The organism is Acinetobacter sp. ANC 4169 (assembly GCF_002135355.1).
GTDB lineage: Bacteria > Pseudomonadota > Gammaproteobacteria > Pseudomonadales > Moraxellaceae > Acinetobacter.
Window position 1 is genome coordinate 57,672 of sequence record NZ_NEGE01000014.1, and the last position, 57,671, is coordinate 115,342.

The following is a 57,671-nucleotide window of genomic DNA, read 5'->3' on the forward strand; positions in this document are numbered from 1 at the left end:
TAAACACAGTGGAATTCAATTAAACTATTATGCGTTAAGAAAGGATGAAAGTATTGCCTAATCGGCAAATATTTTTTATATGCGCGAGCTACAAAGGGAGAACCTATACAATGGGTTATAAGAAGATCGTTGTTCCTGTAGATGGTAGTAAAATTACCGTAAATGCAGATTTGTCACTCAATGTTCCAAACAATCCTATTATTCCTTTTATTGAAGGCGATGGTATTGGGGTGGATATTACCCCAGCAATGAAAGCAGTTGTTGATGCTGCGGTTCAAAAAGCTTACGGTGGCAAACGTTCGATCGAGTGGATGGAAGTATATTGCGGCGAAAAAGCAGATAAAATCTACGGCACTTATATGCCGGAAGAAACTTTTGAAGCACTTCGTGAGTTCGTTGTCTCTATTAAAGGTCCATTAACTACTCCCGTTGGCGGTGGTATCCGTTCTCTCAATGTAGCATTGCGTCAAGAATTGGATCTTTACGTATGTGTACGTCCAGTGCGCTGGTTTGAAGGTGTGCCTTCTCCAGTTCAACACCCAGAATTGACTGACATGACAATCTTCCGTGAAAACTCTGAAGATATCTATGCGGGTATTGAATGGAAAGCAGATTCACCCGAAGCTAAAAAAATTATCAAATTCCTGAAAGAAGAAATGGGTGTAACCAAAATCCGTTTTGAAGATAACTGTGGGATCGGTATTAAACCGGTGTCTAAAGAAGGTACGCAACGTCTGGTTCGTAAAGCGATTCAATTCGCGATCGACAATGACAAGCCAAGTGTGACTTTGGTTCACAAAGGCAACATCATGAAATATACCGAAGGTGCCTTCAAAGAATGGGGTTATGAAATCGCGCTTGAGCGTTTTGGTGGTGAACTTCTGGACGGTGGTCCATGGGTTAAAATCAAAAATCCTAAAAATGGTAAAGACATCATTATTAAAGATGTGATTGCTGATGCGTTCTTGCAACAAATCCTGATGCGTCCTGCTGATTATTCAGTTATCGCGACGCTGAACTTGAATGGCGACTATATTTCTGACGCGCTTGCAGCCGAAGTGGGTGGTATTGGTATTGCACCGGGTGCCAACATTGGCGGTGCAATCCAGATGTATGAAGCGACTCATGGGACTGCGCCTAAATATGCGGGTCAAGACAAAGTAAACCCGGGATCAATCATCCTGTCTGCGGAAATGATGCTTCGTGACATGGGCTGGGCTGAAGCTGCTGACTTGATCATTAAAGGTATTTCTGGTGCAATTTCTGCCAAAACAGTGACTTATGATTTTGAGCGCTTAATGCCTGACGCGACTTTGTTACGTTGTTCGGAATTTGGTCAAGCGGTCATTAACAACATGGAATAAGTCATATGACTTAAGAATGTGTTAGAAAAAAACCTGCGTATGTCGCGGGTTTTTTTATGCTTACAGAAAACTTATTTCATTAACCAAGAGTGAAACCCTATGATGAAATCTGAAAAATAGGATGAATATTTAAACTTTATGCTCCCGCATCGAAACATGGTTGGCAAGATAGTCTGCATAAGCCTGATCGCAACCTTTGTGCTGCTTTCCGGCTGTCAGCCGCCAGCATCCGGTGATGCAGCGGGCATGCGTTATCCCATTTTATATATGCAATTACAAAAAACGGACTTGCCTACACAGCTGCCAATTCCAGTGGAAAATATTAAACCCCGACAAATACAAGACACCTGGGGAGCCGCGCGTAGCGAAGGACGTAAGCATGAAGGTCTTGATATTTTTGCCAAACGGGGAACAGCGGTACAAAGCACCACTCAAGGCATTGTTTTGCAGGTAGGTACGAATCATTTGGGCGGAAAAGTGGTCTGGATTATGGGACCGGACTTAAGCCGGCATTATTATGCTCATTTAGAGGATTATGCAGGCCAGATCCAGGCAGGCGATTGGGTGGAAGCTGGCGAAGTCATCGGTTATGTAGGCAATAGCGGCAATGCCAAAAACACCCTGCCACATTTGCATTATGGAATCTATATGCAGGGACAAGGTGCTATCAATCCTTATCCGTATTTAGTGCCATCTTCCTGAATAAAAAATGGTTATGTTTGCTTACTGATCTTGAATTTAGCAGAACGTGTGTGCCAGGCCAGTTGCAAGGTTCCCAAAAATAGAACTACTGCAGCCAAGACAAACTGTTGATGATAAGTCACACCGAAATGTTGCAAGGTACTAAAACTTAATCCACCGATCAGCTGCACAGAGGCAAAACTGAGTGTAGCAATGCTCCAGAGCTTTTTATACGCTAGCCCATACAGTTGCAGGATGGTATAAGAAGTTAGAAAGACCACAGCCGGATTCAGCATTCCGGTAAAAAAGGAAGAGGCAAATGTCAGGACTGGGCTGGCATTTAAAGTCGCGATGAAAATGGCCAGGATATAGAGACTATAAAGAATTTTCAGGGCGGTAAAATTGCCAAATTTTCTTGCCAGCGAGTAAGCTGCAAAAGCGCCTAAAGCACTGCCTAAGCCATAAAGAATCCAGTTAAAGTTAATCCAGAATAGATTCAGCTCCATTTCATGACTGAGATAATCAATCCAGAACAATGAATGGGGAATATAGGCAAATGCACTGCAAGCATACACAATCAGCAAGCTATAAAAGAGCGTATTCAGTGGGGTCTTAGATTGAGTCTGAACTGTTTGTACAGACAGATGATACTTAAATTGTTGCAGTAAAAGACTTAAGCCAACACAGATCATCAGCGCGAAGCCACATAAAATAAGCCAGGCTGTTTGTATCGAAATCTGATCCAGATAAGGCAAGAAAAGTGTTGCCAATAAAACCCCAAGACCAATCCCGCTAAAGCCAATAAAATTGATTTTAAAACGGTCCTGAATCTCACAGCACTGTGCCACTACACTCGGGGATAGAATCATCAACAAGCCGCCGCTGATTCCTGAAATCACACGCCACACGATATACCAGGCCTGCGGAAAATCTGCGAAAGCACAGCACATTAAACTGAACATTCCTGCAATTGCGGCAATCTGAATGTATAGGGTCATGCTTTTGTTTTGAGGCAATCGCATGGCTGCGAAAGCACCCATTAAATAGCCCAATAAATTGGCACTGCCTAAAAGACTGGCAAAACCCACTGACCAGCCGAAAGCTTCACGTGTGCCGGGTAACAGCGCGGTATAAGAGAAGCGCAAAATACCAATCCCTAAGCACATGCTTAAACATAGAAAAATACTGAGCTTGATATTGTTTGAGGACATCCATGTACTCGCAGCTATTTCGTGTTAATTCATCACAATAAATAACATGAGTATCGAACTATGAATAGGATCAAAACGAATCAACACTATAAAAACATGGTTACACGCGTTATTAAGTAATATTTAAGACTACTTTTATAGCATTGTGTGACATATAACCCTTTATTTTGAAAATTGAATTTTTTCAATAAAGGCATACAATGCCGCTACTTTATTGTACTTGTTGGAATTATGAATTTTTCATATCGCGCTGATATTGATGGCTTAAGGGCTATCGCCGTTTTATTGGTGATTTTTAACCATATCGGATGGTCTTTCTTTTCTGGAGGATATATTGGTGTTGATGTCTTTTTCGTGATTTCAGGTTATTTAATTACCATCATTTTAACGCACGAGATTCAATCCAAACGATTTTCTATCGCACGATTTTACAAGAAGCGTGTAGTACGTTTAGCACCTGCTTATTTTACCGTACTCAGCGTTGTAAGCATCATTGCCTGGCAGGTCATGCTGCCTGGGGATCTGACCCAATATTTTGATAGTGTCATGTATGCCACCTTGCTGATGGCAAATATCTATATGCGCAATGAAGTGGGAGATTACTTTAGCCAGACTGCCGAAGGGATTCCTTTATTGCATTTATGGTCGCTTGGGGTGGAAGAGCAGTTCTATATTTTCTGGCCCTTGTTGTTATTGCTGTTTGTGAGAAAGACGCCCCGTAAATATATGTGGGCGATCATCACGACATTCATCCTAACCTTATTGCTTTATGCCCAGCACAAATTAACCCAAAATGCAGAGAAGGCGTACTACAGTATGCCAGTTCGTGCCTTCGAGTTGCTTATTGGTGCATTGATTGGCTTTCTGCCACAGCTCAAACTGCCAAAAAAAATACTGCAAAGTCTGGTTTGGCTAGCTTTAATCGCATTGTTTACGGCAGCTGTGTATTTTAACAAACAGACGCCATTCCCTGGAGCAATGGCCCTCATTCCGTGTCTGGCGACAGCATTGATCATTTATCTAGGCCAATGTTCACCCTCAAGTAATGTATTACTCAGCAATCGTTTCAGTACCTGGATTGGAAGAATTTCTTATCCTTTATACTTATGGCACTGGCCAATAATCGTGTTGTTCGGCATCTATATGCAGCCATTAAACGCAGAAAATCAGGTGGTGATTGTCCTATTGTCCATCCTGTTGGCATTTTTAACTTATCAGCTTATTGAAAAACCAAGCAAACGTTTTGTCATGGCAGCGAATTACAAAGTGATTATCATCGGTTTTCTGCTGCCAGCCCTGAGTTTTATTACCATTGCCAAGGCCGTCAATATGAATCAGGGATTTCCAGACAGGTTTCCGCAGTCTATTTATATCAAGCAACAGGCACTCAATTCATTTGCGCATATCATTCGAAATAAATGTATGGATATTGAGGATCCGGAAGCTTTACCAAACCAGGATGAATGTGTATTGGGCAAAGCCAAAGCCAACATAGATTTTCTATTGCTCGGTGATTCTCATGCCAATGCTTATACCGCTATGCTGGATGTATGGGCTAAAGATGCCAATTTGCGCGGCTATGATGTCACTCAAAGTTCAACCTTCTATCTACCCGGGGTACAGCGTCTGGATGCCAATTTCAACGCTTGGGAAGAGCTGAGCGAGTTTAAATTAAGAAATGATGCCATTACCGCACATCTTGCAAAAACACATTATCCAACCATTATTTTAGCGGGTTCATATGTGCCGTATTTTGGTCATGAAGTGAAACTTGAAGATGGTATTCATCATTCAAATGAGGAGATATTCAAAGCTGGTTTTATGAAGGCTTTGAAAATTGCTTATCAGTCCAGTGATCAAGTCATTTTGCTGAATGATGTACCTCGCTTAGATCAAAACGGGGTGCCTGCCGATTGTAATTTGCGCAATGAAATTCTAAATACCCATGCCCAATGTACTGTGTCTAGAAAAAATTATGAGGCACAGCTGATGAAATTTAATCGAATTGTTGCCGAAGCGAAACTGAAATACCCCAACTTGAAAATCATTGACCCAACCAAGGCGATCTGTAATCAGCAGGCGTGTAAAATTATGATCAATAATGTGCCTTTATATCGAAATAAAGACACCAACCATATTAATAATCAGGGCTCGCGGCAATTGGGCATTGCATATTTAAAACAGTTTGGTAATCCGCTGAAAGATTAAAAAAAAGCCATAAAAAAACCGCGTTTTATAACGCGGTTTTTTATATTTCAGAAATTAGGAAATTAGCGCATTTTGGAAAGGAAACGACCTAAGCGGCCAATCGCTTCACGAAGTTCATTTTCGGCAGGCAAGAACACCACACGGAAATGATCTGGAGTTGGCCAGTTGAAACCAGTACCTTGTACCAGTAACACTTTTTCTGCACGCAAGAAGTCGAGCATAAATTTCTCATCATCTTGAATTGGATAAATTTCCGGATCAAGACGCGGGAAGCAATACATGGCACCTTCAGGTTTTACGCAACTTACCCCAGGAATTTCATTTAACATTTCCCAAGCAATATTACGTTGTTCATATAAGCGACCACCCGGACGAATCAGGTCATTGATGGACTGATAACCGCCTAGAGCCGTTTGAATGGCATATTGCGCCTGATGGTTGGCACATAAACGCATAGATGCCAACATGTCTAAGCCTTCAATGTAGTCCATGGCACGTGATTTATCACCGGTAATCGCCATCCAGCCTGAACGGTAACCTGCAATACGGTAGGCTTTAGACAAACCATTGAATGAAATACACAACTGGTCACCGGCAAGTGCAGCAACGGATACGTGTTCAATGCCATCGTACACAATTTTGTCGTAAATTTCGTCAGCAAATAAGATCAGGTCATATTTCTTTGCTAAAGCAACAATTTGCTCAAGCACATGACGTGGATATACTGCACCGGTCGGGTTATTGGGATTGATAATCACAATACCGCGGGTATTTGGCGTGATTTTGCTTTCCATATCGGCAATGTCTGGATACCAGAAGTTTTCTTCATCACATTTATAGTGAATCGCAGTACCGCCAGACAGGTTTACGGCAGCTGTCCATAATGGATAGTCAGGCATTGGAACCAGCATTTCATCGCCATCATCCAGCAAGCCTTGCATTGCCATCACGATCAGTTCAGATACCCCGTTCCCCACATACACATCGTTGACATGCATGTTCAGAATGCCTTTTTGCTGGTAATACTGGCAAATGGCTTTACGCGCAGGGAAAATCCCTTTTGAGTCGGTATAACCCACAGCATTAGGCAGGTTTAAAGCAACATCATTAATAATTTCTTGCGGCGCTTCAAAACCAAATGGGGCGGGGTTACCGATATTCAGTTTAATAATTTTGTGCCCGGCTTCTTCCATCTCATTGGCCGCTCGTAACACAGGTCCGCGAATGTCGTAGCATACATGCTCGAGCTTAGACGATTTTTTAATTTCGCGAGGGGTTTGGATAGTGTTCGGCATTTTGATGTTCTCGGAAAGAGTGGAGGTCACTTTTGCATAACGATATAAATAACTTTTAAATGTCTCAGTTGTGACTAGATCGAGATTATGTTCATCTCTTAGTAGGGCAACAATTTTTTCATGCGTAAATCCTAGCTGTTGATACTGTTTAATCACAGGTAGTAGATTTTTAAAAATTACGCTCTTTTTTTGCGACATTTTTTAATCCTGAGCAAGAATGGTACTAAGCCTACCACTAAATTTGCTCACAAAAAAGCATTTAATAAATAAAATGCTTACTTTGTTTTTTATTTTTGCTTACTTTTTGCTTTTTTAGGTATTATATGTCTTTTGTAAAATGTTAAATAAAGACTAGAATTTTTAAAATGAATCACGTAAATATAGGATTATCCTATTTTAAATAGCAAGATAGAAAGGTGCGTAATCATGGGAAAACTCAATAAAACAGAAAGAGAATGGCAAAGAGAGTTATCACCTGAAGAGTTCCGTATTACACGTCAAAAGGGGACGGAGCCAGCATTTACCGGTAAGTACTGGAATACTAAGCAAACAGGAACCTATCTTTGCCGTTGTTGTGGCGAAGAGTTATTTTCTTCCGAAACCAAATATGACAGCGGCAGTGGCTGGCCAAGTTTTTATCGTCCTGTAAATAGCTCGGCTGTTGAAGAGCATCAGGATTCGACGCATGGTATGGTCAGAACGGAAATTGTTTGCCATCATTGTGGCGCGCATTTAGGCCATGTTTTTGAAGATGGCCCACAACCTACAGGATTACGCTATTGCGTTAATTCAGCTTCTTTAGAATTAAAAACACAAGAAAAAAATGATGAGGAAACATATCCATGACCAACATTTATCAGTTTGAGGCTGAATTGTTAGATGGAAAAAATAAATCATTGGCCGATTATGAGGGCAAAGTTTTATTGATCGTAAATACTGCAAGTAAATGCGGTTTTACTCCCCAGTTCGCAGGTCTTGAAAAGTTGTATGAAAAATACAAAGATCAGGGATTAGAAGTTTTGGGTTTTCCTTGTAATCAGTTTGGTGGGCAAGATCCGGGTTCCAACGAACAGATTGGTGCATTCTGTCAAAAAAATTATGGCGTGAATTTCCCGATGTTTGCCAAAGTGGATGTCAAAGGACCTGAGGCGCACATCATTTTTCGCTATTTAACTAATAATAGTAAAGGGGTATTGGGTAATGGCATTAAATGGAATTTCACTAAATTTTTAATTAATAAAAAAGGTCAAGTGATTAACCGCTATGCGCCAACAACTAAACCAGAAGACCTGGAAGCTGATATTGAAGCGGCTTTAGCTCAGTAATTTTTATAATAAAAGCATACATAGGGCGATTCATGGATCGCCCTTCGTCATTTATATGCTGGGAAATTTATTTAACTTGCTCAACTGAAGTGAAATAGGCCAGGTTGTTTAATTCATAGAATACAATTAAATAATCCACTGTAAAAACAGTGGATTATTTTTGATTTGATTGCTATTTCAAAGCTTAAAGAATGGCTTTAAGACGCTGAATCGCTTGTTCACATTGCGCGATATCGGCAACCAATGCCATACGGACATGATTTTCACCCGGATTGCCTTGTTCAGTATCACGAGACAGATAACGGCCCGGCAGAACTTTAATATGGGCTTTTTCCATCAGCATTTTGGCAAAGGCTTCATCATTGTCCACTTTTAGCCAGTAATAGAAACCTGCATCCGGTTTTTTCAGTGGCAATAACTGACCCAGCTCATTCTGGAATAATTCAAATTTGGCACGGTACAGCTTACGGTTTTCTTCCACATGCGCTTCATCATCCCAAGCGGCAATAGAGGCCAGTTGATGCTGAACCGGCATGGCAGCACCATGATAGGTACGATATTGCAAATAAGGTTTCAGCAAGGCTGCATCACCCGCGACAAAACCTGAACGCATGCCCGGCAAGTTTGAACGTTTCGACAGTGAGTGGAACACCACACAGTTTTTGTAATCATCACGGCCAATTTCAGCACAAACTTCAAGTAAGCCCACTGGTGCTTGATCAAACCAGAGTTCTGAATAGCACTCATCTGAAGCAATCACAAAATTATATTGATCTGAAAGTGCAATCAGTTTTTTAAATTGCTCTTTTGACAATACGGCACCGGTAGGATTGCCCGGGGTGCAGACAAACAATAATGCGGTTTTTTCCCACACTTCTGCAGGAACCGCATCAAAATCACCGAGGTAATTGTTTTCTTCAGTGCAGTTAATGAAGTACGGTTTGGCACCTGCAAGCAAGGTTGCTCCTTCATAAATTTGATAGAAGGGATTCGGCATCACCACATAAGGCGCATCTTCGCGGTTGACTAAAGCCTGAACAAAAGAAAAAATCGCTTCACGTGTTCCCGATACAGGCAGAACATGGTTTTCAGCGCTAATGCTGTTGAGCTTGAAGCGACGGGTTAACCAGTTGGTAATGCTTTGACGTAGTTCAGGTAAGCCTTTGCTGTTCGGGTAAGTCGATAAATGCTTGAAGTTGTCAATAATGGCCTGTTTCACAAACTCGGGTGCAGGATGCTTTGGCTCACCAATCGATAATGGAATGAGTGGTAAATCTGCAGGTTGAATACCCTGAAAAAGTTTATTTAACTTTTCAAAAGGATAAGGATGCAATAATGACAAACTTGAGTTCATGAAATCGGTACCGCGTAAATTTAAGTTAATGTTGGCCAGAGACAAGATTTGAGGCTTCATCCAGTGCTAACTTCAATTGAGCAGCAAAAGTTTTAGCTTCTGAATCGGACATTGGGATGCCATCTTTTTTAGTGACAAAGAAAATATCTTCTGCCCGCTCACCCAAGGTCGCAATTTTAGCAGAATGGATATCTAAACCTTGCATCATAAATAAACCACCTACTTTGGCAAGTAAACCCGGATGGTCGAGCGTTGAAATTTCAACCATGTTTTGTTGAAGTGCAGCATTCAGGGTGATATCCACGGTATTTTCAATATCAAAATGGCGTAATTGGCGTGGAATACGACGTTGCATCAGACCAGGATATTTGTCCGATTGGCTTAAAGCTTTAACCAGAGCCTCAATCACGGTTTCTTCACGTTCCGGGTCGGTGAGCAAGGTGCCAAAACGGTCAAGCACCACATAGGTATCCAGACTAAAGGCGGTTGATGCAGTAATAATCCGTGCATCTTGCACATCCAGATTCATCCGGTCAAAAATCGCCACGGTAGTGGCAAATAAATTAGGCTGATCTTGCGTGTAAATAAAGATCTGTACCGCATCTTGTGCTGACTGACGATGGGCACGCATCAATACCAGAGGTTCCGGATTATTGCCATGTTGCAAAATGGCACGGGTATGCCAGGCAATCTCATCGGCTGATTCTTTAATGAAGTATTCATCACCCAGCTCTTGCCAGACTTTTTCGACATCCGCTAAAGAGAAGTCATTGACCAACAATTCACTGGCAGCGAATTTGGTGTCTTCAATCAGCATCTGGTAATCCACCGGATGACCCAGACCGGTACGTATGACATCACGCGCATGGGTATATAACTGACGCATCAAGGATGCGCGCCAGGTATTCCATAGTTTTGGATTGGTCGCGTTAATATCGGCAACGGTAAGCACATACAGATAATCCAAATGCTCCATATCACCCAACTTTTGTGCAAAATCTTGTACCACATCCGGATCGGAAATATCTTTTTTCTGTGCCGTCATCGACATCAGCAAGTGATTTTGAATCAGCCATGCCACCAGATTACATTCACGTTCGGTAAAGCCATGGGTACGACAGAATGCAATTGCATCTTCTGCACCCAGTTCACTATGGTCACCACCACGACCTTTGGCAATATCATGGAATAATGCAGCCAAATAAACTATGTCGCGACGGCGAAGACGCTGGAACACCGAACTGACCACAGGGAAGTCTTTGGCAAACTCGGGTTCTTTAAAACGGTTTAAATTACGCAATAACAATAAGGTATGTGCATCTACCGTATAAATATGGAACAGGTCATACTGCATCAGTCCCAAAATTTGACCGAATGCCGGAATATAATTGCCCAATACGCCATAACGTTTCATTGCAACCAAGGTGTCATACAGGCGATGCGGTGAACGCATGATGGCCATAAATAGGGCTTGGTGTTCAGGATTATTGCGGTAGTTCTGGTCAATACGTTTTGCTGCAAGAGTCAAAAGGCGTAAGGTACGAGCGCGGATGCCTTCAATTTCAGGACGGTTGGCCAATAAATAGAAAATTTCCAGAATGGCACTTGGGCGTTCCGAGAAAATTTTATGGTGCTGAACTGCAAGTTTGCCATCAACCAGTTTGAAGTTTTCATTAATTTCTTCAATTTTGCGTTCGTAATTGGGCAAACGCGGGGTAATGACAGACTCGTTAAAATAAGCCAGCAACATTTCATTTAAGGTGGATACTTGTTGCGCGCTACGATAGTAACGCTTCATGAACTGTTCGATCGGATAATTCGGTGATTTATTTTCTTCACGTGTATAACCAAATAGGGCAGCGATATCACGTTGATAATCGAACAATAAACGGTTTTCATCACGTTTGGTCAAACGGTGTAAATGGTGGCGAATTTCCCATAGAAAACTTTCAGCCTCTTCTAATACACCCAGTTCGAAATCTGAAATAAAGCCTAAATGCACCAGGTCATAAATACGGTTGACCCTGAAATGCCGTTTGGCAATCCAGCCAATCTGGTTGATGTCACGCAGACCGCCCGGTGCGTTTTTAATATCCGGTTCCAGATTGCTTTCGGTATTGTTGTGCTGAGCATAGCGTTTTGCCTGCTCATCCATTTTGGCATCAAAAAAGGTTTTATCGGTCCAGGTCTGGGAAACAATACGGCGTGGCCATTTGGCCAAATTCGGGTTGCCCGTAATCAAACGCGACTCAATCAGCGCGGTCGCAACGGTTAAATCATTGGTGGCCTGTTCAACACATTCGGAAATGGTACGTACGCTAATGCCGGGTTTGAAATTACCGACATCCCAAAGCGAGGAGATAAAAGTGGAAATCAGTTTTTCCTGATCGGCAGTAATTTCATCTTCCGATAAAATCATGATATCCACATCGGAATACGGCAGCATCTCCCGACGTCCATAACCACCCACAGCAAACAAACCCAGATCGGTCTGATCAAGTTCGGCATGTTTCCAGAGAAATTTTAATGCCTCATCAATCAGGTTGGAACGGGCTAAAATGATTTCCCGGATCGACTGCCCATTTTCAAAACCTTCCTGTAGCTGATTTTCAACATCGGCACGCCATTGGTTAATCGCCTGTATGTCATGGTTACTTTTAACGTAATTCAGCAGTGGAGAAGTATTGATCATGAACAGTATTCCGTTAATAAGGTAGCAAGTTTAGTTTTGTTGAACACTGACTTGAGATGCAGTCTCTAGTGCAAGTTCCCGCGCCTGAGCTGTGGTTTCAGCACGTGCAGTTGCAACCCCCATGCGACGACGTTTAAAACCTTCAGGTTTACCAAAAAGGCGTAAATCAGTGTTCGGATTTGCTAAAGCAAGATTTAAGCCAGAAAAAGATAAATTTGTATCATCAACACCGGCATAAATGACCGCACTTGCCGCAACACTATGACGTGAAGTATTCACTGGCAGACCTAAAATGGCACGCGCATGCAATTCAAATTCACTTTGGAATTGTGAGGCCAGTGTGACCAGTCCTGTGTCATGCGGACGTGGAGATACTTCACTAAACCATACTTGATCTGCTTTGACAAACAGTTCCACACCGAAAATACCGCATCCGCCCAAAGCCGTTGTTACTTTATGGGCAATGCGTTTAGCTTCTTCTAAAGCCGCCGGAGTCATGGCTTGCGGTTGCCAGCTTTCTACATAATCGCCAGAGTCTTGACGATGTCCGATTGCGTCGCAGTACTGGGTTTCAATTTCACCTGTTTCGGCATTTTTGGCACGAACGGTGAGTAAAGTAATTTCAAAGTCGAAATCAATTTGCGATTCAACAATGACTTTACCCTGATTAACTCGGCCACCGGTTTGCGCATATTCCCAGGCAGCATCGACTTCATCGAAGTTCTTAACACGGGATTGTCCCTTACCGGAAGAAGACATCACCGGTTTAACAAAGTTTGGATAACCGATGTCATCACAGGCAGCACGGAAAGATTCTAGCGAGTCGGCAAAGCGGTAGGCAGAAGTCGGTAAGCCCAGTTCTTCAGCCGCCAGACGGCGAATGCCTTCACGGTTCATGGTGAGATTGACTGCTTTGGCAGAAGGAATCACGGTGGCAATATTTTGTTGTTCGATATCGACTAAAACCTGAGTCGCAATGGCTTCAATTTCAGGAACAATCAGATGGGGTTTAATTTTTTCAATCAGATGTTTGAGTTCTTCGGCATCTGCCATGTTTAAAGTATAAGAATAATGGGCCACTTGCATGGCAGGGGCATGATCGTAACGATCCGCAGCATGAACTTCTACACCGAGGCGTTGTAAAGAAATGACCACTTCTTTACCTAATTCTCCTGAACCTAATAATAAAACTTTAAACGCAGAAGGCTGAAGTGGAGTACCAATGGTCACGCTCATGTAAATCATCCATGCTTGATTTTATGGACTTTTAGCATAGCAGAACTGGTTTAAGAGTTAAGGTTTCGTTCACATAAATTAATGATATTGTCCAACAATTTTATTTATAAAGTGATTTTTAGTTTTTAATTTTAATCCCCTCTAAATTTCCCCCTTTAAAAAGGGGAGATTTTTAAAACACTTAGAAGGAAACAGGTAGATAGGTATAAATCAGTCCATAGGCCAGCGCAGCGGTTAAAGTCGCCGGGACAATTTTCTTAAACTTAAAATACAGACCTGCCAGGGTGAGAAAACCAACCAGCATGGCAAAACTTTTATTCGGACTTTCCATCAGTGGCGGCAGGGTGGCCACCACCAGCATGGAACTGATCGCAGCAATACCAATACTGCCTAAAGCAATCTTGATCCAGACAGCCCCGCGTTTTTGTGAATTCTTCCGGCTTTTTTGAATGAGATAAAATGGTCCAAAACGCGAGGCAAAATTGGCAATCCCGACAATGATCCCGACCAGAATAATTTCAAGATTCATGCGCTTCTCCAAATTCATCATCGTATTGTTTTAAAATATAGTGTTTAAATAAGCCTGCCAGAATACCGGAGAAAATCCCGATAAAAATGGCCGCAGACAAATTAATGAAATAGCAGGCAATCGCTGATACCACTAAACATACCGTAACAATAAAGCTATGCTTTTTCTCAAAGGCAGCAAGCAGGAAACTCAGGAATAACGCGGGCAACAAGAAATCCAGTGCGGCCTGTAAAAATTGAGGTAAGTCACTGACCTGATCGGCAAATAAGCCCCCTAAAAACGAACCCAAGGCCCAGGACATCCAGCTAAACAGGCTTAAGCCCAGCATCCAGGATTCTGACCATTCCTGACGGCGTTGCGAAAGTTTAATCATCCCCGAAGCAAAAACTTCATCGGTCAAGCCCCAGGCCCAGACAGCAGTTTTCTTTAAATTCAGTTTATCCTGGATCAGATTTTGTAAAGCTGGCCCGTAAAGCACGTGCCGAATATCTAAAGCAATCACGGTGAGGGCGGTCATCCAGATGGATGTGCCACTGCCCAGTAAAGCCACCACTAAAAACTGACTGGCGCCGGCATACATGGAACAGGATAAAAACAGCGCTTCCCAAGAGCTAAAGCCAAATTGGCTGGCCGAAACACCGAAAGCAAATGAAACAGGAAGATATGTAAAAATAATGGCTTGACTGTCTTTAGCACCTTGCCAAAAGCCAGCAGCTTGAACTGGAGGAATTTTGTGCTCAGACACGACACACCTTTGCGGGAGAGTTGAACAACGGGTCAAATGATGATTGAGTATTGTACTCGAATTCACTAGCATAGTGCCGAATTGTTTATCTGGGTGAGCCTGATATGTTGATGTTGAAGACACGTGGAATGCTGATTGTTTCTTTATTATGCAGTAGTGTTTTGCTGCAGGCTTGTGGAAATGATGGCAATAAAACTGAAAAAGCTGAAATTAAACCCGCACCTAAACTGACCAATGATGCAACCACTTATGCCAATGAAGCGTGGAAATTCATTAATCGGGTAGATGGTCTGGTATATAAGAAACAACTGGACGTGATTGATGAACAAGTCCGTAAGCCTGCACGCAAGCTGAGTACAGATTGGCGCATTAATGTCAAAATGACGGATTCCGTAACAGAAGGGAAATATGCATTATGTCGTAAGGCATTGACCAGTCTGGAAATTTGGGCACGTGAAACCCTGGATCAATCCAGTTCAGTGGCCCAGAAACAGGCAGATTATGAACGCGATAAACAGCAATGTAAAAGTGCTATTGATCAACCCCAGCTGGGTAATACTGATCCGAAAAAGATTGGTGCATAAAAACAATAGTGATGAATCTAAACGAGGCAAAGGCCTCGTTTTTTTATCATTGAAATGTATGAATACTTATGTTTACTTATAGTTTTCAAGGATGAATAAGAGAATAAAACGATAATATGATAAATATATAAAATTATCGCTAAATGATAATTTGTGTATAATAATAACGATATAATCCATAGTTATTTTGATAAAAATCTAAATAATTTCTACTTAGTTGCTAATTAGGAGTAAAAAAGATGTTTAATAAAGTGTTTTTTTCAATAAGTCTAGCTGTTGCAATTTGCACTTTTAGTCAGGTGGCGACTGCATCAGCACAAGTACAGGCTGTTCAATCTTCTTCAGAGAGCGAACATGAAGTTGCAGCATGCACCAATGGTTTTGATGATGTGAATGTGTGCCAGTTACTTTCATAAGATCTTATCTGTTAAACCTGCGAATGATCAGACAAGTCACTTCACTTGTTCTGGTTGGCCGTCAATATTTAAAGCTTTATCCATTCGTACTTCATCTGTAGATCAGCCTGTATTTCTTCCTTCAAAACTCTGGAAAAGCATGAGCAATGCGATGCAGTTCCGCCAAGTTTAAAATTTCAATTTTTTTAAAAGATAGACGCAAAATATTTTGCTGTTCTAAAGCTTGCAGTTCCTGATTGATGGTTTGTCTGGAACAGGTCAGCATTTGCGCCAGTTGTTCTTGCGATAAATGAATGACATTTTTTTCAATGCTTAAATGATTGCCATATCCATTTAAAATAAACAGCAAGCGTTGTGCCAAACGCTGGCTTATGTTTTGGGTTTGGATTGAAATGAGTTCTAAAAAAGCAAAGCGTAGTTTTTGACTGGTAAGTTGCGCAATGTGATACCAAAACACCGGATGTTGTTGCAGCAGCAATTGTAGCGCGGTACTCGGTATATGCAGGATCAGGCTTTTTTGCGTGGCAATGGCATCATGAGAACGGGGCTTGGCATCGACCAGTGAAATTTCACCAAACCACATAATCGGTTCAACAATCGCAGCAACTGCGGCTTTGCCATGAATATCAATATAGCCTAAGCGAACTGCACCTTCTAGAACGGCATAGATGCCATTAAATACATCCCCCGAATGAAAGATGGTTTGTTCCTTGTCGAAATGCAGCTGCACAGCACTGTTCACAATAAAGTCCTTAAACAGTACAGGCAATTGGGTAAACCAGACATTGTGTTCTAAATGATCGATATAAATGGACTCGAGCACGTTAATTCCTTTTTTTATTTCAGTTGTCGGCTAACTGACAACTTGTCCCTGGGTTTTTTTATATAGTAGAACAATAAGTGGAGCAAGGAAGAATAACATGACCAAATTAGAACAGCTGTTAAGCCAGTATGCAGCTTATCACCTCGATCAAAAGAATATTTTTACTCATTTTATTGGGATTCCGTTGATTGTTTTTTCCATTATTTGCCTGACTGCACGGGCAGGTATACCGCTTGCAGGCTTTGAATTGACCCTTGCCTTATTATTAATGATTGCAAGTTGCATCTATTATTTCAGTCTGGACCGCATTTTCGGGATTGTCATGCTGGTCATATTTGCGTTTATTTATCCAGTGGCCTACCAGATTGCGCAAATGCAGATGGCGAGCTGGTTCAGCTTGAGTATCGGCATTTTCGTGGTGGGCTGGCTGTTTCAATTTGTTGGTCACTACTATGAAAAGAAAAAGCCGGCATTTTTAGATGACGTGATTGGTCTGGCAATAGGGCCTTTATTTGTTTTGGCAGAGTTCGTATTCTTGCTGGGATTTCGAAAGGATTTACAGCAAAGAATGTTGGTTGAGGCACGTAAACAACGTACTGCAATGGATGCCAAGACCGTCGATATCACTTAATTCAAAAAGATCTAATTTAAAAAACTTCAGTATAAAAAAGCCGGTTTGTTGAACCGGCTTTTTTAACAATTATGGCTTTGCTTTGTTCATCTCGGTATTGGCTTTGTGCATATCCATTTTTGCTTTGTGCATTTCAGTGTTGGCTTTATGCATATCTTTTTCTGCCGGTTTGATCATATTGCTATGTTCTTTTGCGGCATGGGCTTTGCTTTTTTCATGCTGCGTAGCAGCATGTTTTTTGGCTTCTTTTGTAGTAACACATGTGCCGCCCTTATGATTTGGACCCGTACCACCCGTCATGGTCATGCCTTTAGGGCACGCAAATGCCGTGGCACTAAGCATTGTGAAGATCGCTGCTGTAAAAATTGTGCTGAGTTTTTTCATTGCTATTATTCTTTGAAAACAGGCATCAGTGCCTGTATATAAATTAGGCAAATTTTATTCGCGATTAAGTTGTAACATCGTTGTTGAACAGCAAGATTTCAGGGTGAAATTGTCGGCATATTTTTAGTTTTAAGCGAAAATTAAGCTGATGCTGTATCAAATTAAATCAGCATAAAATAATGAATGGTTGTTATATAAAATAGCCTAAGCTATTGGGGATTAAACCCAATCATATTGAAAACTGCATTTAATGCAAAATTATAAGGTATCTAGTGGACTCTCAAATTGAGTCAATCGCATTGGGAAAGTTCGCGCGGGAATCACTTCTGCTTATAAACAATTTTTCCGATGATTGCTGCACTTTAAACCTAGCGATATTTGTGTGACGAAAGGGAATACGCTTGATTATCCTAATTAAAGCTGCATGTTATAGGTACTAAAATTTACCTTAAATCCATTTTGAACACGCTTAAAAAATAAAAAAGCCAGCATAGAGCTGGCTTTTTAAGCTGTTTTGAAATGTCAGAATGGCTTAAACGTTAAAACGGAAGTGCAGAACGTCACCGTCCTGAACCACGTAAGTTTTACCTTCCAGACGCCATTTACCAGCTTCTTTGGCACCGGCTTCACCGTTGTATTGAACGAAGTCATCATAGGCAATACATTCAGCACGGATAAAGCCTTTTTCAAAGTCCGTGTGAATCACACCAGCTGCTTGTGGTGCGGTTGCACCTACTTTCACAGTCCAGGCACGCACTTCCTGTACACCTGCGGTGAAGTAAGTTTGTAAGCCAAGCAGGCTATAACCGGCACGGATTACAATATTCAGACCCGGTTCTTCCATACCCATGGCTTCAAGGAATTCAGCACGGTCTTCATCTTCAAGTAATGAAATTTCAGCTTCAATCTGGTTGCAAAGCGGAACCACAATCGCATTTTCTTCGGCAGCCAATTTTTTAACAGCTTCTAGATGCGGGTTGTTTTCAAAACCGTCTTCAGCCACGTTGGCAATGTACATGGTTGGTTTTAAAGTCATTAAACCAAAACCACGTACCAGTTTACGTTCATCATCATCAAGATCGGCTGCACGTGCAGGTTTACCTTCATCGAGTAAAGGTAAAATTTTGTCTAAAACAGCTTTAGTGGCAACGGCTTCTTTGTCGCCACCTTTAGCTGATTTTGCTAAACGTGTTACTGCTTTGGTTACAGTTTCCAGGTCAGCAAGGGCAAGTTCGGTATTGATGGTTGCAATATCATCCAACGGGTCGATTTTACCATTCACGTGAATAACATTTTCATCTTCAAAACAACGCACCACGTGTGCAATGGCATCGGTTTCACGGATATTGGCAAGGAACTGGTTACCCAAGCCTTCACCTTTAGAGGCACCAGCCACAAGACCGGCAATATCAACGAATTCCATAGTCGTTGGAATGACACGTTGAGGGCCAACAATAGCAGTCAATTTATCTAAACGTGGATCGGGTACAGGAACGATACCGGTGTTTGGTTCGATGGTACAGAAGGGAAAGTTTTCTGCAGCAATGGCAGCTTTAGTCAATGCATTGAAAAGTGTAGATTTACCAACGTTCGGCAAGCCGACAATACCGCAATTAAAACCCATGAAATAACTCACAACGTGTTATATAAAAATTGCCGATGATTTTACATGAAAGCCATGACAAAGTCAGGTCATGGCTAGACGGTTTGTTGAAAACTCCTAAAATCGGGCAGCTTAAATTTTACGTTTATCCAACTGGCTGGAAAGGGTATCGCCTGCTGCCTGAACCAGCATCACTAGAATCACCAGCACCACAATCACGGCGAGCATGATTTGCATATCAAAGCGCTGATATCCATAACGGTAGGCGATATCTCCCAAACCGCCAGCACCAATGGCACCGGCAATGGCGGATGAGTTGATCATGGTGACTAAGGTTACAGTAAAACCTGCCACTATTCCCGGTAGTGCTTCAGGTAACAGCACATGCCAGATAATCTGTTTACGGTTACAGCCAATGGCTTGAGCTGCTTCAATCAGCCCTTGATCCACTTCACGTAAACTGACTTCGGCAATACGGGCAAAGAAAGGTGTTGCCGCCAAGGTTAAAGGTACCACTGCTGCCCATACGCCGTAACTGGTGCCAACAATCCAGCGGGTGAGTGGAATGAGCGCGACCATTAAAATCAAAAAAGGAACCGAACGGGTAATATTGACGATCCAGCCCAAGCCTTGATTGATGCTTTTGGATGGATAAATGCCGTGTTCGGAAGTACTGACTAAAATCACAGCGATAGGCAAGCCAATGATAAAGGCAACAATGGCGGACACACCGACCATCAGCAAAGTATCAATTGTTCCGGTCAGTAATAAATCAATGAGCTGGTCGTGCATAGCCTATGACCTCAATCTGTGCAATGTGTTGTTTTAATTTTTGCTGAAGTAGCCCGCTATCAATATTCAGATCAGGCACGGCGACAATGAAACTACCGACCAGATGCTTCTGGATGCTGTCGATGTGGCTCTGATACAAATGAACTGGCGTATCAAACTGCTCAAAAATAAATTTCAGATCAGGCGAATGTTGAACATCGGAGGCATAGCGCAGTTTTAAGATGCTATGCGAACTTTCAGAAATCACATTCGGGCTGATGGCAAAAGGCAATTCCAGTTGTTCCAGATTCAGCAATTCCTGGGTAATCTGCTGTTGTGGATTGGAAAAGACCGACCAGACTTCGCCAGATTCGACAATTTCACCGTGTTCAATCACCACCACCTGATCGCAGATTTCGCGAATCACCTGCATTTCATGCGTGATCAGCACAATAGTAATACCCAGTTTCTGATTGATCTCTTTCAGTAAAGACAGCACAACCGAGGTACTTTCCGGGTCTAAGGCCGAGGTGGCTTCATCACAGAGTAATATTTCCGGATGATGTACCAAAGCACGGGCAATGCCGACACGTTGTTTCTGGCCGCCCGACAGTTGCGAAGGGTAATGGTTTGCTTTATTACTCAATCCAACCAGTTGCAAGACTTCATTGACCCGCGCTTCAATCTCATGTTTTGGATAGTTGGCCACTTTCAGTGGTAAGGCAACATTTTCCCACACGGTCTTGGCAGACATTAAATTAAAATGCTGAAAGATCATGCCAATACGCTGTCTGAGCTGGATCAGTTCCGCATGTTTCAGTTCTGCCAGATCTTGCTGGTGAATGTGGATATGACCCTCACTGATCTGTTCCAGACCATTTAAGGTGCGTATCAGTGAAGATTTTCCGGCACCACTTTTACCGATAATGCCAAAAACCTTACCTTCAGGAATGTCCAGATTAATGTCTTTTAAGGCATGAACCGAGTTGCCCTGAACATCGTAATGTTTGTTCAGATTGCGGATTTTGATGTGGGGGACAGAGAAGTCCACCTGTGAACCAAAACTCACCATGAGTGTTCTCCTTATTTCCAGCCGGGGAACCAGAGTTTGGCACCGAAATCTGCATCCAAAGCCTGTTTTACCTTCGGTGAGTTCTGGTAGATGTCGACAAATTTCTTCAGTTTGTCATTCTGGTCTTGATAGTCCTCACGTACGGCAAACAAAATGGCATAACGGTTGTCTGTATTAGAGTCAAATAACAAAGCTTGTTCAGGATCAGCTGTTTTTGCCAGACGCAGGTAGTGCGGATAGCCAAAAGCCAGATCTACATCGTCAATGGCACGTGCAGTTTGTGGACCTTCGACTTCAACAAACTGTAATTTTTTAGGATTACTTGCAATGTCTTTCAGGCTAGATAAATAGTTTTCAGGATCTTTCAGGGTGATCAGTTTTGCCTGTTGCAATAACAGTAGGGCACGGCCTTGGTTTACAGGATCGTTAGGCACCACAACTTTAGCGCCGTCTTTTAGCTCATCCAGGCTGTTAATTTTCTTGGAATATAGACCAACGTGAGTGGCTGCACCTTTAGCGAATGCCTTGATTTTAAAGTCAGTTTCTTTTTTTGCATTGTCCAGGAAGGGTTGATGCTGGAAGAAATTGGCATCAATATCACCGTGATTCAGTGTGATATTCGGTGTATTCCAGTCGGAAAATTCCACCAGTTTCACGTTCAGACCTTGCTGATTTGCCTCTTCCGCTGCGACCTGTAAAGGCTTGGCAAAGGATGGACTAATGCCAATCACCAGTTCATCTGAACCGGATTTCTTTTGTTGATTCCAGACCACCAGTCCGATAACCACTACCGCAATAATCACCCCAATAATGGTGAATTTAGTTTTAGCGCTTTGTGCCATGATGCACCTCAAAATTTATGCTGATTGTTTTTGCTTTAAGTTGGAATTCGAAGTTGAGGCGGAGCTTTGACATCGAAATTGTTGAACAGGATGAGCGCTAGATAAGCGATCGCCTTGCTGGAACAGCTTGTGTCTAAAACTGCCTTGTTCATATGCAGTTTTATAGCGTCCGCGCTGCTGTAATTCGGGAATCACCAGACGGATAAAATCCTGATGCGATTCTGGAGCAACAGTACGGGTTAGGTTGAAGCCATCAATCCCGGTTTCATCAATGAGTTGAATCAGTTTTTCAGCCACGGTTGCACCACTACCGACAATCAGGGGATAACGTCCGCCCAGCACATGCTGGGCTTTTAAGTCATTTTTAGTGATTTTCTGTTCTTTAAACTTATTGTTGACCGAAGCAATGCTGTTGGTCTTCTGGTAAGGAATCGCTTCGTCATCTGCAAATTTAGACAGATCAATCCCGACTGAACTTGAAAAATGTGCCAAACATGCTTCAGGACTGGCATAAGCAATATATTCATCCAGTTTTTGCCGAGCCAATTCATCGCTTTCAGCCGTCACCACGGTAATGCCAACAAAAATTTTAATCGCTTCAGGATCACGCCCTTGTTCGGTGGCTTGCTTCCGAATTTGATCAACCTGTTTTTTGATTTTCTCGGGTTGATCACCACCAATAAACATGCCTTCTGCGTGTTGCGTTGCAAAAGCTAAACCACGAGGTGAGGCACCGGCCTGGAATAATACTGGGGTACGTTGAATGGAAGGTGAAATCTGAAATACACCCTGACTTTGGTAAAACTGACCTTGATGCTGTATCGGATGCACTTTAGCGGGATCGGTAAAAATACGATTCAGCTTGTCTTTTAAAACCGCATTATCTTCCCAGGAGCCTTCCCAAAATTTATAGCAGAGCTGTAAAAATTCTTCGGCTTGTTCATAACGCAGGTCATGATCTTTCAAGCCTTTTTCACCAATCAGGCGTTGGGCGCTGTCCAGATAACCGGTGACAATATTCCAGCCAATCCGGCCTTGGGTCAGATGATCCAGACTGGCAAAGCGGCGGGCAAATTGATACGGTGATTCATAGCTTAGATTCACCGTAATCCCAAAGCCTAAATTTTGTGTGACCGCAGCCATGGCGGAAACCAGAGTGCTTGGGTCATGACTGGGTAACTGAATCGACTCTTTTAAAGTCAGGTCAATATTGTTTTGATAAACATCATAAACCCCGGTGATGTCGGCAATGAACAGACCATCAAACAGGCCCTGTTCCAGCGTTTGAGCCAGATCAGTCCAGTAGCTCAGTTCATTAAAACGGTGCGACTGATCACGCGGATGGGTCCACAAACCATGATTGATATGACCGACACAGTTCATGTCAAAAGCATTCAACAAGATTTTTTTTGCCGAAGCAGGTAATGGATTTGTCATTACAATGTCCCCCGGCGTGGTGGCAATACCCCATTTAAAATATGGTTGGCAATGAAATAATATTTCCAGCGCGACGCATCATGCAGTGTGTGTACGCGTGCATTGCGCCAGAAGCGATCTAGGCCGTCTTCACGTTGGCTACCACGGCTGCCTGCCAGTTCAATCAGTGTTGAAGATGCCTTTAATGCTGTTTCGCTACTATGTGCCCGAACCTTGGCCACATCTAAAGAAGCTTTCGCGACATTTTCTGCTGTAGGTGCAGGTCTGGCGGCATCAATAGAACGCGCTGCCTGTTTTAGTAATATTTCTGAGGCGCGAACATCTGTCACAATTCGGCCCAGTTCAAATAGGGTAAGCGGATCATCAGTTGCTTTGTCTACGCCTGAATCAATCCATGGTCGTGCTTGACGCACGCGGTTCAAGGTTTCTTCAAATGCCGCACGGGCAATCCCGGTTTCAATAGAGGCATGCATCAACTGGGCAAAAGGTCCCGAGATGGTGGGCTGAGAATAAGCAGTATCAAATCGAACCACATCTTCCTCTAATACCTGCACATTATTAAATTTCACCGTGCCACTGCCTGTGGTGCGTTGGCCAAAACCGCTCCAGTCATCAATCAAAGTTAGACCTTCGCTATCACGCGGCACAAAAGCCAGGAATTGCTGATCCTGTTCATCGACCACCAGCGTTGGAATTCGATGGGCAAATAAACTGCCAGTGCAATAGAACTTTTCGCCGTTAATTACATAGCCTTCAGCATTTTTTCGGATAGCTGTTTGGCGTTGTGCGGCAGTTTTGGTTTTGAATTCTGCCAAGGCATTGCCAAAACGGGCACCTTTTAACACTTCGGCATAGAGTTTCTGTTTTTGCTGTTCCGTACCGTTATTACGCAGGATTTCCAGTCCATAAAAATGGTTTTGTGGAATTTGACCAATTGAACCATCTACACCACTCATCAGGGCAATCACTTGAGCTACGGTATAACTGGATACCTCTGCACCACCATACTGTTTGGGTACGGTAATGGCCCAGAGTCCGGACTGGCTATAAGCTTCAATTTCTTCAAACGGAAGGATACGCTCGGCATCGCGCTGAATGGCTCCAGCATTGAATTGTTCAGCTAAATTACGTGCAATTTCTAGCGCTTCTGCATCGGACTGAATAATGTGTGCATGTGCCAGCTGTTCGGAATTAAATGAAATAATATTTTGATATGAAGTCATGAGCTGTATCCTTAAATCCAGGCGTGGCGGGCAGGGAGTTTATGATTCAGGTAATAATCCCCAAGCGCATGCAATTTCCAGCGCACTGGATCATGCAGGGTATGTACCCGGGCATTGCGCCAGTGCTGATCCAGGTTGTGCTGACTCAGACTTGAACGGCTACCGCCGAGTTCCAGTAATTTTTCTGAGATATGCAGCGCTGCATCATTGGCATAGACTTTTGCTTCAGCAACTAAAATAGAGGCTTTTGCAGCCTGCTCATCTGTCACCGATTCCAGTTGATCAAGCTTATCCAAATATTCAGCTGCTTCATCAAGTAATAAAATGGCTGCGTCTAAAAGAACAGAAGATTTCCCCACTTCCTGTAAGGTGTAATGTTCAAAACTGGCTTTTTCGACTTGTGCATCGACAATCGGACGGGCTTTATGTATAGCGCTTACGGTATCGGCAAAGGCAGCTTCGGCAATGCCGACATCAATGGCAACCTGTAATAATTGTGAATAAGCACCGCGATAATTGGGCTGACTGGAAAGCAGGCGTTCATCAAAAATCAGCAGGGGATCAACTTCAACGTGTTGAAGTCTGACTGTGCCACTAGATGTGGTGCGTTGACCGAAACCATCCCAGTTATCAACCACTTCAACACCGGCAGCCTCACGATTCACAATGGTTAAAACCACATGGCCTTCAGGATGAATGGCTTTAATCGCCAGCCAGTGCGCAAAGCTGCTACCAGTAGAATAGAATTTTTCACCATCGACAAAATATCGTCCATTTTCAAAGCTTAAAGTCGTTGCCAATGTTTTAGTATCTTTGGTATTGCGCTCCGGACCACCGTTGGCCAGACGTTTGCCTTGTAAAATTTCACGATAAATAAACTGTTTCTGCTGCTCTGTCCCCATAATCTGGATCATATTCAACAGCGCAATTTGATTCTGTGGAATTTGCCCTACACTGGAATCTGCTTTGTTGATGATGCGAAATACATGCGCAAGGGTTTTATTGGAAACAAATGCACCACCGTATTGTTGAGGAATACGAAGACCGCCTAGGCCTTTCTGGCTGAACAGATCAATTTCAGCAAAAGGCAGCAAGCGCTGTTGATCACGTTGATTACGACCTTCGAGTGCAAAATCAGCCACATGATAAGCGGCATGAATCGCATCGAGATCGTTTTCAATCACATGAACATTTTCAGAAATTAAACGAGACATAATGACACCTTAAATCGATGTCAAAAAGCTACAAGGAATTGGCTGTGGAACTAAGCAATTGCTTTTGCAAAGCTTAGAAGAAATGTTATTTAGGATAAAAAGTGCTACATTTTGATTGAATTTGAATAAGTTAAATGTTTAAAAATAAAAAAAATATTGTTTTTGATGGAATTTTTACCAGTGAGAAAAAGCGCGGGTTATCTGCTTTAAAGATAACAAAGACAAAAAAACATATAAAAATTTAGCAAAGGGGATTCGATATTTAGCCATTTATTTTGAATAAAAAGTACATTGTAATTCCAAGGCAGGGTGACTAAAGTATCGGACTGAATTAGGTGGTTTTGACTTGGCAGAACTAAAAAAATAAACGCGGAGTTTTTATGCGAATTTTATACCAGTTTCCCTTATCTCATTTTTGTGAAAAGGCGCGCTGGTTGCTCGATTATAAAGAATTGGATTATGTTGCCCATAATCTCATCCCAGGTGTGCATCGTGCATTTGCCCAATTAAAAACCGGACAAAACCGTTTACCTATATTACGTGATCAAGAATACTGGATTGCGGATTCGACTGAAATTGCCTTATATCTGGATGAAGTATATCCGGAACATTCTTTATTGCGTGCCGATCCGCACCAACGTCAACTGGCTTTGGAAATCAATGGTCTTGCCACCGAACTGGGCAGACATGTACGCCGTTGGGGACTTGCCCATACCTTGTCAGAAAGTGAAGAGTCGTTAGACATTTTAATTGGTGAAAAGGGTTATTTGCGTCAGTTTGAAAAATATTCCAAACCGATTATCAGAGCCTTGCTTTCTAAAGGTTACCAGCTGAATGCAGACAAGGTGGCTGAATCCAAACAGCAAATGGATAATATCATCCAAAATTTAAATGAAAGATTGATTGAAAATCATGGGCGTTATTTTGTCGGTGAACGTCTAGGTCTGGCTGATATTGCGGTATGTTCCATGCTGGCACCGATTCTTGAAATTCCGGGTACCCCTTGGGAAAAGGAGCATGGGGAAACGCTGTCTGATAAATTTAAACAGTATAAAGAGCATTTAACGGCATTACCGTTAGGGCAATATGTACTGCGCATATATCACACTGAACGCAATGCACGGGTGGACTGGCGTGGTGTTTAAACGTTATTCATAAAAATACGCGCCTTATAGCGCGTATTTTTTTCACTTAATAACTTCTTAAAGAATCACTTAACCAAATACAATCGGGTGATCAAGCTCTAAACTTGGTGTTGATGTCGGCAGAGATGTTGCATCGTAACTTGGTAGTGTACTGTTACCCGGAATTTGTTGAGTTGAGTCTGTAATACCCGGAGCAATATTGCCTAAATCAATATTACCTAAACTACTATTGCCCTGTAATAAATCAGCAAGGTTGGCTAAGGTAGTTGGGGTATCGCCAACGAGTTGTCCAAGACCATCTTGTACGGTATCCAGATGAAAGTCACCACCCAGTAGGTCACTTAAATCAGGAAGGTTGGCATTGGCAAATAATCCATCTAATTCGCCATTACTATCAATCAGTGCAAGCACAGGTTTCAGGGCTTCAATGACATTATTTAGGCTAGCTGAAATATTGCCTAGGTCAGGATCATTGATGGTATCGATAATGACTTTCACCGCATTAAGGACATCATAAACCGCATCAACAGTTTCTGCTTGACTTGCATCAATTGCGCCACTAGTCGCTAATAATTTCAGTAAAGGATTAATACCTTGAATGACGCCTGAAATAGTTTCAGGAATATTGCCTTGATTCGCTTCGGTGAGGGTTGCCACTAAGGTCGCCACACTACCGACAACAGCAGGTAAAGCTTGTGACAATTGCGCCATATCTACAGATGAACCCTCTGGAGTAATTGATGCCAATAGCGGCATTAAATTTTCTGTAAGGTCATGTGCAATATCGCCAATCACAATATTTCCATTGCCAGCAATCAGTTTGCCGATCAGATCTGCAATTTCGCCAACATCGATGTTGCTCGAACCACCGATTAAGCTACCCACCAGTTGTGTGATTTTCGCGATATCAATATCGCCATTACCACCGATCAGGCTACCGACCAGACTCGCAATCGCGCCAACGTCGATGTTGCTCGAACCGCCGATTAAGCCACCCACCAGTTGAGCGATTTTGGCGATATCAATATCGCCATTGCCACCGATCAGGCTACCGACCAGACTCGCAATCGCGCCAACGTCGATGTTGCTCGAACCACCGATTAAACCACCCACCAGTTGTACGATTTTGGCGATGTCGATATTGCCGCTATTGCCACCGATCAGGCTACCGACCAGACTCGCAATCGCGCCAACGTCGATGTTGCTTGAACCACCGATTAAACCACCCACCAGTTGAGCGATTTTGGCGATATCAATATCGCCATTGCCACCGATCAGGCTACCGACCAGACCCGCAATCGCACCAATGTCGATATTGCTCGAACCACCGATTAAACCACCTACCAGTTGAGCGATTTTAGCGATGTCGATATTGCCGCTATTGCCACCGATCAAGTTACCGACCAGACCCGCAATCGCACCAATGTCGATCTTGCTCGAACCACCGATTAAACCACCTACCAGTTGAGCAATTTTAGCGATGTCGATATTGCTGCTATTGCCACCTATCAAGCCGCCTACCAGTTGAGAAATAGCTTTAATATCAAGATTGCTATTATTACTGCCCAATAGGCCACTCAATAAATTGGTAATTTGAGGAATATTTAAACTCCCACCATTCGATTGAGTCAAACTGCTGATCAGGCTTTGAATATTTAAACTTGAGGCATTTGAACCAGAAAACTGACTTAACACAGTGTTGAGGTTTGTTGTGCTCAGCTTACTTCCAGAGAGGAGGTTATTTAATAATGAGCTAACTGAAGGTTGAGTGCTAGATCCCGTCAGATTAGTAATAATATTGGTGAGGCTGCCTGATGTACTTCCACCGAATAAACCACTTAATAGGCTTTTGGTTTGAGTTTCGACGGTTAAGACAGGACTCACTTTGGTTTTTATTAAGCTTAAAATTGTAGAAGCCATGACCATTCCTTGTGTAATATATTGTTTCTTTTAAAGTGCGCTATTCTTATTTTGGTAGAGCGCCTCTCTTTTAAACTATTTCTATACATATGTAAAAGATGAGCGGTCATCGTATGCTGGATACTCGAGCGGATTAACCTTTTCTTAAAGGACGTCTTAAATTTAAATGATTTAAAAATAAAGATTTAATAAAAATTACCATTGGTCATTTTTTATACTTAAATGACGAGTGGTAATCTAAGCATCAATCAAATTTTCTTTATGAATTGACTAGGCTTTTGGAAAATATTTTCAGGATATTAAAATTTTGTGAAAAATAAATAATTATTGTATAACAGAGATAGCGTAATATTTTGCACATCTATTGATTATTGAAAAGAGTATAAAATGGAGCTCGACCGTTTTGACAAACAGATTCTTGAAATATTGAGTCATGAAGATGTGAACTTAAATGAACTGTCTGAGCGCATTAATCTTTCGGTCAGTTCTGTGCATCGACGTATTAAGCATTTGATTGAAGCAAATATCATGACGCATTTAAAGCGTGATATTAACTATGCCAAGTTGGGTTTTAGTTTGCATGTGTTATTGCAGGTTTCTTTAAATAAGCATGATACCGATACTTTTGCTAAATTTTTAGAAGAATTAGAAAGTATTCCAGAAGTGATTAATGCTTTTTTGGTGACCGGACAATCCGCTGACTTTATTGTCGAAGTGGTGGCTAAAGATATGGAAAATTATAGTGAAATTCTGTTGAAGCGGATTGGTAAAATTGAACATGTGGTGGCATTGCATTCTAGTTTTGTGATTAAGGAATATAAGGTGTTGAACTGTAGTGGCTTACTCAATCGGGTCTGAGAGTAAATTTGATGTTTAAAAAGGCACTACCATGTGCCCAAATCATTTACATTTGTTTAGTCAGTCTGTTGTTATGGCTACTGATTGATATGCTTAACATGAAAATGCATGGGTATTGGGGTGGTCGAACAGTCGATATATTGCTGTGGATTGCTCAATATTTAACTTTTCTTTATATTCTAAAAGATCGTTTTAAGAATAAATCTGTATTGAAAGCATGGTATTTAAGAATTTTTATTTCATTTCTAATGCTGATTAGTTTTACGATTTTACTGATTCCCATTTTATTTAGTTTTCATATCTGGATGGGTGGGCCATTATAAAAAACGCACCATCAGGTGCGTTTTTTAAATTCAGTCAGTATTAGCCTTCAAGCTGTTCTAATACTTCGTCTGAGAATTCAACGTTGGTGTAAACGTTTTGAACATCATCAAGATCTTCAAGCATATCAATCATTTTCATGATTTTTTTCGCTTGGTCGATATCTGTGATTTCAGCTTTAGTAGAAGGGCTCATGACCACTTCAGCATTGTCAGATTTTAAACCTGCTGCAGCTAAAGCATCTTGTACTTCACCGAACGCTTCAGGAGTAGTAATGACCAGAATTTCATCTTCATTTACTTCGATGTCTTCAGCACCAGCTTCTAATGCGACATCCATGATTTGATCTTCTAAAGAAACATCTTCAAAAGTAATCTCACCACGTTTAGTAAACAAGAATGCAACCGAACCGTTAGTACCCAAGTTACCATCAGTTTTAGAGAAGCAGTGACGTACATCAGGAACAGTACGGTTTAAGTTATCAGTCATTGTTTCAACAATAACGGCAACACCACCAACACCATAACCTTCGTAAGTGACTTCTTTTAAGTCGTCGTTGTCTTCACCACCCGCACCACGCTGAATAGCACGGTTGATCACGTCACGTGTCATGTTTACAGAGAGTGCCTTTTCAACTACAGCACGTAAACGTGGGTTGCTTGCTGCATCACCACCGCCAAGTTTTGCAGCAGTGGTTAACTCACGAATGTATTTGGTAAAAACTTTACCACGGCTAGCATCTTGTTTTGCTTTACGATGCTTGATATTGGCCCACTTGGAATGACCCGCCATGCGAACTATGCTCCTTGTAGATTGGCTTTATGCCTAATCGAATGTGTTAAATTCTACCATAAGCCCTTTTTTCTTAGAAAGGGCTAGCTTTTGAGTTTTTAAACAAATGCTACTTAGTTTTTGGTTTCAGGAATATTTTTAGCTTCGGGAATAATAATATCCAAGCCTACTTTTTCTTTGTAAAGCTGTTTTAACAAAGCCAGGTCATGATTAATTTCGGTAGGATAAATTTTTCCTAAAATTCCGCCTTGTTTGGTCTGTGAATTGGCATACATTAAAACAATAGGTACATTTGCAGCTTTAGCAATATGCCAAAAACCAGTACGAATCGGTCTTCTTGTTTCACCTGTTTTTGCCCGGGTGGCTTCAGGTGCAATCACCAGATTGAATTTTTCATTTTGTTGAAAATGTTCAACCATCAATGACACGATATCTTTATTGGATTTACGATCGACCGCAATCCCACCAATGGCTTCTAATAAAGGTTTCATCGGGCCTTTAAATAATTCTTTTTTAATCAGGGTATGAATTTTCATATCATAAATCTGGAATAGCGCTAGGGAAAGCACGGCATCCATCATGGAAGTATGTTCAAAACCAACAATGACCTGCTTATTTTCGAGTACATCGGGTTCAACGTGATAATTCCATCCTGCAAGTTTAAATGCAGATTCACCAATAAATTTTTTTAACATGGATATGAGGGATATTTGGTAATACGAAAGTGGGCTAATTTCTGCCTGTTCGTATTTATAGTCAAGTGCTGATGAGTTAAAAATAATCAAATAAATACACTTTACATAGCTTTTAAAAATACAGCCATTAATTGTTTTATATATAAAACAGTACTAATAAAGACTTAAAAGATATTATGAGATATAAATTAAGACTGAATAGTGACTATCCAGATTAAAAAATACCTATTAGACTTTTGTCGAAGATAAAAGTTTTTAAACATATGACCCGACCGGGCAACTGTTTAATGAGGATTGAAAAGAATGATGTATGTTTCGACTTTTCTATTAGCGTTTTGTTTGTTCATGCTCGTGGTTGTGTGGTCTTTAATCGAAATTCGCATTGAAGAGCATAAAGAACGCAGTCTTGAGTCTTGATCACCAGACAAAGCTTAAAAAATTCGACTATTTTAATTTTTTAAATCGTTATTTAAAATTTATATAAAAATTGAAGTAATAGTTTTTAAGTATAATTTATTCATCTTTTTTTCATGATTTTCATTTCAAAAATGTGATGATAGGAATGACTTGATTTAGTTTGGATATTTTTAAAACTAAATACTCAATTACAATCTGTTAAAAGGTGATTGTTTAAAGCAACCCAATCATTATTCTATTTTCTTCATTAATAACGTCTCTTAAAAATTGTGAGTTGTACTCAATTTATTAGCGGGAAATATTGGTATAGCATCCTCATATAAAAGTTTCTAACGTTTGTCATAGATACACATGCTCAGTAAATTTGTAGATCGTTTAGGGTAGGGTGGGACTAAGTTCTATAAAAAAATAATAACCTTTTAAAATGTGCTAAATAATTGTTGTGTTACTGTGCAAGTGAAAGCAAAAATGCTTGTTTTTTGAAAAAATCTTCGTTAGTATTGCCTCGCTTGAACTTGTTGATATATAACAAATTCAGCTTATAAGGGCCTATAGCTCAGTTGGTTAGAGCAGCGGACTCATAATCCGTTGGTCGACAGTTCAAGTCTGTCTGGGCCCACCATATAAAACAACCCCTTACGTGTATTAATCGTAAGGGGTTTTTTAATTAAAACAAAAAAGGTAGCAAATAGGTAGCAATATGAATGATCCATTTGGACTTAGATTGTCGAATGAAATTAACTTAGGTATTCAGAAACGATTGGAAAGTGAAAAACAACAAATTAATGAATCAGTTCTTTATTTAGATTTAAATTCGACTAAATCAAAAGTACCTATATATACGGTTTTACAAATTGTACTAAAAAAAATTGAAGGAGAGTCGAGTAAAGTAGATCAACTTTCTGAAGCTCAGATTGTGCAATATTATCGATCTATTTTGTTAACCCTTAAAAGTGCAATGAAGTCATCTGAGAAAATTATTATTATTGAAACAGAAAAGCTTTCTTATCCTATTACAGAAGATTTCTTAGATATTCTTATAAAAGAAGGTCTTCCGGAAGGAAATGAGTTAGGGCTATGGCGGCGGTTTTCTAAAAAATATGAGGACTTTGTTATTCCCATAACAAAAATTAAAAAATTTCTTTTAAGAATTAATCGTTATCAAAATATTCAACCACAAAAAAGTTCGACCTCTACACAAGCGCGTCAGGAATTTCTAATTAAAATTTATAAAAATTTAAGTAAAGAAGATCAGGCTTTTTTAGATGATAAACCACAAGGTAAGCACGGAATAAAAGATAAAGTTCGTAAAAGTATTTCGGATGAAGAATTTACTCTTCACTTTGCAGACATTGACCATAATTTTGATAATTCATGGAAAGCTGTAAGAAAAATATTGAAAAAAGAAAATTAATTTAAAGCAAAAGGATAATTATCTTTTATTTTTATTATTTTTTAAATAAAGTTAAATAAATCACTGATAATAAATAATATTATAAATATTTTTATTCTTATATTTATCTTTTTACTTATCTTAATTTTTCATCAAAACTATTTATAACTTCTTTACGTTGTTGGTAAATTTTTATGAATAGTAATGATTTGAATATTGATCAGATTAATGATTTAGCATTGCTCACAACTAATCAAACAGCCCAGATTTTCGAGTTACAGCCTCAAACATTACGTAAGTGGGCAATGGATGGTAGCGGGCCAATTCAGCCCATCAAAATTGGTAATCGTTTAAGGTGGAAATTAAAAGATATAAAAAAACTCTGTAACGCTGAGGGAGATGAATAATGAAAGATATCTCACCTCTAATAGTACCGCCTCTAGTGCCAAATCTAGTAGTACCACCTCTAGTACCACCTAAATGTGATCTAACATCATTTCATTTTCTTGCAATTGAAGTAAATAATTTCTTATCAAGTCTTGAATGGATTTCATTTAATTATGTCGAAAAAGTTGCATTCTTTAATTTATTGCTCAAAAGTTGGCATCAAATTCCTTGTTCTAGTCTTCCTAATGATGATGTGCTTCTAAAACATTTTTCAGGTGTAGGACAAAAATGGGGAAAAATAAAAGAGAACGTTCTTTCTGGATGGGTGTTAGCTTCAGATGGGCGATATTATCACCCATATGTTGCAAAAAGAGCTTTGGAAGCATGGTTAATAAAATTAAATGCTTCGTTAGATGCAAATAAAGGTAATGAAAAACGTTGGAATGTATCAATCGATAGTTCTGAGTTATTAGCTGATTTAGAAGAAGCATTGCAATGTTTAAAAATATTAAATCCAACATCTAAAACCTTAGAAAGTCATGTTTTAAAAGCAATAGTTCGCGCTAATAAACATATAGATAATTATGTAAATTTATCGAGGGGCGATCCCAATATAAATAAACATAATCAAACTAAAAAAATATTAAATAAAAAAGAAGACATCAATGCTTCGTGGGAACGTAATGATCTGACTTCTCAAATTTTAGAAAGCAAAAGAAAGAATTAGGAAGATGAATATGCCAAATAAATTTGATTACTGCGATAAGCATGAGTGCAATAAAGAATTAGTTTTTGAATGCAGATGGGTATGTAACAAATGTATATCAGAAAGCTTGAAAAATGGAAGCAATCAATATAAGGAAGATTTACGAAAGAAATTTCTAAGTATGAAAATTAAAAATGCTCAAATACCTCCAGATTTGAAAAATAAGGATTTAAATAATTTTATTATTAATGATGAAGAGGATGAAAAAATAGTTGATCTTGCAAAACGATATATGGAGCAAATATTAGAAAAGAAAACTCATTCAAATCTTATGATTACTGGGCCAACTGGAGTTGGAAAGTCACATATAGCTGTGGGTATTTTAAAGTATTGCTATGAACTAAATTATTTTAGGAATTCTGTTTGTTACTCAACTTCATTTGGATTGGCAAGTAAAGTTATTGCTACTTGGAAAAATCCTGATTTGAATGAAGAAGATGTTCTTAAGGAATATTCGGAAATTGATCTTTTAGTTATTGATGATCTAGGTTATGACGACATGGGTAAAAAAGCTGAAATCATCAATAAGATTATTTACCGTAGGCATGAAAATCAAAAAAGTACAATTATCACTTCTAACCTAAAATCCAATCAGGTGCTTGCATATATGGATAACCGAACTTGTTCACGATTTTTGTCATGTCTATATTCTGACATAAAAATTGATACTGAAGATTTTCGTTTGAAACGAATATAAATTTTGCAAATTTAGAATAGATATTAAGTTTGCAAAATCAATGAGTAAGTTGCCCATTTGTTCTTATTCCACTGGGACACTTTAATAATTCACCCGAAAAATTAAAGTGTCACTTAACCTGGACAAGATTATCAAGATGGCCAATTATCTTTTTCGTTTTTTCCATTGATTCATTTATAGATTGTATGCATGTGCTTGATGGATCATCTGATCTAATAAACCTTTTATCACAATCTTATCCTTCAAAATGATTTAACCAAAAGTTTAATTTATGACTAAAAAAGCAGATTCAAATCAGATAAGTAATAGACGTTATGATGCTAAGTTATGGGCGGAAATTCGCAGGTTTTATGAATCAGCAACCCATCCTAACTATGAAAAAATAAAAAGTATGATGTGTGCTGAATTTAATCTTGATACTTTTCCATCACAACGCACTGTAGAGCGCCATGCTGCAAAAGAAAGATGGATTAGGTATGAAGATGAAATTATCAATAAAGTCGCTCCTAATAAGTACAGTGATGAATTTTGGCTTTGTGTTAGAAGCGTTCATGAATCTAATCCTAAAACCACCTATAAGCGCCTAAAAGAATTAGTCCAAAATGAACTCAAGTGCAATAACTTTCCCTCGCAACAGGCTATAGCGAATAAGGCTAAACATGAGGGATGGGAAAGGTCAGACTCTTTATTAAAAAAAAGTGACGCTACCTTAAAAAAATTGATCCGCAGCGTCAAAAAAATAGAATCAAAAAATATTTTAAAGGAGGATTTAAATAATAAAGAAAATTTTGAAAATCAAAATCTTGGACATAGTGATACAGTTGTTGACGTAGATGATTTTGACTTCATTAAAGAAATCGTAGAATGCGAAAAAGTTAATATCAAAAATCTATTCACAAATGCACAAGTACGACTTAAAAGTCAGGCTGAAGTGATTGTAAAATCACGAAAAAGAATGGCATTAAATAACGATTTTGGAGATCTTTTATACGATAAGCTGGTAATGATTTCTACCTTGCTTATGTCGGATAAGGTCAGGTGTACTTTTACCAAACCAATGATGAAGCAACTCAAAGACCAATTGAATACTTTGTGCCAAATTTTAGAAGTCTATAACAATTTTTCTTTCAATAGGCGTGAGAGTATTAAGTTTGAATTGTCCTTGTACGGTACACAGTTAGAAGACCTTAAAGACATGAATGATACGAAGCGTGGGAAGGATCTAAATAATAATAAAGCCTATGAAGAACAGAAGTTGCATTTAGAAGCTGAGAAGGAACAGATAGCAGCACGTAGACGTTATATTGATTCAGGTGGACTAGAAGAAGAGGTAAATACTGAAATGGAACGGCGTATGAAAGAAGTGGAATCAGATGAGCATGATGCAGACTAGTAGGTGGAATAGCTAAATATGGAAATTCTTTACTTTTGCGAATGAGTTTTTATCTGTAGCTTAAAAGTTTTTTTATTGATGGGTAGTTATTTCAAATAATACCAACGCCCATCAATTTTCGTTTCATGATCTATTTTTACTTCAATTTTTTTGCTAAAAAGCATGTTTTCCTCATCACGTTCATAGTGAGCAAAATGGGCTCCTTGTATCGCATCACAATGAAAACAGCCGTTAGATAAATATGCTTCTCCACGTGTTTTACTAAGCCGTTTAATAACAAAGCCATACTGATATTGTTGTAATAGTTCAGGGTGGTTAATCAATTCGCTATGTGGTTGAGAGAGCTGTTCAATACTTAACCTTTCTATTTTTGTCAGTTTCTCTTCATGATGAATAAAATAATTAATGTCCATAATGAGGTTGGTGGGTCGTTTGCATTTCCAGCATTCAACGGTATTCATGGCTAATTGCATAAATCTGATTGAATTAGGTTTTAGAGAATATTGCACGGCACCCTTCATTAGAGATTCAAAGAACTGAATGAACTCTATTTCAACCAAATTATATGAATCACGACCTTCAAATGCTCCACTTGCAGTCAGTTGATAAGTTTCTTTATTCAGCCAAATCGAAAAAACAGGAAGTTCATAACTCTGGTAGTCTAAGACATCCCATTTGTTTTTCTGGGTCGTTCGCATAAACCAAACTGCTCGAATTCCTGAAGCAATATATTTTTCCTGACGGCGCTTTGTCTCCTCAATGCTTTGAGCAGACCACTGAATTTCTATGGCTATTTTGGCTTTATTTTTCTCAGCATAAATATCAGCGATCCAGATTTCACCATTTGGCGTTTGCCCACGATATTCAGGAATTACAGTCCAGCCATTTTCGTGAAGATATTTTAAGATGAGATATTTACATAATTGATGTTCGCGACTTTCACCCGAGCTAAAATCACAACTACTGGAGGGATGATGCGCAAAAAATTGTGTTCCCAGTTTATTTTTCTTAGGAATCGCGGGTGTCTGGCAACATGGCATAAACATGCTGAGGTTTTTATATTTATCTTTCAGTCTCATCCATTGCTCATCATTCAGCGTGAAACTGTAGATTTCTTTATTTTCAATAATACTGAGAAAGCCCATTGTTATACTAAATAATCATCTTTTGCCCCATTTTAATGCTAGTAAAATCCTTTGTAAATCAGGCACAATGAAACTATAAATTTCAAGTTTTTATAGCCTGAGCGCTAGCGGTATTTTTTAATGACAAATAATAATTTTTCACAAGTAGCAGCTTTTATCTGGTCGGTTGCCGATCTCCTGCGTGGTGACTTCAAACAATCGCAATATGGTCGTGTGATTTTACCGTTTACGCTGTTGCGCCGTTTAGAGTGTGTACTTGAAGCCAGTAAGGCAGATGTATTGGCAGCCAATGAAAAAGTGAAACTCATGCCACTGCCAGAAGAAGCCAAAGAAAAAATGCTGCTGAAGGCAACCAATGGCCTGTCATTTTTTAATACCTCCGAGCTGGATTTAGGCAGCCTAGGTCAAAAAGATATTCGTTCAAACCTCAATACTTATATTCAAAACTTCTCCAAAGATGCACGTGAAATCTTTGAACACTTCAAGTTCGATGAATTTATTGGTCTCCTGGATGATGCCAACTTGCTTTACAAAGTCGTTCAATATTTTTCAGACCCTAAAATTGATCTCAGCCCAAAAAATATATCTAACCATGAAATGGGCTTAGTGTTTGAAGAGCTGATCCGCCGTTTTGCCGAAGGTTCAAATGAAACTGCAGGGGAACACTTTACCCCACGTGACATCGTTCGTTTAACCACAGGTCTGGTATTCAGTAAGGATGATGATGTGCTGAGTGGTGACGGTATTATTCGGACCATTTACGATCCTACGGCGGGTACGGGTGGATTTTTATCCTCAGGTTCAGAATATGTGTATGAGCATAATCCTGATGCGGTGATGCGCGTTTTTGGTCAGGAGTTAAACCCAGAGTCTTATGCGATCTGTAAAGCAGACATGCTGATTAAAGGTCAGGACGTGCGTAATATCAAATTGGGTAATACGCTATCCAATGACCAGTTGGCCTATGAGAAGTTTGACTACATGCTATCGAATCCGCCATTTGGGGTGGACTGGAAAAAGATCGAATCAGATATTAAAGACGAGCATGAGCAAAAAGGCTTTGAAGGGCGTTTTGGTGCAGGCTTGCCACGTGTATCGGATGGTTCTTTGCTGTTCCTGATGCATCTGATCAGCAAGATGCGCAATAAAGACGACAGCACGGCGCAAGGCAGTCGTATTGGTATTATCTTGAATGGTTCACCATTGTTTACAGGCAGTGCGGGCAGTGGTGAAAGTGAAATCCGCCGTTATATTTTAGAAGCAGATTTGTTGGAAGTGATTATCGCGCTACCCACCGATATGTTCTATAACACCGGTATTGCGACTTATGTTTGGGTACTCAGCAATAAAAAAGAGACTCAACGTAAGGGCAAAGTACAGCTGATTGATGGTAGTAACCTGTACAGCAAAATGCGTAAGTCGCTTGGCTCTAAACGTAATGAAATGAGCGAAGATGATATCGCGATGATTACCCGCAGTTATGGTGACTTTGAAGTGACAGATGCGCGTGAACTGGATAAACCCGCAGAGGTTAAATCTAATCGTGGTCGTCAATCGGCTAATCCTAAAAATGAAGCTGCTAAAACCTTTTCTAGCAAAATCTTTAACAGTTACGAGTTTGGCTACCGCCGTGTGACTATTGAACGTCCTTTACGTTTATCGGCTCAGGTGAGTGATGACGCCGTCGCATCGTTACGTTTTGCGCCGAAGCCATTTAATGCCGTGATGCAAAAGGTCTATGCGCAATACGTTACGAACTGGACAGAAGACAGCTATGGTCAGCTTGATGAGTTTGACGTGGAAATCCGTGCGCTGATTAAAGCTGAATTTAGCGAGCTGAAAGAAAAAGATATCAAAACTGTGCTTGAGCCAAAACTGTGGTTAGAACAGCGTAACTTATTAAACAAAGCGAAATGTTTACAAGCCAAGATTGGTACGGCGCAATGTGATGACTTTAATGCCTTTGATGATGTACTCAAGCAAGCCTTAAAAGATGCCAATGTGAAGCTTGAAACCAAAGAGAAGAAGCAATTTATTGATGCCATTACTTGGAAGAATGCCGATGCTGAGCCTGTCATCAATAAAGTGGTGAAAGGTTCTGAAAATCCGCTTTATGGTCAGTTTAGTTATAAAGGCAAAGTGGTTGAGTTTGTGCAGGATGGGGATTTGCGTGATGCGGAGAACATTGCGCTTGACCCAAGCCAAAGCACGATAGATTTAATCGAGTCTTACTTTAAGCGTGAAGTTCAACCGCACGTCGCTGATGCATGGATCAATGCTGATAAGCGTGATGCTCAAGATGCTGAAATTGGCATTGTCGGTTATGAGATTCCGTTTAACCGTCATTTTTATGTGTATGAGCCGCCACGTGACTTAGCGGAAATTGATGCGGATTTAGATGCGGTCAGCCGTGAAATTATGGCACTTCTACAAGAGGTGCATTCTTAATGGCGAAGTATCAAAAATATGCTGAGTATCAAGATTCAGGTATTGAATGGTTAGGTGAAATTCCTAATCATTGGGCAATGAGCAAATTAAGATATCTATTTGATTTTAGTAAAGGCTTATCTATCACAAAAGAGAATCTTCAAGATGAAGGTATTCCATGTGTGAACTATGGTGAAGTCCATTCTAAATATGGGTTCGAAGTTAATCCTAAAAAACATCCATTAAAATATGTGAGTGAAAACTACTTAAAAACATCAGAAAATGCGCTTTTGAATATTGGAGATTTTATTTTTGCTGATACTTCAGAGGATTTGAAAGGTTCGGGAAATTTTACGCATTTAGTAGGTGATGAGCAGATATTTGCAGGCTATCACACGGTTATTGCTCGTCCCCACAATGCAAATTCTAGTAGGTTTTATGCTTATTTGTTTGATTCGAAGGAATTTCGCTCTCAAATTCAATTAGCAGTGAAAGGCGTTAAGGTATTCAGTATTACACAAGCAATGTTGAGATCGGCTGATGCTTGGCTTCCATCAACAGATGAACAAGTAAAAATCGCCAATTTCCTCGACCATGAAACCGTACAAATTGACACCTTAATTGCCAAACAAGAAAAGCTGATTGAACTGCTTAAAGAAAAGCGTCAGGCGGTGATTAGCCATGCGGTGACTAAAGGTTTAAATCCTGATGTCGCTATGAAAGATTCAGGTGTGGAATGGTTAGGGCAAGTGCCTGAGCATTGGAGGATTACACCTCTAAAGTACCAAGTAGAAACCATTAATGGTTTTGGATTTAGCTCTAATGACTTTTGTGATGAAGGCGTGCCATTCATCCGTGCGGGTAATATTAAGAAAAAAAGTATCACTAATGTAGAAATTTTCTTGCCTCAAAAAGTTGTCAATAAATATAAGCGAGTAATTTTATCTTCTGGGGATGTAGTGATTAGTATGGTTGGGAGTGATCCAACAATTAAAGAGTCTGCCGTTGGTCAAGTAGGTATTATTCCCACTGATTATGAAGGTGCTGTACCAAATCAAAATATTGTTATTCTTAGAGAAAAAGGTTGTAATTTATTAAAAAAATATCTTTTTTATAGTCTTTGCAGTACTGCATACCGTACTCATTTAGATATTTTTAGCCATAAACTAGCAAATCAGGCAATTATTAGTTCTTCATTAATCATTAGTGCAAAATTTATGATGCCTAGCTTAGAAGAGCAATTAGAAATTATAAATTATTTGGATAAACAATTAGTGACGATTGACCAAATGATGTTGAAAGCTCAATCAGCCATTCAACTCATGCAAGAACGCCGTACAGCCCTTATTTCCTCTGCGGTCACAGGCAAGATTAACGTAGGCAAATGGCAACACCCCAATGAGGCGAAAATGGGGTTAAGCTCGTGAGTATGCTGAGCTGCCTCAAACCAATGCGTACTCCAGCAGATACAAAAAATCATTGCATAAATAATTGCAATGATTCACTATATGCTCAACAACACCCGACAAGGCTAGGCAAGCAATTGCATCCTCAAACTGTCGGGTTACTTGTTTCTGGAGCCCTAAAAAATATAAAAATCAGGGCAAGCCATCTATGAAATCTTTTAACAAGCCTGCCAAAACCTTTGCTGAACAAATCGAGTTATTAAAAGCGCGTGGTATGCAATTTGCCAATGAGCAAGATGCACAATTTTACCTAGAGCAAATCAATTATTATCGCTTAGGTGCCTACTGGCTTCCGTTTGAATACACCCATTCACCACATTGCTTTAAACCAGATACCAGTTTTGAACAGGTGTTAGCGCTGTATGTATTTGATCGTGAATTAAGGTTACTTATCCTGGATGCCATAGAACGCCTGGAAGTTGCCGTTCGTACCCGTTTTGCCTATGAATTGGCACATCGGCATGGTTGTCACGCCTATCTGCAAGGGCAATATTTTAAACCCACCTTTAGATGGCAAAGCTTACTCGAATCACTGAAAACTGAAGTGTCCCGGGCAGATGAAGTCTTTATAGAACACTATAAACGTACTTATGATGATCCTGAATTACCACCGATTTGGGCAACCTGCGAAGTCATGAGTTTTGGGCAACTGTCCAAGTGGTATCAGCTCTTGGCACCGATTCAGACACGTAAAGCCATTTCCAGTCATTTTGATTGCGATGAAAAACAGTTTGAAGGCTTATTGCAGCATTTTGTCTACTTAAGAAATACCTGTGCTCATCATTCAAGACTATGGAACCGTAAATTTACCAAAACCATCGCCAAGCCGCGCAGTAAGCCGATGGGGCTTCGGGTGCAATGCAATTTTGAAAATACCAACGCATCAGATCGAAAAATTTATAACAGTCTGGTATTTCTACTCTATTTCATGGACAAAATCGCTCCGCAGCATACATGGCGTAAACGTCTGGTTGATCTGCTTTTGACACATCACAACATATCAAAAACAGCGATGGGCTTCCCTGAAGATTGGCAAAGCTATCCAGTTTGGCAAATAGAACAGTAATAAAGAAATTTGAGTATTTAGGGGTAGGGGAAACATGAGATCGGATGCAACTTTAGAAACTATTTTCCAGCAAGATATTATTGCGCAAATGCAATCGCATGGTTGGATTGTGGGTTCTGGGCAAGGCTACAATTGTGAAAAAGCCCTGTATGAGCAAGACGTACTCGACTTTGTACAAAAGACCCAACAGGTCGAGTGGCAGAAATTTAAAAACATCTTCCCCAATGATACCGAACGCCATTTTTTAGATACCGTGGTGGCTCAGCTTAAAAAAGCCGATATCAATGCCACCGATGTTGAATCCCGTAGTTATGGCATATTGGGCATACTCCGTCATGGCATCAAGACCCGTGGTACACGCTTTTCATTCTGTCAGTTTAAACCTGAACATGGCTTAAACCCTGAACTGAATCAGCGCTATCAGCAAAATATCTGCCGTGTCGTGCCTGAACTGGTGTATAGCCCATACACATCCAAAGCCGAATTAGAGGCAACTGGCAAACAAGCCAAGAAATGGCGGATTGACTTGGTACTGTTTATCAATGGTTTTCCTGTGGCAACTCTGGAACTCAAGTCCGAGTTTAAACAGGCTGTGCAAAATGCCATGACACAGTACCGGAAAACCCGATTGCCCAAAGACCCTGAAACCAATAAGCCTGAACCCTTGTTGATGTTTAAACGCGGGGCATTGGTACACTTTGCCGTCAGTCAGTATGAAGTCTATATGGCGACGCATTTGAATGGTGACAGCACCTACTTCCTGCCATTTAACAAAGGTACTTCAGCGCAGGGTGCAGGTAATGATGTGCCTGAAGATGTCAATGAATACGCCACAGGCTATTTATGGAATGAAGTCTTAACCCCGGATAGCTTGCTGAATATTTTGGGTAACTTTATTCATTTACAGATTGAAGAAAAGGAAGACTGGGAAGGGCGCAAATATAAAAAAGAAAGCCTGATTTTCCCCCGTTATCACCAATGGAAAGTGGTGAATAACTTAGTTCAAGATTCATTGGCAGAAGGTACAGGGCAAAAATACCTGATTCAGCACAGTGCCGGTTCAGGGAAATCCAACTCGATTGCATGGACGGCGCATCAACTATCCAGTCTCTACGATGCCAACAATAAAAAGATGTTTGATTCGGTGATTGTGGTGACAGACCGAACCATCCTGGATGCACAGCTACAAGATACCATCTACCAGTTTGAACATGCCGATGGCGTCGTGGGTCGGATTAACAATAAAGAAGGTGATGGCTCTAAATCCGAGAAACTGGCCAAAGCCTTGGAAATGGCACAGCCGATTATCATCGTCACCATTCAGACCTTCCCGTTTGTACTGCGTGCCATCGAAAACAGCACAACCCTAAAAGAACGTAAATACGCCGTCATTGCCGATGAAGCACATTCATCCCAAAGTGGTTCCACGGCGCGTCAGCTCAAAGAAACCCTGATGATTGAAGAGCGTGAAGAAGATGAACAGCTTTCTTCTGAAGATGTACTCGATGCCGTGATGGCATCACGTAAGGGCAGTGCAAACCTAAGCTTCTATGCCTTTACCGCAACCCCAAAGGATAAAACCTTGCAACTGTTTGGACGCTTGCCCGATCCAAGTATGCCGCCGTCTAAAACCAATATTCCTGTGGCATACCATGTCTATTCCATGCGCCAAGCGATTGAAGAAGGCTTTATTCTGGATGTGCTGAAGAATTACACCAACTATAAAGTGATCTATAAACTCAAGCAGAAGATCGAAGAAAAAGATACTCAGGTCGATGCCAAGAAAGCCAAGACTAAGCTGAATCAGTGGGTACGCTTACACGATCATAATATCTCACAAAAAGTGCATATCATCATTGAGCATTTCAAGAAGAATATTATGGGCTTACTCGGTGGACAAGCCAAAGCCATGGTGGTGACCAGTTCTCGTAAAGAAGCGGTACGCTATAAACAAGCCTTTGATAAATACATTGCTGAACAAAAGTATGCCAACATTCAAGCGATGGTGGCATTCTCAGGCGATGTAGAATTTAATGCCAATGATGCAGACAGTAGCCATCTGTTAGGTCAGAAATTTACTGAAAGCAATATGAATCCAAATCTGAAAGGTCGTGAGATGCGTAAGGCATTCGACAGTGATGACTTTCAGGTGATGATTGTGGCGAATAAGTTTCAGACCGGTTTTGACCAGCCGAAACTGTGTGCCATGTACGTGGATAAAAAATTGGGTGGTGTGGAATGCGTACAGACCTTATCGCGATTAAACCGGACCTATCCTGCGAAATCTGAAATAGGCACCTTTGTGCTGGATTTCTTTAACGATCCACAAGACATTCTCGATGCTTTCCAACCGTATTATCAAACAGCGGAACTGGCGGATGTATCCAATCCCGATCAGGTTTATGATCTGTTTGAAAAGCTGAAAGCCTCAGGCATTTTCCTCTGGACTGAGGTAGAACAGTTCGTTGAGGCCTTCTACAGCAAAAATAAATCCAGTGCAGCCCTCGCAAACATCTGTAAGCCAGCTTTACAACGCTGGCAGCATCGTTATAAACAAGCCATCAATGATTATGATGTCACCAAGAACCGTTTAGAGATTACCAAGCGAACTGGTGAGCCTGTATTGATTGCCAATGCTGAAAATGAATTTGCAGAAGCGAAGAAAGCCCGTGATGCGCTGGAAATCTTCAAAAAGGATTTAGGCAGTTTCACCCGGTTCTATGAATTTATGTCTCAGATCGTGGAATATGACGATCAAGAACTTGAGAAGCTGAGTCTTTTTGCGCGTAACTTACGCCCAATGCTGCGTGAACAAGCTGCGGATGAAGATGAGATCGATCTGAGCAATGTGGCGATGAGCCATTACCGCTTGTCTAAGCTTCGTCAGCAGGATATTCAGCTTAAAGCAGACAGTACTGAGCATAAACTTGAACCTGGGAATGACTTGGGTACAGCCAAGGCGAAAGACAAGAAAGAAGACTTCCTGTCAGTGATTTTAAGCCGTGTGAATGAAATCTTTATCACGGATAAGCTGACAGATAAAGACATGATTAATTATGTTCATACCGTAGCGGATAAGATGTCTGAAAACATACGGATGATGAAGCAGATTCAAAACAATACCCGTGAACAAGCGATGCTCGGTGAGTTTGATACGGCGCTTGATGACGCCGTCTTGGATAGCAATGATGCTCATACTGAGCAAATGACACAGCTGATGAGTGATCCTGCAAAGATGCGACAGTTTGCGCACATTATTTATGATGTGTTGGTTAATAGAGAACGAGATTTATAAACATTTCGATGTGTAGCAGATAATTTATTTAAATATTTGGGGTTATAGTGGAAAAATTTACGTGGATTAAAACTTTTGAGCAAATTTCAGAATGGTTGTTAAGTTATGAAGAAAATCAAAGCTATTTAGTAAGTGTTTTAAAAAAAATTGGAATTGAAGGGGGGCTTTTAGATTATGAACTTGAGGAAAAATATCTTGAGGTCAAAGCTGAAAAAGACAAAGAGGCGAAAAAAGAACTTATAACAAAAAATACAGTTCCTTTGAATGAGATAGACCCTTTTACTTTTATTTCATTAATACTCAAAAATTCAAAATATGAAAATTTAATTAAACTTCTTTCTAATTTAAAGGAAGAAATAGCCGAATTACACTTGCCATCAGATTTTAAGGGCGTACCGACTCCTAATCCTCAAGGCTCGTGGTTTTTTGCTTTTAAGTATGAGAGAGATGAGAATGATATAAAAGTTTTATGGAATTTATTTAAAGCTATTCATAGGAAAGAAGATATTGAAGATAAGTTTAATGCTGCATTAGAAGTAAAATATACTGCTTTGGCATCATTAACACAGATGTTATTTGTATTCTTTCCAACGGACTTTTTTCCAGTGGATGGCCAAACGAAAGAATGGCTTGCATACCAAGACTTGGTTTATAAGAATATAAAATGGAATGAATACGCAAATTTAATAAATATACTTAAAAAAAATTACAAAACAGATTTTCCACGACTATCTCACACATGTTGGTTTATTAATCAATGGTTGTTTGATAAGGAAACTGCTGAGGAATTACTTTCAATAAGATTAAATAGAATCACAGATGGTGTTGAATATATTAAAGGTTTTATAACTAATGATGGAAAACAAATCGCTTTAGAGGTAAGTAATAAATCTAATAATTTTAATATTATTTTTGAAGAAAAAATTCCGGATAACTTTGATTTAAAGTACGAGTTTAGAAAAGTTGGTAATGCTAATCTAGAAGGACATGCTCCTAATTTAGCAAATAAAGATGTATGTGTTATTAGAACAAGTAAAAATTTTGACTGGTATGACTTTTTGCTTATTTTGGATTGGTATGAAGGTTCAACAGTAATGTCTTTACCAAGTAATAATTCAACTGAAATTATGGATGAGAGCAGAAAAATGGCAAAGATCAATGAACCTTTAAATCAAATCCTTTCTGGTCCTCCTGGCACTGGTAAAACTTATGCTACTACCGAACTCGCTGTTCAAATTGCAGTTCCAGAATGGTATGCATATTTAGAGATAGAAAATGAAAATGATCGACATGAAACGATCAAGGCTAAATATGATGAGCTGATCCAAAAAAAACAAATTGCATTTACAACGTTCCATCAAAGCTTTGCTTATGAAGATTTTATTGAAGGTTTAAAAGCATATATCCCAGATAATCAAGATAAGATCGCTTATAAAGTTGAAGATGGTGTGTTCAAGCAAATTTCATTAGCTGCGGAAAGATCACAAGGTATTGTTCAAAAAACAGATATAGGTCTGAATGATGCGCCTAAAATATGGAAAATATCCCTTGGAGAACGTTGGGATTTAGAGCGTAGACAGCACTATTTTAAGAATCAACAAGCACGTATAGGTTGGAGTGCAACTGGTGACTTAAGTGAAGAGCGTAGTGAACAAGAGAGAGATTATTTCGAAAAACTGAAGTCTAATGCACTTTCAACTTTATTTGATTTTAGTGAGCGAATGAGTGTTGGTGATGTAGTTCTTTGCTTAAAGGATCAATCAACTGTCCAGGCAATTGGTATAATAAATTCAGATTACTATTTTGATAAAAAAGCATCTCAGGAAGACGAAGATTTTGCTCATGTTCGAAATGTAAATTGGCTTGCTACAGATATCGACTTTAATATTTTAACTTTAAATCATAATAAAAAATTAACTCTTAAAACTGTATACGAACTCTATAGAATGAGTTGGTCTAAAATTGTTGAAGAGCTTAAACTTCAGAAAATTGAGATAGATGGTGTTACAAATACAGATTTAGAAAAGAATGAGAACCTTAATTATGTCCTAATTATGGATGAAATTAATCGAGGAAATATTTCTAAAATTTTTGGTGAGCTTATTACGTTAATTGAAGATGATAAGCGTAGTGGGAAAAAGGATGCACGGGAGTTAATGCTTCCTTATTCTAAAGATTTGTTTAGTGTTCCATCTAATTTATATCTTATAGGTACAATGAATACAGCAGATAAGTCTTTAACACAATTAGATTTAGCTTTACGCCGTCGTTTCGAATTTAAAGAAGTTTTACCAAATCCAAAAGTATTAGAATCGGCGAATCAATATGGTATTGATGTTGTACAAATACTTTCAAAAATTAATGAACGTATTCAATGTTTAAAAGGAAAAGAATTTCAAATAGGGCATAGCTACTTTATGCCTCTATGTAAACAATTCGATGATGAAAGTGAATATATTGGGACATTGCAACGTATTTTTAAAAATAAAATTCTGCCTCTTTTGCAAGAATATTTCTTTAGTAATCTAGCCCAAATTGGTTTGATCCTAAACGATAATCCTGCGGATGAAGTTGCAAAAAGAATTATTGAAGATATTGGTCAGAAGGAATCATTGTTTCCATTTGCTGAAAATACACTTAAAGTAAATCCTATGAATATGATTAAGTTAAATGTGGATTGCTTTAATTCATTAAAGCGTTTTCAGCAGATCTACCAATGATGATTACAGTAACAGAGTATGCAGAACTGCAGTCTTATAATAAGGCTGCAATTTCTAATACGAAGAAAGCATATGTCAGCCAAGAAACGCTTGATTGGCTTATTGATAATTATCAAGATTGGAAACCTGACGAAACCGATGCTGAACCTGTTTTAACAGACTTTAAAAAGAATAGTTTTAAGTTAGGGGCTTATGTTGGCTATATTCAGAGTCCGTTTAACGGCGAACAAATTCAGATTTATCCCAAAATTGAAATTGGTAACGGTTCGATAGCTGAGTCTAAAGCGATACTCAAAAAAATGCTTGAAGCAGTATATGATCTAAATGCTAAAGAGTTATCAGAAGCTGATTTAGATCATCAAGAATTGCCTCTTCATGAGTGGATTATTACTAAATTTTTAGGAGAATTAGAACAACTTCTTCATATAGGCTTTAAGCGGGATTATGAGCTGATCCAGGATGAGCAATCTTTTGTTAAAGGACGATTGTTAGTTGATAAGCAAATGCGCAGAGGTCCTGGCCAAGAAGCAATCTTTGATCTTGAATATGATGATTTTTTATTTAATGGTGTAGAAAATCGCTTAATAAAAACAGCATTGAATTATGTGTTAGAACTTACGAGAAGTGAGCAATCGCTACTCATGGCATATGATTTTTCTGTGCTGCTTGAAAGTATTCCTGAATTATTGAATCCGAACGATTATATAAATAAATGGAGAGAAGATAGGCTTTTAAGTCACTATATGGGAATTAAACCATGGTGTGAAATCATTTTGACTCATATTAGTCCATCATTTCAGCACGGGCTACATAGAGGGATTTCTTTATTATTTTCAATGCCTCATCTCTTTGAAAAGTATGTAGCTAAATTAATAGAAATAAGACCTGCAAATAAATTGTATCTACAACCTAGTCAAAGAACATTGATTGAGCATGAACCGAAAGAAGCTAAAAGACAGCATTGGTTTAAATTAGAGCCAGATATGGCTATTAGAGAAGGAATAGATTTCAAAGTTATTGTTGATACTAAATGGAAATTAATTAATCAAAATAAGAAAACATCCCAAGAGAAGTACGGTATTAGCCAAGCTGATCTTTATCAAATGTTTGCTTATGGACATAAATATTTAAATGCTTCAGGAAAGATTGTTCTCATATATCCGATGCATTCCAATTTCACTGTACCTTTACCAATATTTCATTTTTCAGATCAACTTTCTTTGTATGTGATTCCTTGTGATTTATTGAAGGAAAAGTTAGTACATGAAAATTTAATTGAACAGATAATCTAATAAGAGAATTCGAATTAAGAGTGTTTTAAAGCAGAAAACAAATCCAGAATTATTAGATAAGGCAAAGGTGAATATTTTTAAAAAATTAAGATCATATTCTAGTTAGGTATTTGATAGGCCTATTATTTTAGCTCTTGGCTAGGCTACGAGCTAAAGTGATTTAGGGACATGTTAGCTTAAATTCGAACCTTAGTATTAATTTTTTTTGTGATATATTGCACATAATTATTTAATAAAAATCAACTTTATAATAGTTGAAGGGGAACGGTTGTGAATTTTTTAGCTATTGCAGCATTTTTGCAAAGTTATTTTATTATCCCAGGTCTTATGGGAATATTTGTCGCTGTAATTAGCTATAGGTTCTACATAAAATATATTAAACCAGCAAAACAGCTTGATACTCAATTAGGCGATGCCATAAAAGCTTTAAAGAAAGTTGAACAGCAACCTAATGTTAATACTCATGCTTTAGATCATGTTTTTGAAAATAGTATTCCATTAAAACATGCATGGTTAAATTACAAACATTCTTTCCATGATAGCTATGAAGTTGTCGATGGCGCAGATGTTTTAAAAGCATCTCGTGCGACTATATCGAGTGATATTTTTTTCTCGCAATCGGTTATTGTTGATACTCCACTAAGAGTTGAATTTTATAAACATCTTCCCGGGATTATCACGGGTGTCGGCATTATTGCTACATTTGCAGGCTTACTGTGCGGATTATTAGCTTTTGATCCAGCAGGTAATCCTGAAAAAGTGCAAGATAGTCTTGGATTACTCTTAGGTGGTGTGAGTGAAGCCTTTATGGCATCTGCATTGGCTATTGCTACAGCAATGTTAATTACATGGCGTGAGAAATCGTGGTTAAGACAGTGTTATGCTCAGTTGGAAATGTTAACAACAGAGATAGATGATTTCTTTGAATCTGATGATACCGGTGAGGAATATTTAGCGAAATTACTGAAATCATCGCAAGCAAATGAAACGAATGCACGTCAGTTGAAAGATAGTTTAGTCAATGAACTAAAAGTAATGATGACTAACTTGGTTGATGAAAATAAAAAGAATCAAATGGCTTTTACATCACAATTAACTGATAGCTATGCCAAAACAAGCAAAGATATGGCTGATCAAATAGGTCAGTCTATTTCCGATAATTTACAAGCACCATTAGAGAAAATTGCGTCAAGTGTACAGCAGGTCAGTGGTGATCAAAGTTCTGCTGTCCAAGAGTTAATGACAGATGTACTCACTGCATTTATGACCAAACTAGAATCAACATTTGGTACTCAAATGAATGGTATGAGTGAGATGATGACTCAATCAGTATCTGCAATGAGAGAGATGCAATTAGGATTCACTCAATTAATTACTGATATGAAAGTGAATAGTGAAAATTCGACAAAAAGCTTAGAAAACCAAATGTCTAAAATGATTGAGGATATTCAGCAAAAGCAAAATGCGATGTCCGATCAAATGAATTCAATGGTCGAACACTTGTCTAAGGGTGCAGAAAAAATTGGAGAACAGGGACAATATGCGATTGAACAATTAAATGGGAAAGTTTCTGAGCTGATTGGACATATGGGCGGAACTATGTCGGGTGTGATGGCGGATATTGCTAAACAGCGTATAGAGCAAGATCGTACAATTGCGGATAATCAGCATAAGTTACATGAACAATCTTCAATCCTAATTGATAGTCTTGGGGTAGAGATCAAAGAATTAATCGTGCATAGTCAAAATGCAGTTGAATCTTATAAAAACAATATTCAAAAGCTCACTCAGGTGACGACTGATAGTATTACAGGAATGAACAACGGCGCAGAAAAAATGCGTATAGCTTCGGAACAATTTAATATAGCTGGTACTTCACTTATTAGTGTCACAGATAAAACATCACAATTGATCTCAGAAGTAACCACTACATCTACTCATCTGACTAGTGCAAGCAATAATCTTATTTCGTTATTGAGTGATTATAAAAATTCTCAGGATAGCGTTAATAAGGCGATCAGTACGCTTGAGGGGCTGATTAAACAAGCGCAATCTGAAGCCGGTATGAATACTAAAATGCTTGAGGATATGAATCAAATGACAACAGCATTGAATCAAGTAAAAAAAGAGATGCAAGACTATCTTGAACAAGTCAGTGATGTGTTGGTGAAGAGTTTTGATAGCTTCGGGGCATCGGTTGAGACGAGTCTGAACCATTCTTTAGGTATATATGATAATACGCTTGACCAAGCAGTTAAGCGTCTTTCAAGTGGTGTAGAAGGCTTAGGTAGCTTTGTTGAAGATCTTGAAGATATCGTTAGACAAAAGAAAAACTAAGTCTGGAGTACATGAGCAATGCTAGGTAATCGGTACTCTAAAAAGGCACGTCCTAAAGATGAAGGTGAAAAACCTTTTTGGATTTCTTTTGCGGACTTAATGACAGCATTAATGACTTTATTTCTCGTTGTTATGGCTGTATCACTCATGATCGTCACTAAAAAGATTAATGAGGCTACTCAAGCTGAAGATCAAAGAAGTGCAGAAATTTTAAATATTTGTCAGAGTATCAAGCACAGTGTCAAATTGAAAGATGCAGGCATTGAAGTTGATTGTAAAAATAACCGCATTAATTTTGGTGAAGCTGGTCGTTTTTCACATAATGATTATCGTTTAAATGAGGTGGGTCGTAATCGTCTAAATACTATTGTGCCAATTATTCTTGAAGAAGCAAATAACCCACAAGGTGAAAAATGGTTTAAGCAAATAGTGATTGAAGGCTTTACAGATACAGATGGTTCATATCTATATAATTTAAACTTGAGTTTGCGTCGTTCAGAATGGGTGATGTGTAGTTTACTTGATCCTAAATTTAGTTCAGGCCTAACTTTAACTGAACAGCAAAAAAACCAGGTTAAGCAATTATTCTTGGCGGGGGGGGTGTCTTTTAACTCGGCTAAAGATAGTAAGGAAGCATCTCGCCGTGTTGAATTGAGAATGCAGTTTTATGGCTTAAAAGAAAAAGAAAGTGCAGAGCCTCAACCTCATTTTGTTTCAGCGCCGATTGAAACATGCCAATTGACGCGGTGATATCTATGAGCATAGCGAACTTGAAACGTCGTTTGGAGGAAAAATTAAGTGGTCATTCAGTTGTAGATGTTACAAATGCGAAATTTGTAAAGCCTCAACGACTGCTCAAAACACTTTCTGTGCTTGATCAGAAGTTTGATGATTTAGAAAATAGCCTTCCTCTAGATGAAAAAATTTTTAGGACAATTTCTAAATTAGAAAGCTCTGGTTTTGGGCACCTCACACGAAGAGATTGGAAAAATTTGGCTTGGGCATTAAGCAAAATACTGCCAGGTGCACAAGAAAAACTTATCTTTAGTGATATTGGTAAAAGGATTATTCAGCACTTTCAACAATCAGAGATGGACCTTATTGGACTCGTTTATTTTCCATTGTTGTATAGCTATTTTGCTTTAGAAAATGAAGATGTAAAAAACAAGCCAGCAATTTGGCTTCAATTAAGGGATGTATTAAATACAAATAGGTCAGGTGTTTATAGAGACTTAAAACGTCCTAAAAAATGGATGAATACCCTTGTTGATTATTCAGAAATTTTATCTAATTCACCAACAAAATCATTTGTTAAAAGATTTTTAGAAGGTAAAGACGCAAGTAGTGTTGCAAATGAATTAGAAAGCTTAAAGATGGCACCTAATAGTTGGTTTTGGGATGATTTAATTAAATCTTCCATTCAATCTATTAACGGTATGAATGAGCAGGATTATTTGAAAATTATCCCTCGTTTTTTGCATTTGGCTGAACAAAATTTATTGTTTACCACAGATATCTTAATAGCACTTCTAGAACGTTATGCAAAAACCTCAGAGCGGCAAAAGGTGCATGAGGAATTAAAATATATTGCTTTAAATCAGTGGGATAATCCACAGTATGATTCTTCTGCTGGTTGGAATAATGTAAATGCTGATACAAAGAAAATGGTCATTCAATGGTTTGTAAGAGCTGATTTAGAAGCTTTCTTTAAGTTGTTTAGTGCATCTGCAGATGTAAATCGTTTTAATTATTGGATTAAATTTATCGATAAAATTTCTTTCTCACAAATTTTTCTTGGGCCTGCAGCATTCCAATCTCAACAATTTCAACATAAAAAATTTCGAGATTTGAATCGTGGACGTTTGAAAAAACTAGTTGGATCTACCCCCACTAATAATGCTTTCATGTTAAAAATTGAAAATTTGTATGTCATTGATTTTTCAGATACCGGTAATGCATGCTTCATTGTTAATAAAATTCCATACAATGAAAATAAGTTTGAAGTACATCGAGATACTTTAAAACCATGGAATAATTTACTTAAGCTAAGCCATACACCTGGCTGGCAATCACGTTTTGATTCTAAAATGGCAGAATTAGGTGTGTTTTCTAATCAAACCGAAGTGAATAACTACAATTCAGGCTATAGAAAATATTAGGAAAAATGATGAAACTAGCATTTTGGAAAAGAAAGAAAAGTACTGAATCTGTACGAGAAGAATCTATTCAATTGAATTCCAAATCTTTTACGTATGATGAAGTAGGTGTAGTTTACTCACATACACAAAATGCTAAAACAGATGCTGATTTCTATTGGGAAAGCTTAGAAGAGGAAGAGCTTGCATACCTTATAGATAACCACTTTGTGTTGCCTTGGGAAGAGCTTTTTCAAATTCAGCAAGACTTAGAACATAGTAATGTGATTCACTTGCTAAACCTACCGGCACAAACTTCTTTTCGTCCAATAATTAGAAGTGAAGGAGGGTTAAGTGACCCAGATTTCAAAATAATTTTAGATGGTTGGTTGAACGAAAATAATATTAAGGTTAAAAGTTCTATTCAGCGAGTTGGAGCTATTTTAACTATTGATGGTACAGAACATTTATTGAGTGAATCAAGTTTTCAACTTGTCGAAAAATTAAAAGAGTTTTCACGTATAGAGAATAAAGATACGAAACAGAACCAGAAATATTGGGCGAATATCAGAAAATTGGCCAATAAGTCTAATGCAAATTTAGATGATTTTTTACGAAAGACAGTAGTTTTAGCACCTGAGAAACTACAGTTAAATATTCGAAAAAATTTGATTAGTCAGGAATCTGTTGTAGAGATTCAGCCTGAATTTGATGAAGCTCCATCAAATTGGCTGAAGACGTTTGATCAATATAATAATGTTCAAGATCAGTACAGTATTAGCTTAGCTGATGGTGGAATTGCACATGTAGTGATTGAACCTCAAGTGAAGCAAGTTCTGAATGAAATTAAAAAAATGCCGAACAGACGTATTTCTGGTGAGCGCGCGCACGCATTTTTACACAATCCATTTGCTCAACTAGGTGATGATGCAATTGAAGTTATTTCACCTGAGAGTTTTGAGGAGTCCAAGCAGCAAGCAGAAATTTATACTTATACTTTACAAATAGAAAAAAATTATGATGAGTTAAATCATTATGTTTCTGCGAAATTAGAGCTACAAGAGAATTCTGAAAGAGAACAAAATCCAATTTTCCTAGAACTATATAATGTGGATCAGACTTCTTATTTTATTCAAGCATATGAGAAAAAATCCCCTATTTTTATATGGGCAGGATATGAAATTGACCGAAGTAGCTATTTAGATGATCAAATTGAAGAATTAAAAAATGACCTAAATCAAATTCAAAAATATCAAGATGAACTACAAGCTCAAAAAGTATTGGATTTATCGAATTATAGCGGTCGTGTTATTGGTATTGGTGAAGCAGAAAAGCTGAACTCTGAATTTATTAAAAGAGATAGCGGTGAATCTGAATGGTTGCCACAGCATTTAATGGACTTAGAGCAGCAACTGCAAGATGAAAATTTTGATGAAACCATTGAATTACTTGAGCAGCGGATTAAGCAGGCAGAGCAAAACAGTCAAGATGAAGTTGAAATTCCATATACAGATAAAGAAGTGTCATTAGATGATGCCAAAAATTTACTAGACCGTTTATATGCTTCCAAGAAAGAAGAGCCCAAAGAGATATTAGAAGAATCTAACGCTAATTCACAGAAAAAGAAAAAAGATACATTATTAATTGCGAATAATATTGATGAAGCTGAATTTACAAAACAGCGAGTAAATCGCTTACTTTTTGATGAGAATAATCCTCCATCAGCTAAATTACCCGCTAGTTTTAGAAACCAAGAATTTAGTTTAAAGCCGCATCAAAAATATGGAATTGCATGGTTGCAGAATCTGCACCAGTATGCGCCAGAACAAGTCAGTGGATGTCTTTTAGCTGACGATATGGGCTTAGGTAAAACACTCCAGCTCTTATGTTTTATTGGTGAGTATCTTGAAAATGCTGAAGATAAGAAACCAGTGTTAATTGTGGCTCCAGTTTCACTGTTAGAGAATTGGGAAGCCGAAGCAAATCGATTCTTTAGTGGTAAATTTGCCAAAATATTAAGTTTATATGGTGATAACTTAAAAGATAGAAAAATTCCCAAGCATTTGATTTCAGCACAGTTAAGAGAAAATCATGGTATTACACACCTTTTACAGGACGATTGGCGTGGTGATGCTGATATTGTTTTAACAACCTACGAGACGATGCGTGATCTTGAATTTTCTTTAGCTAGAGAAGACTGGAGTATAATGATTTGTGATGAAGCACAAAAAATTAAAGTTCCTACAGCAATGGTGACAAAGGCTGCAAAAGCTCAAAAAGCAGATTTTAAAATTGCATGTACAGGTACTCCAGTAGAAAACTCTTTAACCGATCTTTGGTGCTTATTCGATTTCATTCAAGAAAACTTATTAGGTCCTTTAAATGAGTTTGGTAAAAGTTATCGAAAACCTATAGAAAATGCTGAAAATAATGATGAAGCAGCACTATTAAAGCTTCGTGAGTTGATAGCCCCTCAAGTCTTACGAAGAATGAAACATGATGTCGCAGATTTACCCGCTAAAACTGAGGTAGATCACTGTAAAAATATTGAAATTTCATTATTGCAAAGACAATTATATATTGATGTGGTTAACCGCTTTAAAAAATTGTCCGCAGAAGGTAATCAGGGAGCGATGTTAACTTCTCTGCATAGTATGAGAATGATCTGTGCTCATCCATTACAGTTTCAGCCAAGTGCTACTTTAAATGATTCTCCAAAAGTAAGTTGGTTAATCAAAACTTTAGAATCTATCAAGCAAAAAAATGAAAAAGTCATTATTTTTACTGAATTTAGAGACATTCAAGTGTTTCTTAAACGAATTCTTCTCGAAAGATTCGGCTTAAACGTTACAACGGTCAATGGTGATTCAAATACGAGCAGTAAAAAAGGCTTAACACGGCAAAACTTGATTGATAAATTTCAAGAAAAATTAGGATTTAATATCATTATCTTGTCCACTACAGCAGTAGGGTTTGGTGTTAACATTCAACGTGCTAATCATGTCATTCATTATACACGTAGTTGGAATCCAGCTAAGGAAGATCAAGCGACTGACCGTGCATATCGTATTGGGCAAGATAAAGAAGTTTTTGTTTACTATCCAACAGTTGTAACAGACGAATTCAAGACTTTCGAAGTAAAGTTGGATCGACTTTTATCAAGTAAAAGAGAATTAGCTGATGATATGTTAAAACCAAATATGGATTTAGGTCGTGAATTAATCAAATTAATTTAAAGGTTAATCAAAAGTTAATCCTAAATAAATTTGTCTAGAGTAAAGATATGGATTCTCATGGTTTTTATACGTATTATGCGAAATACAATTTTAGAATTATTTCATATTATTCAACTAACTAAAGATTA

General features: G+C 39.0%; 45 protein-coding genes and 1 tRNA gene. 26 read left to right on the plus strand and 20 right to left on the minus strand.

Annotation, left to right across the window (positions count from 1 at the left end; translation table 11 throughout):
- Window positions 1-110 precede the first annotated feature (110 nt).
- Window positions 111-1,364 (plus strand): NADP-dependent isocitrate dehydrogenase, encoded by a 1,254-nt coding sequence (gene icd / locus B9T26_RS11810; protein ID WP_086199880.1) that lies wholly within the window; start codon window positions 111-113, stop codon window positions 1,362-1,364.
- Between the two features lie 156 nt (window positions 1,365-1,520).
- Window positions 1,521-2,066 carry a M23 family metallopeptidase gene (locus tag B9T26_RS11815; RefSeq protein ID WP_086199881.1) on the plus strand — a complete coding sequence of 182 codons (546 nt, stop codon included), beginning with the start codon at window positions 1,521-1,523 and terminating at the stop codon, window positions 2,064-2,066.
- An 11-nt stretch (window positions 2,067-2,077) separates the two neighbouring features.
- Here B9T26_RS11815 and B9T26_RS11820 read toward each other — a convergent pair whose 3' ends face one another.
- A complete protein-coding gene (locus B9T26_RS11820) occupies window positions 2,078-3,256 on the minus strand; it encodes a YbfB/YjiJ family MFS transporter (RefSeq protein ID WP_086199882.1) in 1,179 nt (392 codons plus the stop codon).
- Between the two features lie 231 nt (window positions 3,257-3,487).
- Between B9T26_RS11820 and B9T26_RS11825 the strand changes: the two genes are divergently transcribed.
- A complete protein-coding gene (locus B9T26_RS11825; RefSeq protein ID WP_086199883.1) occupies window positions 3,488-5,464 on the plus strand; it encodes an acyltransferase family protein in 1,977 nt (658 codons plus the stop codon).
- Between the two features lie 62 nt (window positions 5,465-5,526).
- On the opposite strand, the gene B9T26_RS11830 is transcribed toward B9T26_RS11825, so the two are convergent.
- The gene (locus B9T26_RS11830) at window positions 5,527-6,957 is read right to left on the minus strand and encodes a pyridoxal phosphate-dependent aminotransferase (protein WP_086199884.1); all 1,431 of its coding nucleotides are present in this window, start codon (window positions 6,955-6,957) and stop codon (window positions 5,527-5,529) included.
- 228 nt (window positions 6,958-7,185) lie between these two features.
- On the opposite strand from B9T26_RS11830, the gene msrB reads away from it, so the two are divergent.
- Complete coding sequence (gene msrB, locus B9T26_RS11835; protein WP_086199885.1) at window positions 7,186-7,605, plus strand: peptide-methionine (R)-S-oxide reductase MsrB; 420 nt, start codon at window positions 7,186-7,188, stop codon at window positions 7,603-7,605.
- Window positions 7,602-8,084 (plus strand): glutathione peroxidase, encoded by a 483-nt coding sequence (locus B9T26_RS11840; protein WP_086199886.1) that lies wholly within the window; start codon window positions 7,602-7,604, stop codon window positions 8,082-8,084. Before msrB ends, B9T26_RS11840 begins: the two co-directional genes overlap by 4 nt.
- Window positions 8,085-8,268: 184 nt before the next feature.
- Here the strand turns inward: B9T26_RS11840 and dapC are convergent, their stop codons facing one another.
- The 5 genes from dapC to B9T26_RS11865 form a co-directional block, all read right to left on the minus strand.
- Window positions 8,269-9,438, minus strand: coding sequence for a succinyldiaminopimelate transaminase (dapC, locus tag B9T26_RS11845; RefSeq protein WP_086199926.1), 1,170 nt, complete (start codon window positions 9,436-9,438; stop codon window positions 8,269-8,271).
- 25 nt (window positions 9,439-9,463) lie between these two features.
- Complete coding sequence (glnD, locus tag B9T26_RS11850; protein WP_086199887.1) at window positions 9,464-12,130, minus strand: [protein-PII] uridylyltransferase; 2,667 nt, start codon at window positions 12,128-12,130, stop codon at window positions 9,464-9,466.
- A 30-nt stretch (window positions 12,131-12,160) separates the two neighbouring features.
- Window positions 12,161-13,375 carry a formate-dependent phosphoribosylglycinamide formyltransferase gene (purT, locus tag B9T26_RS11855; RefSeq protein WP_171262996.1) on the minus strand — a complete coding sequence of 405 codons (1,215 nt, stop codon included), beginning with the start codon at window positions 13,373-13,375 and terminating at the stop codon, window positions 12,161-12,163.
- Between the two features lie 172 nt (window positions 13,376-13,547).
- Window positions 13,548-13,895: an L-valine transporter subunit YgaH gene (gene ygaH / locus B9T26_RS11860; protein ID WP_086199889.1), complete on the minus strand. Its 348-nt coding sequence runs from the start codon at window positions 13,893-13,895 to the stop codon at window positions 13,548-13,550.
- Window positions 13,885-14,640 carry an AzlC family ABC transporter permease gene (locus B9T26_RS11865; RefSeq protein ID WP_086199890.1) on the minus strand — a complete coding sequence of 252 codons (756 nt, stop codon included), beginning with the start codon at window positions 14,638-14,640 and terminating at the stop codon, window positions 13,885-13,887. Before B9T26_RS11865 ends, ygaH begins: the two co-directional genes overlap by 11 nt.
- Window positions 14,641-14,744: 104 nt before the next feature.
- Here B9T26_RS11865 and B9T26_RS11870 point away from each other — a divergent pair, with 104 nt between their 5' ends.
- Entirely contained in the window at window positions 14,745-15,224 is a 480-nt protein-coding gene (locus tag B9T26_RS11870; protein WP_086199891.1) for a hypothetical protein, read from the plus strand.
- Between the two features lie 239 nt (window positions 15,225-15,463).
- Window positions 15,464-15,640: a hypothetical protein gene (locus tag B9T26_RS15695; protein ID WP_171262997.1), complete on the plus strand. Its 177-nt coding sequence runs from the start codon at window positions 15,464-15,466 to the stop codon at window positions 15,638-15,640.
- Window positions 15,641-15,761: 121 nt separating this feature from the next.
- Here the strand turns inward: B9T26_RS15695 and B9T26_RS11875 are convergent, their stop codons facing one another.
- Complete coding sequence (locus tag B9T26_RS11875; RefSeq protein ID WP_086199892.1) at window positions 15,762-16,463, minus strand: Crp/Fnr family transcriptional regulator; 702 nt, start codon at window positions 16,461-16,463, stop codon at window positions 15,762-15,764.
- A 97-nt stretch (window positions 16,464-16,560) separates the two neighbouring features.
- Here B9T26_RS11875 and B9T26_RS11880 point away from each other — a divergent pair, with 97 nt between their 5' ends.
- A complete protein-coding gene (locus B9T26_RS11880; RefSeq protein WP_086199893.1) occupies window positions 16,561-17,094 on the plus strand; it encodes a DUF962 domain-containing protein in 534 nt (177 codons plus the stop codon).
- 69 nt (window positions 17,095-17,163) lie between these two features.
- On the opposite strand, the gene B9T26_RS11885 is transcribed toward B9T26_RS11880, so the two are convergent.
- The 8 genes from B9T26_RS11885 to B9T26_RS11920 form a co-directional block, all read right to left on the minus strand.
- A complete protein-coding gene (locus tag B9T26_RS11885) occupies window positions 17,164-17,478 on the minus strand; it encodes a hypothetical protein (protein ID WP_086199894.1) in 315 nt (104 codons plus the stop codon).
- A 532-nt stretch (window positions 17,479-18,010) separates the two neighbouring features.
- The gene (ychF, locus tag B9T26_RS11890; protein WP_086199895.1) at window positions 18,011-19,102 is read right to left on the minus strand and encodes a redox-regulated ATPase YchF; all 1,092 of its coding nucleotides are present in this window, start codon (window positions 19,100-19,102) and stop codon (window positions 18,011-18,013) included.
- A gap of 111 nt (window positions 19,103-19,213) precedes the next feature.
- Complete coding sequence (locus B9T26_RS11895; protein ID WP_086199896.1) at window positions 19,214-19,873, minus strand: methionine ABC transporter permease; 660 nt, start codon at window positions 19,871-19,873, stop codon at window positions 19,214-19,216.
- Window positions 19,854-20,924 (minus strand): methionine ABC transporter ATP-binding protein, encoded by a 1,071-nt coding sequence (locus tag B9T26_RS11900; protein ID WP_086199897.1) that lies wholly within the window; start codon window positions 20,922-20,924, stop codon window positions 19,854-19,856. Before B9T26_RS11900 ends, B9T26_RS11895 begins: the two co-directional genes overlap by 20 nt.
- A gap of 11 nt (window positions 20,925-20,935) precedes the next feature.
- Window positions 20,936-21,766, minus strand: coding sequence for a MetQ/NlpA family ABC transporter substrate-binding protein (locus tag B9T26_RS11905; RefSeq protein WP_086199898.1), 831 nt, complete (start codon window positions 21,764-21,766; stop codon window positions 20,936-20,938).
- 15 nt (window positions 21,767-21,781) lie between these two features.
- Window positions 21,782-23,203, minus strand: a complete 1,422-nt coding sequence (locus B9T26_RS11910; RefSeq protein WP_086199899.1) for an LLM class flavin-dependent oxidoreductase — start codon at window positions 23,201-23,203, stop codon at window positions 21,782-21,784.
- On the minus strand, window positions 23,203-24,426 hold the full coding sequence (locus tag B9T26_RS11915; RefSeq protein ID WP_086199900.1) for an SfnB family sulfur acquisition oxidoreductase: 1,224 nt from the start codon (window positions 24,424-24,426) through the stop codon (window positions 23,203-23,205). The genes B9T26_RS11910 and B9T26_RS11915 overlap by 1 nt, the downstream gene beginning before the upstream one ends.
- Before the next feature lie 11 nt (window positions 24,427-24,437).
- Window positions 24,438-25,640 carry an SfnB family sulfur acquisition oxidoreductase gene (locus B9T26_RS11920; protein WP_086199901.1) on the minus strand — a complete coding sequence of 401 codons (1,203 nt, stop codon included), beginning with the start codon at window positions 25,638-25,640 and terminating at the stop codon, window positions 24,438-24,440.
- A 380-nt stretch (window positions 25,641-26,020) separates the two neighbouring features.
- Between B9T26_RS11920 and B9T26_RS11925 the strand changes: the two genes are divergently transcribed.
- Window positions 26,021-26,785, plus strand: coding sequence for a glutathione S-transferase family protein (locus tag B9T26_RS11925; protein WP_086199902.1), 765 nt, complete (start codon window positions 26,021-26,023; stop codon window positions 26,783-26,785).
- Between the two features lie 69 nt (window positions 26,786-26,854).
- Here B9T26_RS11925 and B9T26_RS15725 read toward each other — a convergent pair whose 3' ends face one another.
- Window positions 26,855-28,705, minus strand: coding sequence for a beta strand repeat-containing protein (locus B9T26_RS15725; RefSeq protein ID WP_205666420.1), 1,851 nt, complete (start codon window positions 28,703-28,705; stop codon window positions 26,855-26,857).
- Window positions 28,706-29,092: 387 nt separating this feature from the next.
- On the opposite strand from B9T26_RS15725, the gene B9T26_RS11935 reads away from it, so the two are divergent.
- Window positions 29,093-29,563, plus strand: coding sequence for an Lrp/AsnC family transcriptional regulator (locus B9T26_RS11935; RefSeq protein WP_086175902.1), 471 nt, complete (start codon window positions 29,093-29,095; stop codon window positions 29,561-29,563).
- A gap of 363 nt (window positions 29,564-29,926) precedes the next feature.
- On the opposite strand, the gene B9T26_RS11945 is transcribed toward B9T26_RS11935, so the two are convergent.
- Together B9T26_RS11945 and B9T26_RS11950 are read right to left on the minus strand one after the other, a co-directional pair.
- Window positions 29,927-30,676, minus strand: a complete 750-nt coding sequence (locus B9T26_RS11945; RefSeq protein ID WP_086199904.1) for a YebC/PmpR family DNA-binding transcriptional regulator — start codon at window positions 30,674-30,676, stop codon at window positions 29,927-29,929.
- A gap of 113 nt (window positions 30,677-30,789) precedes the next feature.
- A complete protein-coding gene (locus tag B9T26_RS11950) occupies window positions 30,790-31,371 on the minus strand; it encodes a 1-acyl-sn-glycerol-3-phosphate acyltransferase (protein WP_086199905.1) in 582 nt (193 codons plus the stop codon).
- 962 nt (window positions 31,372-32,333) lie between these two features.
- Here B9T26_RS11950 and B9T26_RS11955 point away from each other — a divergent pair.
- The 6 genes from B9T26_RS11955 (at window position 32,334) to B9T26_RS11980 (ending at window position 36,424) form a co-directional block, all read left to right on the plus strand.
- Window positions 32,334-32,410, plus strand: a tRNA-Ile gene (locus B9T26_RS11955).
- A 78-nt stretch (window positions 32,411-32,488) separates the two neighbouring features.
- Window positions 32,489-33,202, plus strand: a complete 714-nt coding sequence (locus B9T26_RS11960; RefSeq protein WP_086199906.1) for a hypothetical protein — start codon at window positions 32,489-32,491, stop codon at window positions 33,200-33,202.
- A 173-nt stretch (window positions 33,203-33,375) separates the two neighbouring features.
- A complete protein-coding gene (locus B9T26_RS11965; RefSeq protein ID WP_143223020.1) occupies window positions 33,376-33,588 on the plus strand; it encodes a helix-turn-helix transcriptional regulator in 213 nt (70 codons plus the stop codon).
- A complete protein-coding gene (locus tag B9T26_RS11970; protein WP_086199907.1) occupies window positions 33,588-34,295 on the plus strand; it encodes a DUF1376 domain-containing protein in 708 nt (235 codons plus the stop codon). The genes B9T26_RS11965 and B9T26_RS11970 overlap by 1 nt, the downstream gene beginning before the upstream one ends.
- Window positions 34,296-34,305: 10 nt before the next feature.
- The gene (locus tag B9T26_RS11975; RefSeq protein ID WP_171262998.1) at window positions 34,306-35,031 is read left to right on the plus strand and encodes an ATP-binding protein; all 726 of its coding nucleotides are present in this window, start codon (window positions 34,306-34,308) and stop codon (window positions 35,029-35,031) included.
- Window positions 35,032-35,302: 271 nt separating this feature from the next.
- A complete protein-coding gene (locus B9T26_RS11980) occupies window positions 35,303-36,424 on the plus strand; it encodes a hypothetical protein (protein ID WP_086199909.1) in 1,122 nt (373 codons plus the stop codon).
- 86 nt (window positions 36,425-36,510) lie between these two features.
- On the opposite strand, the gene B9T26_RS11985 is transcribed toward B9T26_RS11980, so the two are convergent.
- Window positions 36,511-37,569, minus strand: a complete 1,059-nt coding sequence (locus tag B9T26_RS11985) for a competence protein CoiA (RefSeq protein WP_086199910.1) — start codon at window positions 37,567-37,569, stop codon at window positions 36,511-36,513.
- Window positions 37,570-37,689: 120 nt separating this feature from the next.
- Between B9T26_RS11985 and B9T26_RS11990 the strand changes: the two genes are divergently transcribed.
- The 10 genes from B9T26_RS11990 to B9T26_RS12040 all read left to right on the plus strand — a co-directional run bounded on the left by B9T26_RS11990 (window position 37,690) and on the right by B9T26_RS12040 (window position 57,543).
- Window positions 37,690-40,017: a type I restriction-modification system subunit M gene (locus B9T26_RS11990; RefSeq protein ID WP_086199911.1), complete on the plus strand. Its 2,328-nt coding sequence runs from the start codon at window positions 37,690-37,692 to the stop codon at window positions 40,015-40,017.
- Window positions 40,017-41,423 carry a restriction endonuclease subunit S gene (locus tag B9T26_RS11995; RefSeq protein WP_086199912.1) on the plus strand — a complete coding sequence of 469 codons (1,407 nt, stop codon included), beginning with the start codon at window positions 40,017-40,019 and terminating at the stop codon, window positions 41,421-41,423. The genes B9T26_RS11990 and B9T26_RS11995 overlap by 1 nt, the downstream gene beginning before the upstream one ends.
- A gap of 187 nt (window positions 41,424-41,610) precedes the next feature.
- Entirely contained in the window at window positions 41,611-42,528 is a 918-nt protein-coding gene (locus B9T26_RS12005; protein ID WP_086199914.1) for an Abi family protein, read from the plus strand.
- Window positions 42,529-42,562: 34 nt separating this feature from the next.
- Complete coding sequence (locus B9T26_RS12010; RefSeq protein ID WP_086199915.1) at window positions 42,563-45,823, plus strand: type I restriction endonuclease subunit R; 3,261 nt, start codon at window positions 42,563-42,565, stop codon at window positions 45,821-45,823.
- A 47-nt stretch (window positions 45,824-45,870) separates the two neighbouring features.
- Window positions 45,871-48,543, plus strand: a complete 2,673-nt coding sequence (locus B9T26_RS12015; protein ID WP_086199916.1) for an AAA family ATPase — start codon at window positions 45,871-45,873, stop codon at window positions 48,541-48,543.
- Window positions 48,540-49,835, plus strand: a complete 1,296-nt coding sequence (locus B9T26_RS12020) for an McrC family protein (RefSeq protein ID WP_086199917.1) — start codon at window positions 48,540-48,542, stop codon at window positions 49,833-49,835. The genes B9T26_RS12015 and B9T26_RS12020 overlap by 4 nt, the downstream gene beginning before the upstream one ends.
- 327 nt (window positions 49,836-50,162) lie before the next feature.
- Window positions 50,163-52,172 carry an anti-phage ZorAB system protein ZorA gene (gene zorA / locus B9T26_RS12025; RefSeq protein WP_086199928.1) on the plus strand — a complete coding sequence of 670 codons (2,010 nt, stop codon included), beginning with the start codon at window positions 50,163-50,165 and terminating at the stop codon, window positions 52,170-52,172.
- 18 nt (window positions 52,173-52,190) lie between these two features.
- Window positions 52,191-52,922, plus strand: coding sequence for a type I Zorya anti-phage system protein ZorB1 (zorB1, locus tag B9T26_RS12030; RefSeq protein WP_086199918.1), 732 nt, complete (start codon window positions 52,191-52,193; stop codon window positions 52,920-52,922).
- Between the two features lie 20 nt (window positions 52,923-52,942).
- Window positions 52,943-54,331, plus strand: coding sequence for an EH signature domain-containing protein (locus B9T26_RS12035; RefSeq protein ID WP_319823190.1), 1,389 nt, complete (start codon window positions 52,943-52,945; stop codon window positions 54,329-54,331).
- An 8-nt stretch (window positions 54,332-54,339) separates the two neighbouring features.
- The gene (locus B9T26_RS12040) at window positions 54,340-57,543 is read left to right on the plus strand and encodes a DEAD/DEAH box helicase (RefSeq protein WP_086199920.1); all 3,204 of its coding nucleotides are present in this window, start codon (window positions 54,340-54,342) and stop codon (window positions 57,541-57,543) included.
- The last annotated feature ends 128 nt before the right edge of the window (window positions 57,544-57,671 follow it).

Excerpts from the sequence above, each read along its gene's own strand:
- icd (WP_086199880.1), top strand. The coding sequence starts at position 111 with ATGGGTTATAAGAAGATCGTTGTTCCTGTAGATGGTAGTAAAATTACC.
- B9T26_RS11815 (WP_086199881.1), top strand. The coding sequence starts at position 1,521 with ATGGTTGGCAAGATAGTCTGCATAAGCCTGATCGCAACCTTTGTGCTG.
- B9T26_RS11820 (WP_086199882.1), bottom strand. The coding sequence starts at position 3,256 with ATGTCCTCAAACAATATCAAGCTCAGTATTTTTCTATGTTTAAGCATG.
- B9T26_RS11825 (WP_086199883.1), top strand. The coding sequence starts at position 3,488 with ATGAATTTTTCATATCGCGCTGATATTGATGGCTTAAGGGCTATCGCC.
- B9T26_RS11830 (WP_086199884.1), bottom strand. The coding sequence starts at position 6,957 with ATGTCGCAAAAAAAGAGCGTAATTTTTAAAAATCTACTACCTGTGATT.
- msrB (WP_086199885.1), top strand. The coding sequence starts at position 7,186 with ATGGGAAAACTCAATAAAACAGAAAGAGAATGGCAAAGAGAGTTATCA.
- B9T26_RS11840 (WP_086199886.1), top strand. The coding sequence starts at position 7,602 with ATGACCAACATTTATCAGTTTGAGGCTGAATTGTTAGATGGAAAAAAT.
- dapC (WP_086199926.1), bottom strand. The coding sequence starts at position 9,438 with ATGAACTCAAGTTTGTCATTATTGCATCCTTATCCTTTTGAAAAGTTA.
- glnD (WP_086199887.1), bottom strand. The coding sequence starts at position 12,130 with ATGATCAATACTTCTCCACTGCTGAATTACGTTAAAAGTAACCATGAC.
- purT (WP_171262996.1), bottom strand. The coding sequence starts at position 13,375 with ATGATTTACATGAGCGTGACCATTGGTACTCCACTTCAGCCTTCTGCG.
- ygaH (WP_086199889.1), bottom strand. The coding sequence starts at position 13,895 with ATGAATCTTGAAATTATTCTGGTCGGGATCATTGTCGGGATTGCCAAT.
- B9T26_RS11870 (WP_086199891.1), top strand. The coding sequence starts at position 14,745 with ATGTTGATGTTGAAGACACGTGGAATGCTGATTGTTTCTTTATTATGC.
- B9T26_RS15695 (WP_171262997.1), top strand. The coding sequence starts at position 15,464 with ATGTTTAATAAAGTGTTTTTTTCAATAAGTCTAGCTGTTGCAATTTGC.
- B9T26_RS11880 (WP_086199893.1), top strand. The coding sequence starts at position 16,561 with ATGACCAAATTAGAACAGCTGTTAAGCCAGTATGCAGCTTATCACCTC.
- B9T26_RS11885 (WP_086199894.1), bottom strand. The coding sequence starts at position 17,478 with ATGAAAAAACTCAGCACAATTTTTACAGCAGCGATCTTCACAATGCTT.
- ychF (WP_086199895.1), bottom strand. The coding sequence starts at position 19,102 with ATGGGTTTTAATTGCGGTATTGTCGGCTTGCCGAACGTTGGTAAATCT.
- B9T26_RS11895 (WP_086199896.1), bottom strand. The coding sequence starts at position 19,873 with ATGCACGACCAGCTCATTGATTTATTACTGACCGGAACAATTGATACT.
- B9T26_RS11900 (WP_086199897.1), bottom strand. The coding sequence starts at position 20,924 with ATGGTGAGTTTTGGTTCACAGGTGGACTTCTCTGTCCCCCACATCAAA.
- B9T26_RS11905 (WP_086199898.1), bottom strand. The coding sequence starts at position 21,766 with ATGGCACAAAGCGCTAAAACTAAATTCACCATTATTGGGGTGATTATT.
- B9T26_RS11910 (WP_086199899.1), bottom strand. The coding sequence starts at position 23,203 with ATGACAAATCCATTACCTGCTTCGGCAAAAAAAATCTTGTTGAATGCT.
- B9T26_RS11915 (WP_086199900.1), bottom strand. The coding sequence starts at position 24,426 with ATGACTTCATATCAAAATATTATTTCATTTAATTCCGAACAGCTGGCA.
- B9T26_RS11920 (WP_086199901.1), bottom strand. The coding sequence starts at position 25,640 with ATGTCTCGTTTAATTTCTGAAAATGTTCATGTGATTGAAAACGATCTC.
- B9T26_RS11925 (WP_086199902.1), top strand. The coding sequence starts at position 26,021 with ATGCGAATTTTATACCAGTTTCCCTTATCTCATTTTTGTGAAAAGGCG.
- B9T26_RS15725 (WP_205666420.1), bottom strand. The coding sequence starts at position 28,705 with ATGGCTTCTACAATTTTAAGCTTAATAAAAACCAAAGTGAGTCCTGTC.
- B9T26_RS11935 (WP_086175902.1), top strand. The coding sequence starts at position 29,093 with ATGGAGCTCGACCGTTTTGACAAACAGATTCTTGAAATATTGAGTCAT.
- B9T26_RS11945 (WP_086199904.1), bottom strand. The coding sequence starts at position 30,676 with ATGGCGGGTCATTCCAAGTGGGCCAATATCAAGCATCGTAAAGCAAAA.
- B9T26_RS11950 (WP_086199905.1), bottom strand. The coding sequence starts at position 31,371 with ATGTTAAAAAAATTTATTGGTGAATCTGCATTTAAACTTGCAGGATGG.
- B9T26_RS11960 (WP_086199906.1), top strand. The coding sequence starts at position 32,489 with ATGAATGATCCATTTGGACTTAGATTGTCGAATGAAATTAACTTAGGT.
- B9T26_RS11965 (WP_143223020.1), top strand. The coding sequence starts at position 33,376 with ATGAATAGTAATGATTTGAATATTGATCAGATTAATGATTTAGCATTG.
- B9T26_RS11970 (WP_086199907.1), top strand. The coding sequence starts at position 33,588 with ATGAAAGATATCTCACCTCTAATAGTACCGCCTCTAGTGCCAAATCTA.
- B9T26_RS11975 (WP_171262998.1), top strand. The coding sequence starts at position 34,306 with ATGCCAAATAAATTTGATTACTGCGATAAGCATGAGTGCAATAAAGAA.
- B9T26_RS11980 (WP_086199909.1), top strand. The coding sequence starts at position 35,303 with ATGACTAAAAAAGCAGATTCAAATCAGATAAGTAATAGACGTTATGAT.
- B9T26_RS11985 (WP_086199910.1), bottom strand. The coding sequence starts at position 37,569 with ATGGGCTTTCTCAGTATTATTGAAAATAAAGAAATCTACAGTTTCACG.
- B9T26_RS11990 (WP_086199911.1), top strand. The coding sequence starts at position 37,690 with ATGACAAATAATAATTTTTCACAAGTAGCAGCTTTTATCTGGTCGGTT.
- B9T26_RS11995 (WP_086199912.1), top strand. The coding sequence starts at position 40,017 with ATGGCGAAGTATCAAAAATATGCTGAGTATCAAGATTCAGGTATTGAA.
- B9T26_RS12005 (WP_086199914.1), top strand. The coding sequence starts at position 41,611 with ATGAAATCTTTTAACAAGCCTGCCAAAACCTTTGCTGAACAAATCGAG.
- B9T26_RS12010 (WP_086199915.1), top strand. The coding sequence starts at position 42,563 with ATGAGATCGGATGCAACTTTAGAAACTATTTTCCAGCAAGATATTATT.
- B9T26_RS12020 (WP_086199917.1), top strand. The coding sequence starts at position 48,540 with ATGATGATTACAGTAACAGAGTATGCAGAACTGCAGTCTTATAATAAG.
- zorA (WP_086199928.1), top strand. The coding sequence starts at position 50,163 with ATGGGAATATTTGTCGCTGTAATTAGCTATAGGTTCTACATAAAATAT.
- zorB1 (WP_086199918.1), top strand. The coding sequence starts at position 52,191 with ATGCTAGGTAATCGGTACTCTAAAAAGGCACGTCCTAAAGATGAAGGT.
- B9T26_RS12040 (WP_086199920.1), top strand. The coding sequence starts at position 54,340 with ATGAAACTAGCATTTTGGAAAAGAAAGAAAAGTACTGAATCTGTACGA.